Genomic DNA, 55296 nt, shown 5'->3' with positions numbered 1-55296 from the left:
TCGGGTTCGATCAGGCCGAGCATCGCGCGGATCAGCGTGCTCTTGCCGGCGCCGTTGCGGCCGATCAGCCCGAGCACTGCGCCGGGTTCGATCGCCAGCGACACGCCGCGCAGCACACTGCGGCGGTCGTACTGCTTGATCAGACCGTCGACGGCGAGCGGCGCCGTGGTGTCGAAAGCGGTGTGGGAGCGTTCGAGCATGGCGTTCATTGCGGATCCTCCGTGAGTCGGGTCTTGAGACGGGCGAGCAGGGCGTCGGCCGGCAGTTCGAGTTCGCGCGCCTGGCGCGCCAATGCATCGAGTGCGGGGTCGATCAGTCCCCATCGCGCGGCGAGGTCGGGCGGCGCGGCGAAATCGGCGACGACCATGCCCTTGCCGCGCAGGCGCAGCAGCACGCCCTCGGCCTCGAGCTGGCTGTAGGCCTTGGACACGGTCATAGGGTTGATCGCATGCAGCGCGGCGACGTCGCGAACCGAGGGCAGCGCCTCACCGGGCTGCAGCACGCCGCCCGCGACCAGCCGCCGGATCTGACCGGTGATCTGCCGGTACAGCGGCTCGGCGGCATTGGGCTGGATCGAGAGCAGGCTTGCGTCCATGTGTATCAATACAACAATACACTTACCGCGTTGTCAAGCGTGCTGGTGGTCAGGGGGGGAAGATGCATGCGACGCCCACCCGCCGACCGCTAAGCTCTGGCGCATGCGCACCCCCGTGCTCCGGACAATCCTGATCCTGTCGCTGCTGATGTCGCCGCCGCTGCTCCGGGCCGCTGACGCGACACTCGAAACGTTGTCCGCCGCGGCGCCGGCGCTCGATCGGGAGGTGCTGTCGCTCGCACTCGACGCACGCGCCTGCGCCAAACGCGCGCACAACGTGGGCCACCGGCTCGCGGTCATCGACTATTCGCGTCCATCCACCGAAATCCGCATGTGGGTCTTCGATGTCCAACGCGGGCGCCTGTTGCATGCCGAACACGTCGCGCATGGACGCGGCAGCGGCGACAACCTGCCCACGGTGTTCTCCGATGTCGAAGGCAGCTACCAGTCGAGCCTGGGCCTGTTCTCGACCGCCGAGACCTACACCGGGCAGAACGGCTACTCGCTGCGGATGGACGGACTGGAGCCCGGTATCAACGGCCGTGCGCGCGAGCGGCTGATCGTCATGCACGGCGCCGACTACGTGGACCCGGATCAGGCCCGCCGGCAGGGCCGGCTCGGGCGCAGCTGGGGGTGTCCGGCGGTGCGTGACGAAGTGGCGCAGGCGGTCATCGACGATCTCAAGGATGGGCAACTGCTGTTCGCCTATGCCAACGATCCGGCATGGCGGCGTGATTCGAAGCTGTTGCGCTGCCCGGCACGCTGAACGGGCCGCACGCGGCTTCACACGGCCGGCGCGCGCGCGCCACGAGCATGCGGCGTCACAAGCCCAAGGAACGACACCATGCCCGCCCACTGGATCCGCACCGCCCGCGCGCCTGTCTGCGCATTCGCCATGCTGCTGGTCGCAGCGCCCGCGTTTGCGCAGGACGCCCCCGCAGGTGACGACACCGCGCAGAGCGCCGAAGCGTCCTCGGCATTGACGGTCGAATCGGTCAATGCGGCGGACATGGACGCCGGCGATGCGGCGATGTTGCGCACGCAGGTGCTGCTCGATCGCGTGCACTTCTCGCCCGGCGAGATCGACGCACGCGGCGGTACCAACACCACACGTGCGATCGCCGCGTTCCAGCGCTTTCGCGGCATCGAGGCGAGCGGCGAACTCGATGCGCGCACCTGGGATGCATTGACCGGCGACGATGCACCCGCGCTGCTCGCGCACACGCTGACGGCCGAAGACGTGGCCGGTCCTTTCGTCAGCGTGCCCGACGACATGATGGAGAAATCGAAGCAGGATGCCCTCGGCTTCGAAAACGTGCTCGAGGCGCTGGGCGAACGCTTCCATGCATCGCCCGCGCTGCTGCGCCGGCTCAATCCCGGCAGCGACTTCAAGGCCGGGACGCGCATCGTGGTGCCGAACGTCGCCGAGGCCGCGGCCCTGGCCGAGCCTGCGCGCGTGGTCGTGAGCAAGTCGGATTCGGTTGTGCGCCTGGTGGATGCCGGCGGCAAGGTCTATGCGCAGTTCCCCGCATCGACCGGTACCGAGCACGATCCGTTGCCGATCGGCGAATGGAAGATCGAGGGCGTCGCCACCGATCCCACCTTCCACTACAACCCGGAGTTGTTCTGGGATGCAGATCCGTCGCACGCCAAGGCGGCGTTGCCGGCCGGCCCGAACAATCCGGTCGGCACGGTATGGATCGATCTGTCGAAGCCGCATTACGGCATACACGGCACGCCCGAGCCGCAGAACATCGGCAAGACCCAGTCGCACGGCTGCATCCGCATGACCAACTGGAGCGCACGCCGCGTGGCCGATGTGGTCAAGCCGGGCACGGTCGCACTACTGGAGGAGTAAGCGATGAAACGGCCGGGAATCTGGATCGCGCTGATTGCGGTGCTGCTGCTGGCCAATGTTGCGTGGTTCTTCTGGCAGGGCGGCCCGCTGTTCGAGCGCAGCGCGAGCGAGACGAATGACGCCGCCGATATCGCGCCTGCGCAGACAGCGCCTGGCAGTGCGGCCTCAGGTGTCACGTCTCCGCCCGCCCCTGCAGGGGTGACCGCGGCGCCGCCGGCAGTGCAGCAGACCGCTGCACCTGTCGTGGCCACCACAGCGTCTGAAGGTCTGTTGCTGCCGGTGCAGGGCATCGCCATCACCGATATCCAAGACACGTTTGGCGATGCACGCGGCGGCGAGCGGCAGCACGAGGCCCTCGACATCATGGCGCCGACCGGCACACCGGTGCTCGCCGTGGCCGACGGGACGATTGAGAAACTGTTCACCAGCGATCGCGGCGGGCTGACGATCTACCAGTTCGAACCCAGCGGGCAGTTCTCGTACTACTACGCCCATTTGCAGGCATATGCGCCGGGTTTACGCGAAGGTGCGACGGTAAAGCGCGGCGATGTGCTGGGCACCGTCGGCAGCACCGGCAATGCGGATCCCGCAGCGCCGCATCTGCACTTCGCGATCTTCCGGCTGACGCCGGAGAAGCAGTGGTGGACCGGTACGCCGGTCAATCCGTATCCGCTGCTGCGTGCAGCGGATGGCGCGGCCACATCTGTGCAGCCGTAAGCGCCGACGATCACGCAAAAAAAAGAGGCGGCCATCTGGCCGCCTCTCTCATATCTGCGCAACCGGCAGCACCGGACCGCGGAAAGTGCCTGCGCCGTTACGGCATCAGCACCGTGTCGATCACGTGGATCACGCCGTTGCTCTGGCGCACGTCGGCCGTGGTCACGCGCGCCACGTCACCCTTGGCGTCGGTCAGCGTGACGGTCTCGCCGTCGAGCTGCGCGGTCAGCTCGGCGCCTTCGACGGTGGTGAGCTTGGCGGTGCCGCCACCGGCCTGGATCTGCTGCACAAGTGTTGCAGCATCGACGTTGCCGGGAACGACGTGGTAGGTCAGCACCTTGGTCAGGTCGGCCTTCATTTCCGGCTTCAGCAGACCGTCGACGGCGCCGGCCGGCAGCTTCTCGAACGCGGCGTTGGTCGGCGCGAACACGGTGAACGGGCCCGGGCCCTTCAGTGTGTCGGCGAGACCGGCGGCCTGGACCGCGGCCACCAGCGTGGTGTGGTCCTGCGACGTGGCGGCATTGGTGACGATGTCGCGGTCGGCGAACATCGGCGCGCCACCGACCATCGGATTATTCGCCTGCGCGGCGGCATCGGCCTCGGTGGAGGTCGCCGCAGCGGGATCGGCCGACATCGGCGGCGCGGTAAGGGTGGCATCGGCAGCCGGCGGCGCGACGGCGGCGCTGGTGTCGGTGGCGGCGTCCTGCTGGCAGGCAGTCAGGGCAGCGATGGAGGTGAGCAGCATCGTGGCGAGCAGAGTGCGCTTCATGGTGTCTTCTCAGAAGTCGTCCGGGGACGGTGAGTGGCCTGACGCACATGCGGCAGGTTCGCTCATCACTACGCACATGGAAGGCCGGCTGGATGCATCACGCCGTTCTTACATATGCACCGCCCGAAGCGGCGTCTGAGGGGGCGGTCAGTCCAGCAGCGGCTGCAGCGCCGGCCACACATGGTCGAGTAGTTGCGCCTGCACCGCGGCCGTCGGATGCAGGTTGTCGTCCTGGAAGTTCGCCCGGTCGGTGGCGATCGGCTCGAGCAGGAACGGCAGCAGCGCGGTGTCGAAGGTCTTCGCCAGCAGGCGATAGTTGTCCTCGAAGCCGCGGGTGTAGTCGGTGCCGAGATTGGGCGGCATGCGCATGCCGACCAGCAGCACCTGTGCGCCGACGTGCTGGGACGCGCCGATCATCCGCGCCAGATTGCGGCGCGCATCGGCCAGCGGCAGACCGCGCAGGCCGTCGTTGGCACCGAGCGCGATGATCACGATGTCGGGCTGTTCGCGGACCACGGCCTGGACGATTCGCGATGCACCGCCCGCACTGGTCTCGCCGGAGATGCTCGCATTGACCACGCGCCAGCCGGGGGCATCGCGCTGCAGGCGCTGCTGCAGCAGCGACACCCAGCCTTCGCCGGCCGACATGCCGTAGCCCGCGGACAACGAATCGCCCATGACCAGGATCGTCCGTGTCGAGTTGACCGGCTCGGGCGCCACAGACGTGTTTTGCGCCTGCGCGTTCAGTGCACACAGCACAAGGAGACAACCGATGGCACATTGCATGGAGGCGCGGAAGGCCCCATACCGGACGCGCTTAATCATTGTTTAAACCCCGTCTTCGAAGATGGCTGCCACTCGTGCAGGCGCACAAAGGAACATCATGGCCGATTCAAACCCAGCGCAGGCTGAAACCCGCCACGCCCTCGTCGTCAAGAGGCTCGGCAAGCGCGTCTCGCTGCCGTCGGGCGAGCTGACGATCCTGCAGGACGTGGGCTTCCGCATCGGCCGGGGCGATACCGTGGCGATCGTCGGGGCGTCGGGTTCCGGCAAGAGCACGCTGCTGTCGCTGCTCGCCGGCCTCGATACGCCGAGCAGCGGTACGGTGGTGCTCGATGGCGCGCCGATCTCGACGCTCGACGAGGACGGCCGCGCGAAGGTGCGCGGCGAGAAGGTCGGCTTCGTGTTCCAGAGCTTCCAGTTGCTGCCGTCGCTGACCGCGCTGGAGAACGTGATGCTGCCGCTGGAACTGCGCGGCGACCGCGAGGTCGAAGGCCCGGCCCGCGACGTGCTCGCGCGCGTGGGGCTGGGCGAGCGCCTGGGCCATTACCCGCGCCAGCTCTCGGGCGGTGAGCAGCAGCGCGTCGCACTCGCGCGTGCGTTCGTGACCCGGCCGGCGCTGCTGTTCGCCGACGAGCCCACCGGCAACCTCGACACCGCGACCGGCCAGTCGATCATCGAACTGCTGTTCGCGCTCAACGCCGATGCCGGCACCACGCTGGTGCTGGTCACCCATGACGATCATCTGGCGCAGCGCTGCAAGCGTCGCCTGCGTATCGACAGCGGGCGTCTGGTCGCCGACGAGGCGATGACCGCATGAGGACCGCCGCTCTCGCGTGGCGCCAGTTGCGCCGCGATTTCAAGGCCGGCGACATCCGCATCCTGTTCGCCGCGCTGGTGCTCGCGGTCGTCGCGGTCACCGCGGTCGGCTTCGTCACCGATCGCGCCGAACGCGCGCTGGCGATCGAGGCCAACCGCCTGCTGGGCGGCGATGCGGTGGTGCGGGGCGATGCGCCGATCGAGGGCGCGATCCGCGAGGCATCGACCGCAGCCGGCCTCGAATCGGTCGACACGATCGAGCTCGACAGCATGATCCGCGTCGGCGCGGGCGACACCGCGAATCTGCAGCTCGGCGACGTGCGTGCGCTCGGCGACGGCTTCCCGCTGCGCGGCAGCTTCCGCATCGCCGGCGCCGATGGCGTCGAGCGCAATGCCGAAGCCGTGCCCGAGCCCGGCACCGCATGGATGAGCCGCGCCGGCGCCGACACGCTCGGCGCATCGGTCGGCGACACCGTGTTTCTCGGCGACCGCAGCTTCCGCCTGACCGCGCTGGTGCTGCAGGAACCGGATGCGTCGATCGATTACTTCAATGTCGCGCCGAAGGTGTTCCTGCACCTGTCCGATCTTGAAGCCACCGGCCTGATCCAGCCGGGAAGCCGCATCCGCTATCGCTTGGTGATCGCCGGCGACGCGAACGCGGTCGACGGCTTCGCATCGGCCGCGCGCGCGAATCTCGGCCGCGGCCAGCGTGTGGAAACCATCGGCGATGCGCGTCCGGAAATACGCTCCTCGCTGGACCGTGCCGGTCGCTTCCTCGGTCTCGCCGCGCTGGTGTCGGTGATCCTCGCCGCGGTCGCCGTGGCGATGGCCGCGCGTCAGCATTCGGCGCGGCATCTGACCTCGGTCGCGGTGATGCGCTGCATGGGCGCGCAGCAGCGCACCCTGGTCGGCATCCACGTCGGCGAACTGCTGCTGCTCGGCGTGATCGCCTGCACGCTGGGCGTGGTCATCGCGTTCGGCCTGCAATGGGGCATCGGCCGCTGGCTGGAATCGCTGCTGGGCCTGTCGATACCCGCGGCCGGGCTGATGCCGGCGCTGCAGGGCTACGGCGTCGGCCTCGTCGTGCTGATGGCCTTCGGTGCGCCGCCGGTGCTGGCGCTGCGCCGTGTGCCGGCCTTGCGCGTGCTGCGTCGCGATCTCGGTGGTTTCGAACCGAGCGCATGGCTGGTGGGCGGCGCCGGGTTCGTCGGCCTGGCCGCGTTGCTGTGGTGGAAGGCCGGTTCGGCGACGCTGGGTGGCGCGATGCTCGCCGGCATCGCCGCGACGTTCGCCGTGCTCGCGCTGCTGGCTTGGGGCCTGATCCTGCTGGTGCGCGCGCTGCGGTCGCGGCTGCGCGGCAGCCTGCGCTACGGCCTGGCCAATGTGAGCCGGCGCGCGGGCACCAGCGTGGCCCAGGTCACCGCGCTCGGGCTCGGCCTGATGGCGCTGCTGCTGCTGACCTTCGTGCGCACCGATCTGCTCGACCGCTGGCAGCTCGCGATCGGCCAGGACGCGCCGAACCGCTTCATCATCAACGTGCAGCCCGAACAGCTCGATCCGGTGCGCGCCTTCATCGCCGATCAGGGCGTCGATGCACCGGTGCTGTTCCCGATGATCCGCGCGCGTCTCATCGAGCGGAACGGGGAGCCGGTGCGCGGCGAGGACTTCGCCGGGCGCAGTGGCGACGAGGCCCAGGACCGTCAGGCCCAGCGTCGCGCCGAACGCGAGTTCAATCTGTCGATGCAGAGCGACCTGCGCGACGACAACCGGGTCACCGCCGGCACCTTCTGGGGCGACACCGCGCCGGCCACGCCGGAGATCTCGGTCGAAGAAGGCTTCGCCAAGGACCTGGGCTGGCAGCTCGGTGACCGCATCGTCTTCGACATCGCCGGCCAGCGGTTCGAAGCGCCGATCACGAGTTTCCGCAGCATCGAGTGGGAGAGTTTCCGGCCGAACTTCTTCGTCGTCGCCTCACCCGGCGCGCTGGATGCGTACCCGGCCAGCCACATCACAGCGGTCCGCGTTCCGGGCGACAAGCCGCGCTTCACCGCCGATCTGGTGCAGCAGTTCCCGAACCTGTCGGTGGTCGATATCGACGCGGTGCTGACCCAGGTGCGCAGCACCGCCGACCAGGTGTCGACGGTGGTGCAGGTGGTGTTCTGGTTCTCGCTCGCGGCCGGCGTGCTGGTGCTGCTGGCGGCGGTCAGCGCCAGTCAGGACGAGCGCCTGCTCGAAGGCGGCGTGATGCGCGTGCTCGGCGGCAAGCGGGCGCAGTTGCGACTCGCGCAGGCCTCGGAATTCGCGGCCATCGGCCTGCTGGCGGGGCTGGTCGCGTCGATTGCAGCGTCAGTACTGGCCGGCGTGATTGCGGTGCAGGTGTTCGACCTGCCGTGGACGCCGAACTGGGCGCTGGCCGCGGCCGGCGGTGGCATCGGCGTGCTGATGACGCTGCTCGCCGGCTTGTGGGCGACGCGCAAGGTGCTGGATGCACCGCCGTCGGTGACGCTGCGCGCGCTGCAGGAGTGAGTGCGCGACATCGCGCGTGCGTGGACACATCGTCCCTCGCCAGCCGGTGCGCGTGACTCATGGTGTGCCCAGTGTTGGTTCGCATACCGCGACGCGCCGACTGCGCTGGTCGATCAGCACGACGCTGTCCTGCAGCGCGTGCGCGCCGACCAGCGCTTCGGGGAAGCGTGTCGAGACCCGCACCTCGAAATCGGATAGCGAGAGTGCCCCGATCCGCAGCGGTCCGCGCAGCCGTGCGCGCCCGCCGTCGATGTCGCCATTGCTGAGCGTCAGGCGGTCCTGGGTCATTGACGCAGCGTCGGGCATCGCGTCGTAGTGCGCCTGCGGCAGCACCAGGGTCACGTTGGCCCCGGTGTCGAGCTGCGCTTCGATCTGTAGATCGCCGATCGACACCGGAATGCGGAACGGCCGCTCATAGGCGAGTGTGCCGGGCTGACCGGCCGTCAGGCGCTGGATCCGGCTGAAAGACAATCGCCGCTTCGGGTAGTCGATCGAAAGCAGGCCGTCGGCGAAGAATTCGCGCGCGAGGATGCCGTCGAACGCCGCATCCGCGGACTGGCGCGCGTTGTAGTCGCGCGTGATCGCGACCACATCCTCGTGGCGCAATGTGCCGAGCGTGAGACTGCGCAGACGGAGCGTGTCGGCCTGTGCGGTGCTGACGCCGTCGGAATTGGCGGCGCTTCCTTCGCGCGGCAGGCCGAGCGCATCGGCCAGTCGCGTATCCGCCCGTGCGATGCCGCTGGCGCCGGTGTCGATCGCGAAACGAAACGGGCCAGCGCCGTCGACCTGCGCCGCGACATAGACGCGTCCGTCGACAAGGTCGAAGGGCACATCGACCAGTGCGTCCGACGCAGACAGCGCCAATGCGCAGGCATCGTGCAGGGGCGCCGCGGCATGTGCGGTGCATGCGCCGAACAGCGTACATACAGCGAATGCGAGATCACGGGCGTGGCAGAAGCGCCCGGTGCGTGCAGCGGAAGCAGACAGGGTCATGAAGGTGTGCTCGATGGCCGGCCACCGCGTGGCTTGGTCTTCGCGATCGGGCGATCAGAAGATAAGAGCTCTGTCCCGGCCCGCAGGCCGGGCGCGGTGTGCGATCAGCGGACGCGGCGCGCCAGCGCGAAGGCGACGAGATTGCCGATGCCGGTGGCGCCGAGTAGCAATGCGACCACGCCCGGGCTGACTTCGGTCCAGCCGAGCGCTTCGATGCCGGCGAAGCCGAGCGCCAAAGCGACCAGGATCGTGCCCCAACGCAGCGACGCCTGGCGGCGCCGGCTCTCCTCGCCGTCGAGAATCGAACGCAGCATGTCCTCCGAGCCATTGGCGGCGACCATCTGCCGCCGCGTGCGCGCATCGACGACCGCCTTGATGGAGAGATAGACACAGACGAACAGGGCGATCGGAATCAGGATGGCGAAGTCCATGGGGCGGGTTCCGTTGATTGGAGTGCGGGGTTCGAAGACTGGGATGCGGCGAACGCGCAGGCGGTTGCAGTTGGCGTCGCCCGTCCGTGCCCCGGTTGTCTTGCAACCGCCGGCCCGTCCGGCGTATCCCTGTCTGCAATGCCGCCTGACGAACCGACATCCGAGGACATGAGACGCGCCGACCGCGCGTTGGTCGCCGAGGTGCTGTCCGGCGCGCCGGGTGCGTTCGAGCGTCTGGTGCGATTGCATCAGGGCCTGTGCTGGCACATGATCGAGCGCATGGTCCGCCACCCGGAAGACACCCGCGAGCTGTGCCAGGAAGCGTTTCTGCGCGTACACCAGGCCTTGCACCAGTACCGGGGCGAGAGCGCACTCAAGTCATGGATCGCGCAGGTCGCGTACTCGGTGGCGAAGCGGCACCTCGAACGCCGGCGCATTCCGCTGGCCGATGTGCCCGATGATGCCGACGGCCTGTCGCTGGCGGAGCGCGTCGCCGACGGCTTCGATCTCGAACAGGCAGCGTCCGACCACGAAATGTCCGCGCGCCTGCATGCCGCGATCGATCGGCTGCCGCCGCTGCAACGCACATTGCTGACGCTCTATCACCTCGACGAACTGCCGATTGGCGAGATCGCCACCATCACCGGGCTCGCCGATGGCACCATCAAGAGCCACCTGTTCCGCAGCCGCAAGCTGTTGAGAGAGTTGCTGGAACCACGACTGGGAGTTTTCGCCGCATGAACCGGGTACCGGGTCTCGAATCGAATGACGCGCGCTGGCAGGCGCAGGAGCGCGCGCTGACTGGCGTGTCATCGGATGCAGGCGATGCACTTCTGCGGCACGCCCTGCGTACGCTGCCGTCGTCTTTGCCACCCACCGATTTCGCAGCGGGTGTCGCGCACGCCGCCATGCAGGTCAGGGCCAGAAATGCGAAAGCCGATCGCAGCGATCAAATACTCATGAAACTGCTCGGCGCTGCAATGGCGGGTAGTGCCGTGATCTGTGCGTTCGTATACGGCAATGCAATCGCGACAACCGCCGTGTCACTCCTCGGAGAGAACGCGCTGCAATGGGCCGGCCTAGGAGGGCTGTGTGTCGCCGTTTCAGTTCTGCCTTGGGCTGGCGTTCTCGCACATACAAGGCGCGTGGGTCACGGCGGCTGAGGTCAATCAGCAGATTCGCGAGCGGCTCAATGCGGCGCGTATGGGCTTGCTTCCCCGCAGGGCACTTGGAGATGGGCCGGTTTCAGGGACATGCTTTCTTCGAGGCCAGGGGCGACGCGATGGCCCACTTCATCCCACACGCATTCCAGCCGCTCCGAGGCGCATCGGATTCAGCCGACGATGGTTTCCTCGGCCTCGAAGCGCCGCGCGTACTCGCGCTCCTCGCTGACCCGCTGCACCTCTTCGTGCGCGATGTCCGGGCCGCCATAGACCGCGTAGACGACCTCGTCGTCGCGCTTGCCGATCGCATGCAAGCGATAGCGCGACTGGCCGCCGCCCGTGTCGGGCGGATAGCGGTGTGGCGGCTCGGCGCCGTCGAGATCGAGCTCGCTGTTGTCGATCGTGCCGCCAACGAACAGGGCGTGGATGGGCATGGAGGTCTCCTCTGTGGGGTGTGTGGTCATCGTGCAGACGGCGATGTTGCGGTTTCATCAATCTCGCGTTCGCTGCGCGTGCGAAGCCGGGCGCCGGCCGGCGCAGCGGCGGGGCCGGTAGAATCCACGGCCGTCCCGCCCTGCCCGAGCCGATGTCCGATCCCGCCCTCGACGCCCTGTTCCTGCCGCTCGAACAGCGCCAGATCCCGTGGCCCGACGATGGCGCGCTGTTCCTGCGCGCGCGTCCGGGCGTGCCGACGACCGGCGGTCGCTGGCCGGGTCTGGTTTGCGAGCAGAGCTTCAAGCCGCTGCATGCGGCCCTGCAGCGCGCCGGCCTCGACGCGCTGCCCGGCGACGCCGGGGATGTCGCACTGCCGCGCAAGCCCCTGGTGCTGGTGCTGCCGCCGCGCCAGCGCGACGAATCGCGCGCGGTGCTGGCGCGCGCGCTGCAGGCGGTGACGCCGGGCGGCTGGGTGCTGGCCAGCGTGTCGAACGACGAGGGCGCGAAATCCGCGCAGGACGATCTCGCGAAGCTCGCCGGCAACATCGGCGCGCTGTCGAAGCACAAATGCCGCGTGTTCTGGGCGCAGGCCGGCGACACCGTCGACACCGCGCTGGTCGAGACCTGGGCCAGGCTGGACCGTCCGCGCGAGGTACTCGGCGGCCGGTTCCACAGTCGCCCGGGCGTGTTCGCCTGGGACCGCATCGATCCCGCGTCTGCGCTGCTGGCCTCGCATCTGCCGACGACGCTGGCCGGGCGCGGCGCCGATCTGGGCGCCGGCTACGGCTATCTGTCCGCCGAGCTGCTGCAGCGCTGCAAGGGCATCACCGCGCTGGACGTCTTCGAAGCCGAGGGTCGCGCGCTGACGCTGGCGCGCCGGAATCTCTCCGCACTCGGCGCGGGCGCGACGCTGACCTACCACTGGCACGACGTGACCACCGGCGTGCCGCAGGGCTATGACGTCATCGTCAGCAATCCGCCATTCCACGCGCACGGCCGTGAGGGCCGCCCCGATATCGGGCGTGCGTTCATCGGCGCTGCCGCGGTCGCCTTGAAGCCGGGCGGCGCGTTGTGGCTGGTCGCCAATCGGCATCTGCCGTACGAAGAGGTGCTCGATGCGCGTTTCAGCGAGGTCAACGAGATTGCCTCCAGCGGCGCATTCAAGGTGATCCACGCAGTGCGCGCCCGCGCCACGCCCGCGAGGCATCGCGCATGAAGCTGGTCAAACTGCTCGCCAATCTCGGCTACGGCAGCCGCAAGCAGGTCGCTTGGATGTTCCGCGAAGGCCGGGTGACCGATGCGGCAGGCGAGGTCTTGTACGCCGACGACCAGGTCGGCCATGACGACGTGCGCGTGGATGGCGAACCGCTGGATCCGGCGCTCGGCCTGACCCTGCTGCTGCACAAGCCGTCCGGCTACACCTGTTCGACCAAGGACACCGGGCGTCTGGTCTACGACCTGCTGCCGCCGCGCTTCCGGCTGCGCTCGCCGGTGCTGTCGACAGTTGGCCGGCTGGATCGCGATACCAGCGGCCTGCTGCTGTTCACCGACGATGGCCAGCTGCTGCACCGGATCATCTCGCCGAAAGCCGCGTTGCCGAAGGTCTACGAGGCCACGCTCGCCGAGCCGTTGCGCGGCAACGAAGCCGTGCTGTTCGCCAGCGGCGCGATGCTGCTGGAGGCGGACAACACGCCGCTCAAACCCGCGGTGCTCGAGGTGCTGGCACCGACGCAGGCGCGGCTGACGATCACCGAAGGCCGCTATCACCAGGTGCGGCGCATGTTCGCCGCGGTCGGCAATCACGTCGTCGCGTTGCATCGCAGCCGCGTCGGCGGGCTCGAACTCGGGGCGCTGGCGGAAGGCGAATGGCGCCCGCTCGATGCCGGCGATATCGAGACACTGATGGCGGCACATGGCTGAGATCGCACCGCTGCCGTCGCGGCCCGCGGCGGTGATTTTCGATATGGACGGGCTGATGCTCGACAGCGAGCGTGCGATTCTCGAATCGTTGCGCGCCGCGGCGGTGGATCATCGCGCGGACATCGATCCGGATTGGTGGCTGTGCCTGATCGGCCACACGGACGCGGTCTGCCGCGCTCGTCTGGGCACGCACATCGGCGACAGCGCAGCTGCGGCGCTGCTCGATGACGGTCATGCGCGCTATGTCGCGATCGCCGAACGCGGCCTGCCGCATCGGCCGGGCATCGTCGACTTGCTGGATCTGCTCGTCGCGCACGACATGCCGCGCGCGGTCGCGACCTCGACGCGGTCGCCGCTGGCGCAGCGCAAGCTCGCAGCAGCGGGACTTCTGACGTATTTCGATGTGGTCTGCACCAGCAGCGACGTCGCGCAGCCGAAGCCCGCGCCGGATGTTTATCTGCTCGCCGCCGAACGTCTCGGTGTGTCTCCGTCGCAGTGTCTGGTGCTGGAGGATTCGCCGACGGGCGTGCGCGCCGCGCTCGCGGCGGGCATGACCGCGGTGCAGGTGCCGGATCTGCTGGCACCGGACGACGACGTGCGCGCGCTCGGGCATCGCATCGTCGCGTCGCTAGAGGACGCACAGGCGCTGCTTGCACCGTGGCTGATGGCGAAGCAGACAGACTGATCGACGTCGCGGCGCTCTACCCACCCTGCAAAGCGCACGTGCCCTCACCGTAGGATGCGCAGAGCGCAGCGAAATCCGGCGGCCACACGCCTCAGGTCTGCGGTCGCAACCGCGCCAGCTCGCTCGCGCGCTCGGTGGTCATCTGACGCCTGCAATCCACCGACATCACCGTGGCCAAAGTACCGCCCTCCGGGTCCGCCAGGAACCTGCAGTTCGCGTCCCTGTACTGCACCCACAGCCGCTGCGCGGTGCGCAAACGGGCCTGTTGGCCTTGGGTCAAAGCGGCCAGCGTTTGACGGTACTCGCTGTTGAGGCGTGCATCCTGCAGCACAATCTCGGCATCGATGCAGTTGAGCATGTCGACGGTCACGCCTTCGGCGGCGTCCATACAGCGCATGAAGCCGGCGGACCCGTCCTCGGCCGCGGCGGGCGCAGCGTGGGCCGTCGCGAAAGCCAGCACCAGCAATGGGAACATGCTGCGGAAGGGCGTCGACATGCGATGCGCTCGTGGAGGGGGACAGTCGCAGTGTGGGTACGACGCCTGCGGACGACGTGAACGTCCGCGGCATCGGGTCAGGCGTGCTCGCCGGTGTGGTCGAGCATGTCGCGCAGCATGTCCTGCACATGGGCGTCGTCGGCTTCGTACAGCACCTGGCGTGCCTGACGCTGACCTCGTACCAGGCGCGCACCGCGCAGCAGTCGCAAGTGGTGGCTGACCAGCGGCTGCGAGGCGCCGGTGCGGCGCGCGATCTCGCCGACCGCGACCGGACCGTCGAGGCACGTCAGCAGCACGCGCAGACGCGTGGGATCGCCAAGCAGCTTGAAGGTCTCGGCGAGGATCGCCAGCCGCGCATCGTCGACAGCGGTCATCGCGCAGGTCCGGACGCGTGCGGCGTGTCGTGCGGGTTGTCGTGATCGTGATCGTGGTGATGCGCGTGATCATGCGCATGCGCGTCTTCGCTGTCCTGCCGCTCCAGCGCGCACTGCGCCTGCGGCATGTGCACGACTTCGACAGTGACATGACCGATCGCGAACCGCTCGGCGAGCGCGCGCTTGACCGCAGGCACCACCTGCGCCGGCTGCGCGTCATCGGCCAGGGTGAGTTCCAGTGTCGCCAGCACCTTGCCCGAGGTGATCGACCACACATGCACGTGGTCGACATCGGCCACACCCGGCACGGTGCCGCGCACGTGGTCCCGCAGCACGGCGATGTCGATGTCCGGCGGCACGGCTTCCATCAGGATGTCCAACGCGCTGCGCAGCAGGGCCCAGGCGCTGCGCAGAATCAGCAGGCACACCAATACCGAGAGAATCGGATCGATCGGCATCCAGCCGGTGAAGTGGATCACCAGCGCCGCGATGATCGCCGCGACCGAGCCGAGCAGATCGCCGAGGACGTGCACCGTCGCGCCCTTGATGTTGACGTGCGACTGGTCGCCGCGATGCAGGATCCAGAACACCAGGCAGTTCACCAGCAGGCCGACCACCGCGACCGCAAGCATCGGCCCGGCCAGCACCTCGCCCGGACTGCGTAGCCGCTGGATCGCTTCCCAGACGATCCAGATCACCAGCGCGAACAGCGTGATTGCATTGACCAGGCCGGCGAGCACCTCGAAGCGCATGTAGCCGAACGTCCGCCGTGCGTCAGAGGCGCGGCGCCCGATGCGGAAGCCCACCCACGCCAGCAGCAACGCGGCGGCATCGGTGAGCATGTGGCCGGCATCGGCGATCAGCGCCAGCGAACCCGACAGCACGCCACCGACGACCTCGACCAGCATGAAGCCCGCGGTCAGGGCAAAGCCGGTCAGCACCACGCGTTCGTTGGCGGTGGAGACAGACGGCGCGTGGCTGTGGCCGTGCTCGTGGGCGTGGTGGTGGTCGTGCGACATGCGGGGCAGGGGGAACCGGGCGGGACGCCATTGTATAAACATATTTTTATGTGTTGATAGTCTGCCGGCCAGTGGCCCAGCCGGTGCAGCGTTCGGGTCAGGAATTCCCTGCAGAGGCGCGGGCAGGAACCGTTCCCGCGGCTGCGTTACTCTCGACGCGATCGCGTATGGAAGCGCCGAGGTCGAAATGGATACGAAAGATCCTTCAGGTCGTCACGCCCGCACTTCGCCATGGCGCGACCTACCCACGCAATGGCTGATCGCGCTATGCCTAGCAGCGTCGATCGTCGCCCTGTCCGGCTGCGTGCTGGCCGTCCCACCTGCCGACACTTCGGGCGAACGCACCGCGGCCGCGCGTGTGTTCGAAGATCCAAAACTGCAGGCGCTGGCAGTCGCGGCCGGCAGCGGCGATGCGGCTGCCGTCCGTCGCCTGATGCGCGACGAAGGCGTCGATCCCGACGGCGTGTTCTGGGGTCGCGACGGCGGCACCCCGATGCTCGCGTGGCCGATCTATCGCGGCAATCCCGATGGGCTTCGCGCGATGTTGGAAAACGGCGCGGATCCGAATGCCAAGACTCGGTATCCGTCGGACGATGGGATCGCCCGCTATCACGCAAATGCGATGGTCTGGGCCGTCCGGCAGACGGATCCGGTCTATCTGCAGGTCCTGCTAGACCATGGCGGCGACCCGGATACGCGCAATCCCAATCGGGAGACGCTGTTGTATGAGGCGTTCTTGCAAGACCGGTGGGAGCACGTTCAACTGCTGGTGAAGCGAGGGGCAGACGTGAATGCCCGGTCGTCACCGGGCAAAACGATCATCGACAGCTATGCGCTTTTTGGCGCATTCCAGATGGTGTATTGGCTTCTGGAACATGGTGCTGACCCTACGATCCAGTTCTCTTACGGAGATCCGGTGCAGCGAGCCGACTCGCATGTGATCGAGGCGATCTTTTGGCACCACGGCAATCCAGGGGATCCGGAATGGCAGGTCAAATGCCAGCGCTGGTTGATGGCGAAGGGATTCGAGCGTCCGCCAATGCCGGAGTACCACCGGCGGAAGCGCGAGGCGCTCGGGTTTCCGCACAGCGAGGACCAGATTCCGCTGCCCGACATGGATGACGACGGAGGTGGAGCATGACGACACGCCACGAAGCACGACAGTCTCTGCTGCATGCGCTGCGCAGCAGCGGCTCCTATGCCGCCGCAGAGGAAGCGGGCCGGCTCGAGTCGCTCTACCACGCACAAGAGATGGCCGGGCTCTGTCACGACAGCTACGACGCCGCCAAGAATGTCGGGACGCCCGATGCAGGCTGGGCGCGTGTCAGTGCGACTCCAGGATTGCTGCGGGAATTGCTACCCGACCTTGATCTTGATGATGCGGAGATCCGGGAACTGCTGCATCCCACAGACTCTGGATTGCGCGCCGAAATCTACATTCCGGATCCTGCAGTATTGGGGCCGGGCTTCAAGCCGACGCTGGTGTTCAAGGGGTCCAGAGGAGAGGTCATCGAGAATGGCGTGCTGCGCGACACTTCACTCGAGGATTTCCTCGGCAACAATCTGCCGCAGTCGATAGGGAAGGAAACTCGCTACTACACCGGCGCAATGGAGTTGGCGCTCACACTCGAGCGCGCAGGACTCGACTTCGATATCGCGGGCCACAGCCTTGGCGCTGGTATGGCGTCGGCGTCATCTGCAGTGACAGGCATGCGAACGGTGACCTTCAACGCGGCTGGGCTGCATCCGGACACCGCGCCCAACTTCCTGAAAGACAAGCCGGGAGCGCAGCTGTTCGACACCAGCGAAACCGTCACCGCCTGGCAGGTGCAAGGCGAAATCCTCAACGACGGCGTGCAGCAGGACATCCGTGGCATGAGCGATCTGCAGCGCGAGCGGATGGCGACGCTGATCACCCATGGCGCGGCCGCCGTGCAAAGCACGCCGGCGGGCCGTGACTACCTCGAGCACCGGCTGCTCCCAAACATCCCCGAATCGTCGCATCCCGCCGTGCGCGCCCTGCTCGAAGCGCTCGAGCGCGGCGAAGCCGCGTCCATGATCCAGGACATGCCCGAGGCCGCCGGCAAACGCATGCCACCGCTGGCGGCGATGACGCAACAGGAACAGGCGCTCGTCGCGCGCGATGAGCGTGTCTCCATGGCCGAGCTGCATCAGCTGGGCGGCCCGATCCTGACCGTGCTGGCGATGGGTGCGCGCGGTGCGAGTGCCGGCGCGCAGGCGGGCGAAGTGGTCGCCAATGGAGGCCGCGCGCTGGGCGACGGACTCGCGAACGCGGGTGATGCGGCGCGTAGCGGAACGGCGCTCGCCGGTACGCACATTGATCGGACCTGGCAAGGCGCCGGCGTCGTGCTGGCACAGGGTACGCAGGCAATGGGGGAATTCACCGCGCAGGCGCGGATGGTGGGCGCGCATGGCGTGGCGGCCATCGACCATGCGCAAGGCTGGGCACAAGCGGGTGTTGCAAGTGCGCGTGGCGGTCTCCTGCGCAATGTGGCAGAGACGGCGGGCGTGTTTTCCGACACATGGCGCGAGGGTCTGTATGCGCGCGCGGACCGCATCGAGACAGAAGGTGATACTGCGCTGGAACGCAACCGGCGCGAAGCCGCGGCCGCAATCGAACAAGGACGCGCTGCAGCGCAGGGCCGGCGCGAGGTGGCCGGCGCCATCGCAGACGGCGTCCAGGCGGGCACTGGCGCAGTCGGCACCCAGGCACGCAGTCAGCTGGTCTACGTCGGCGAACGTCTCGATTCAGGGTTCGAGGTCACCGGCGCGCGGGTCACCCAGGTGACGTCGCACGCGCCCACCGTCGGGGCGGGCTTCGGCGCCCTGAACGGGGTGGTCGTCGGCGGCGCGCTGGCATTCGATCCGCGCACGCCGCGCGGCATCCAGCACTGGTCCGGCGCGATCGAACTGGCACGTGAGGCAGGCCCGGCGCTGTCCGAGGCGGTGGGGCGCCATGGCATGGCGTCGGCCGTGCTGCCGAGTCTGGCGCGCCACGTCGCGGAACAGGAAGCGGCCGCGCGGGAGATGCTGCGCGAACACGAACGGCGGGTTGAAGCGCCAACGCTGGAGAATCGGTCCGCACTACTGTCAGGCGGCACTGGCGCCGCGCTGGAGCGCCTGCTCTCGGCGGTCCGCTCGGGGGATACGGACGCCGCGAAACAGGCGTCGTCCGCATTGATGGAAACCCCCGGGGCGCAGGCATGGCTGGCCGACGGCCAGGCGCGACTGATGGCGCGCGATCAGGCGGCGACGCAGGCGCCTGAAGGGGAGCGATTCCAGGTGCCGCAACCGGAGGCGATGCAGCGCTTTGACGAGCGGGCCGCGCTGGTGCATTGAGCCGGCTCACCGGCGATCGGGGCGGATCCGACCCACCGAATGCGTCGCGCAGTCCTCAGCTCGCCTCGGTAAACAACCGCGCCCAGCCGGCGTGCCCCAGCGTTTCGAGCGTGGCGAGATTGCGGTCGATGATGCTGTCGGGTTCTGGATAGGCATCCACCGCGCGCGCCACGCTGTCCTCGCGCAGCAGGTGCAGCGTCGGATACGGCGCGCGGTTGGTGTAATTGCCGATGTCGTCGGGCGCGGTGCCGGCGAACTGGTAGTCGGGATGAAAGCTTGCGACCTGCAGCACACCATCGAGCTCCAGCGCCTCGACCAGACCATCGGCTTCATCAAGAAAATCGTTGTAGTCGAGGAAATCACCCAGCACCTGCGGATGCACGATCAGCGTCGTGTCGATCTCGCTGGCCGACGTGTCGCGCAGGCGCAACAGCTCCTCGCCGAGCGCTTCGAGCAGGGCCTCGGGCGTGGTCGCATCGCTCAGGACGAAACGCACCTGATCCTTGACCACGACCGCCTTGGCGAATGGGCATAGGTTGAGCCCGATCACCGCGCGCTCCAGCCACAGACGGGTGTCGGCGATCGGGTCGGCGCTGGGCAACATGCGGATCAGTCGCGGAAATTGTCGAACTGCAACGGCAGCTCGAAATCGGTGCCGCGCAGCAGGGCCATCGCGGCCTGCAGGTCATCGCGCTTCTTGCCGTTCACGCGCAGCTTGTCGCCGTTGATCTGGCTGTCGACCTTGAGCTTGGCTTCCTTGAGCGTGTTCTGGATCTTCTTGGCCAGGTCGCGCTCGATGCCCTGCTTGACGGTGACGGTCTGCCGCGCGCCGGCGAGGTTGGTCTCGATGTCGCCGAACTCCAGGCACTTCACATCGATCTTCCGCGCGGCCAGCCGCTGACGCAGGATTTCGGTCATCTGCTGCACCTGGAAGTCGCTCGGCGCCGACTGCTTGATGGTCGCGTCATCGAGTTCGTAGGAGGCCTCGACGCCCTTGAAGTCGAAGCGCGTGGTCAACTCGCGGTTGGCCTGGTCGACGGCGTTAGTCAGCTCGTGGGTATCGACTTCGGAGACGATATCGAAAGAAGGCATGGGGCACCTGCAGGTGGGACGAAGGCGCGCAGATTACCGCACGGCCGGTATGGGCTGTTCCGCCAGTGCCGCGCTGGCAGGGCACGGCGGGGCGCAGAATGGACGTTCCCCCGATGACCCACTACGAGGCCGCCGCCATGCTCGACACCCCCGCCTATGCTGCCGCCGATGCCAGTTCGCCGCTGGCGCCGACCACGATCCAGCGCCGCGCGCCGCGCGCCCACGAGGTCCTGATCGATATCGCATTCTGTGGCGTCTGCCATACCGACCTGCACCAGGTCCGCGACGAGTGGGGCGGCTCGATCTTCCCGATGGTCCCGGGCCACGAGATCGTCGGCCACGTCGCCGAAGTCGGCAGCGAGGTCACGAAGTTCGAGATCGGTGACGCCGTCGGCGTCGGCTGTTTCGTCGACTCCTGCCGGTCCTGCGCGCAATGTCAGGCGGGCGAGGAGCAGTTCTGCGAGCAGGGTATGACCAGCACCTACAACGCGATGGAACGCGACGGCAGCGCGCCAACCTACGGCGGGTACTCGACACGCATCACCGTCGACCAGAATTACGTATTGCGCGTGCCCGACTCGCTGCCGCTCGACGCGGCGGCGCCGCTGCTGTGCGCGGGCATCACCACGTATTCGCCGCTGCGCCATTTCGGCGTCAATGCCGGCGATGCGGTCGCCGTCGTCGGCCTCGGCGGTCTCGGCCACATGGCGGTGAAGTTCGCCGTTGCGATGGGTGCGCGCGTGACGGTGCTCAGCACGTCCGAATCCAAGCGCGACGACGCGCTGAAGCTCGGCGCGCACGACTTCGCTGCCACGCGTGACGAGGCTACGTTCAAGACGCTGGCCAAGACCTTCGACTTCATCGTCGACAGCGTGTCCGCGCCGCACGACTACAACGCCTACCTGTCGCTGCTGAAGGTCGACGGCACGATGATCCTGCTCGGCGTGCCCGACCAGCCCGCTCCTGTCGCTGCCGGCTCGCTGATCATGCAGCGGCGTCGTCTGACCGGTTCGCTGATCGGCGGCATCCGCGAAACCCAGGAAATGCTCGATTTCTGCGCCGAGCACGGCATCGTCTCCGACATCGAGCGCATCGGCATCGCCGACATCAACACCGCCTACGAGCGCATGCTCAAGGGCGATGTGCGCTACCGCTTCGTCATCGATACCGCCACGCTCGAAGCATGATCGCCGCGCGCCGCGCCCGCTCAGGCGGGGGCGGCGTTCGAAGGGGCAGGTGCGATGTCCAGAAGCCGGATCGGTTGGATGCCGTGCAGCTGTTCCTGCAGCTGGGCGCTCGCGATCACGCCGGCCAGCTGCTGCCGGACTAGGCGCGCCATCAGTTCCGGCAACGGCGCGGTAGCGCGCATGTAGGACAGCGGGCCATCGTCGACCCCTGCAAGGTGGCCGCAGCCCACACGCAGATGGCGGGCCACCGATCCCGTGCCGTCCAGCGGGATCGCGTCGAGTGTGGCCATCATCGCGTCGATTCCTGCGCGATAGCGAGTCGCCGACTGCATCAGCCAGTCGCGGAGGTCTGGATCGCCGCCTTGCAGGCCGCGAGACAGTGGGAGGCAGGCGGCGGCCATCAGATGCAGGGCGTGCAGGCGCTCGGCCTGCGTGTGCAGCACCTGCAGCAGGCGCAGGCGCGCAGTGGCGTCTGCGCGTTCTGGCTCGGGCATTGTGGCGACCGCGTGCGCGAGCCGTCGCGCGAACAGGCCGCTGATGTGTTCGACAAGCCGTGCGTCCGGCGTGGTCCCGGTCTCGACGCCGGCGAAGTCGGTGCGCAGCGCGACCGCGTCGGCGGGCCGGCCATCGGGCATGGGGATGTCGATCCCGAGGTCCAGCATTGCGACGCGCGGCGCCGCCTCGAGCTGGCGCGCGCGCTGTCGCTGGCGACGTCCCCACAGCGGCGCCGCGTCCGGCATCAGCCTGCGCAGTTCGTCCACGCACGCCTGCCACGCCATATCGGCGAACGGCATCCGCGCTGCATCCTCGGGGGCGAGGCAGGCAGGTTCGCCGAGCATGCCGGCGGTGTAACGCTTCCAGGCGAGTTCGTCCGCGTCCGGCAACGCGTCGATATCCACCACCGCTGCGGTGTCGACGAGATTCCGCGCATCGAAGACCAGGCCCATGCTCCGGTAATAGCGTTCGGTCACGCGTCGTGACAGCCCGGGAAAGTCGGCGAACAAGGCACGGGCCGGTCGTTGGTCGAGGAACAGTCCCCTGGCGCCGAGCCGCTCGACGTTCGCGACGCGCTCGCCATCCGCCGGGTGCGTGGCCCAGTAGTGCGTGGTGTCATCGGCATGCAGTGCATGGGCCAGATCGTCCCAGTCCCGTGCGCTGAACCGCTGAAGATGCGACATCACCGCCTCGGGCAGGTCTGCGGCCAGACGGCCCTGTTGCCATACGTGCGCCCCCTGGGCATTGGTGCGCTGGAAGGCCAGCATCAGCGCCCGCATCCGCAGGGCGGTGGACGCGAAGCACGCACTGCCGGCCACCACGGCTTCATAGCGATCGGCGTCGAATTCCATTTCCTGCGACAGCCGCCGACTCATCCGGAAGCTGATTGCGAACAGGCCGCGCATCATTTGGCGCGTGGCCCACAGGGCGCCGCTGGCGAGCCAGGCGGCCACGGCGAACATGCCGTTGTCAGCGTCGCTGCGCCAGTCGTACAGGCGATCGTCCCACTCGTCCCATTCGTAGCCGCGCGACCACAGCCAGCGGTTGACCCGGTTGATCAGGTGGGAACTGCGCATGCCGCCGCCCTGGGCAAAGTGGCCGAACTCGTGCGCCATGACGCCGACGAACTGCCGAGCATCCAGACCGGCCACCAGCGGCAGACCGATCGTCAGGCGGCGGTGCCCGCGCAGGAATCCCCAGAGGCCGGGTTCGAACTGCACCCAGGCGTTGACCTCGGGGCTAAGGCGGATAGAAGAAGGCGGGCGGGTGCCGATGGCGCGGCACAGGGCATGGATGCCCGCGACCAGGGCTGGATCGTCGGCAGCGGTGAGTTCGATCTCCTCCGATGCGGCGTGCCGGGGGGCGAACAGGGGCTTGAGCAGGAAGAGGATCAGGATGCCGCCCACGAAGCCCGGCACCGTCCAGGCCACAAGCCGCCCCCATGAAAAGCCGGGCTGCAGCTGGTGCACCCAGTCGGTGTAGTAGCGGAATTCCAGCCATCCGAAGGCGGCGATCAGGCCCATGTACAGCACCGGCATCGCCAGGCACAGGGCGGTGACCAGCCACAGGCTTGAGATGTAGAGCGGTTTGACCGGCGGTCGGGAAATCGAATCGGCAGGCAGCGCCCGCAGCATGTCGGCGGGGCAGGACTCGGCGGTCATCATTGCTCTCCTTAGCGATGTCCGTGCATCAGAGCAGGCGGGTCGCTGGACCGCAATCCCTCTCGATGCGGCGAGGGCCGTGCGAGGATGCGCCTCCGCCTTTTCCTGCGCTGCCTGTATGCCCGCTCCCGCGACTTCGACCGACGCCCGCGTCGCCGCCCTGTGGATGCTGCTGGCGGTGCTCGCGTTCGCAGGCATGGATGCGGGCATGAAATGGATCGCCGAGGATTACCCGGCATTCCAGGTGGCGGTGTTTCGCAGTCTCGCCACCTTGCCGCTGGTGCTGGGCTGGATCGTGTTGCGTGGCCGCACGCGTACGCTGCTGCGCGTCCACTGGCCCTTGCATCTACTGCGCGGCGTGCTGGGCGTGGGCATGATCGCGGGCTTCGTCTACGGCCTGGCGCGGATGCCGCTGTCGACCGCCTACGCGATCGTCTTCGTGTCGCCGCTGATGGTCACCGCGTTGGCAGTGCCGCTGCTCGGCGAGAAGGTCGGACCACGACGCTGGACCGCGATCGCGCTCGGTGTCGTCGGCGTGCTGGTCGTGCTGCGACCCACTGGCGAGGGCGTGGCGACGCTGGCCGGGCTGGCGGTCGTTGGTGGCGCGCTGTGCTACGCGATCGCCTCGATCACCGTGCGCAAGCTCGCCCAGCGCGACAGCCCCGAGGCACTGGTGTTCTGGTTCCTGGTGTTGATGGCGGTGTTCGCCGGCGGACTGGCATGGCCGGAGTGGCAGCCGTTGCAGCGTGAGCACTGGTGGGTGCTGGCGCTGATCGGCGTGACCGGCGCCCTGGGCCAGGTGGGTCTGACGCACGCGTTCCGGCTCGGTGAAGCCAGTCAGGTCGCACCGCTGGAATACACGGCGCTGCTGTGGGTCGTGCTGCTGGATCTGTTCGTCTGGCAGGTGTTGCCCGACGGCATGACGTGGCTGGGCGCCGGCATCATCGTCGCCAGCGGTCTTTATATGTTCCGCCGCGAAAAAGTGCTGTCCGAGGCTGGTGAGGTGGACGCGGAGATCAAACGCATCGACGGCACGCCGCGGCCTTAAAACACCGTTTTCATCGCGATCGCGCGTTGGATCGCCGATGATGCCGCCCTCGATAGGCCGGACTCCGCCACACCACCATGCCTCTTATGCTGCTCGCCATCTTCGCGCTGCTGCTTCTGCTGTGGCCGCTGGCGCTGTGGAACCGCTATCGCGTCGGCACCTCGCGCCGCCGTCCGCCGCGCTGGCTGACGCGACTCAATGCCTGGCTGATTCCGGCCTCGGCACTGGTGTTCCTTGGTGGCATGGGCATTGCTCAGGTGTTCGTCACCCACGCGTTTGCGTACGCCGCGCTCGGCGTACTCGCTGGGCTGGCGCTGGGGGGGCTGGGCTGGGTGCTCACGCGCATCGAACATCGTCCAGGCCAGGTCTGGTACACGCCGAACCGCTGGCTGGTGCTCGCACTGACCTTGGTCGTCGTCGCGCGGGTGTTCGCCGGCATCTGGCAGGCCTGGGAACGCATGCGCGGCGACACCGCGGCGCTTGCCGCGTGGGGGCCGTTAGGTGAGCCGGCGGGTCTGTTCGCAGTCGCCGGGCTCGTGGTCGGCTACCACGCGATGTATGCGGTGTTGTTGCAGTGGCGGCTGGGCCGCTGGCTCCGCTGAAGCATCGGCGCGGGAAATCCTCGAGCCAGTAAGCAGGTTTCCCGACATCTTCCGAGGCTGCCCGATGGCTACCGTCGCTCTCCGATATCCAACAGGGAAGTGCAATGCGAGCAATCGGTCTTATTACATGCGTGGCGTTGCTGCTGTCCGGCTGCGGCACCCTGGGCGGTGGAACACGCGAGCGGGAACTGCAGAGACCTCCGTTTCCAGTGGATGAGTATGCGCAGTTGTCCAGGCGTGCCGGGCATGGCGGCGTGCATGGTCAGGTCATCATGCGCACCGAATTCGGCCCGCGATTCGGCGCCGGCGAGACAGTCACGTTGAACCCGGTGACCAGCTACAGCACGTTCTGGTACGAAAACCAGGTGGTGGGAAAGCGGCGGCTGGTCGAATCCGATCCACGGCTCAGCGCCCACATCATCTCGACGACCGCCGATGGCAGCGGCACGTTCCAGTTCGACCGGGTGCCCGCCGGCGACTACTACCTCACCTCGACCGTCCGCTGGTCGGAACCGGGATATTACGTGGGCACCATCGACACGCGGCAGCGCCTGCTGGTCCAGCGGGTGACGGTTTCGAACGGCGGGAATCTTCGACACATCCTGACCAACTAGGCGCGCGGCTCCCCTGCGTGCGGAGTGGAATCCCGGCGTCATGACACCCGATAAAAAAAAGACCCGCCGAAGCGGGTCTTTCCTGGTGCACGACTCTGGGGAGAGAGATCAGAAACGTGCGCCGATGCCGACACCCACGGTCCACGGATCGAGCTTGAGCTCCTGACCGGTGGAGACGCCGGCCTGGTTCACGTCGGCGCGGCTGCGCAGGTAACGCGCATCGGCACGGGCAAACCAGGTGGGGGTGATGTTCATGTCGACGCCGACAGTGCCGATCGCGCCCTTCGGCGTGGACAGGCTGACGTGCTCGCCACCCGGATTGAGATCTTCACCGCTGATGTTGGAGTGGTGATAACCCAGACCCACGAACGGGCGGAAGGTGTTGTCGGCCTGGCCGAAGTGGTACTGACCGCTCAGCGCGATCGGCTGCTGCTCGACGGTGCCGACCTTGCCAGCATCGTTGCGGACGCGGTGATCGAACTTGTCGAGCGCGCCCCACAGTTCGGCGCTGATGTTGTCGGTGAAGTTGTAAGACACAGAGGCCGTCGGGGCCGGGCCGCCGTCGACTTCGATGCCATCGTTGCTGCTGCTCTTGGTCGGCTGCAGCAGGGTGGCGCCGCCGACGACCGAGAAGCGCTTGCCGGAGGCGGTGTCGCCAGCGTCCTGGGCGAACGCGACCGAAGAAACGGCAAGGCTGGCCAGGGTGGCGAGCGCGAGAACGCGCTTGTTGGACTTCAGCATGGGGTGTGCTCCTTCTTGAAGGCTGGACCGTGAGGGCCAGCGTTGCTTCGTGTCGCAGCGTGCGGGGGCGGCGCTGCGACCTTCCTCTGCGGGAAGGCGGCGCCATGCTCGCAACCAGAACCTGAATAGAGGATTTGCGCTTCCTGAAGCGCGCACAACGCTTCACAGTGCCTTCTGGAACCTGCTGGGGCGGTTCATCGGCGGGCCGCTGTCGATGCGGTCAAGGCGGACAAGCACGGGTTGAAAATCGATGTACGCAAGACGAACGTCACGTTTGTGACGCAGCGTTCCGTGCACGGCGTCTGGTGCATTCGCGCGTCGCGTGTGGTCAGAACAAGTTGACCGTCCCATGCGCGTCCGTACGCGACGCAACAGTTGGCGCAAATCCGGCTGGGCCGCACAATAGCCGGTCACGACCTGCCCGGAGGGCCGCATGGCCGACCTGAAAGAAGCACGCGTTCCCGACATTGGCGGGTTTGACGATGTCCCGGTGATCGAGGTGCTGGTCGCCGTCGGCGATACGGTGTCGGTCGACCAGGGACTGGTCACGCTCGAATCGGACAAGGCGACGATGGAAGTGCCGGCGCCTTTCGCGGGCGTGGTCAAGGAGTTGAAGGTCAAGGTCGGCGACACCCTGTCGGAAGGCGGCGTGGTCGCGATCATCGAAGCCGAGGGCGGCGACGCCCAGGCCGAAGCCCCGGCGAAGGCCGAAACGCCTGCGAAGACAGAAGCGCCGAAGGCTCCCGAAAAAGCTGCACCGGCCGCGAAGGCCGAGGCGCCGAAGGCGACGTCCGGCGGCGGTGCGCAGGAATCGAAGGTCCCCGACATCGGTGGCTACGACGACGTGCCGGTGATCGAAGTGTTGGTCGCGGTCGGCGACACGGTCGAGAAGGATCAGGGGCTGATCACGCTGGAATCGGACAAGGCCACGATGGAAGTGCCGGCCGCGGTCGCCGGCGTGATCAAGGAACTCAAGGTCAAGGTCGGCGACACGCTGTCTGAAGGCGCCGTGGTCGCGATCATCGAAGCCGCCGGCGATGCACCTGCCGCGGCCTCGCAGCCGGCTGCAGCGCCGGCCAAGGGCACCGACGACAATGCGGTCGAGCCGGTCGCGACGCAGGGCAAGCCCGACAAGATCGCCGAAGCCTCGATCGAGCATCGCGCGCCGGGCGGCGGCAATCCGCCGGTGCGCTTCGACGCCGATGCGATCTTCCCCGACAAGGTGCCCTACGCGAGTCCAGCGGTGCGTCTGTTCGCACGCGAGCTCGGCGTCGATCTGACCCAGCTCAAGGGCAGCGCCAAGGGCGGCCGGATCATCCGCGAGGACGTGCAGTCCTTCGTCAAGAGTGCCTTGCAGGGCGGCGGTGCGAAGGCCGCCTCCGGCGCCTCGGCAGCGGCGGGCGGCGGTCTCAACCTGCTGCCGTGGCCGAAGGTCGATTTCGCCAAGTTCGGCGAGATCGAGGTTCAGGAACTGGGCCGCATCCAGAAGATCTCGGCGGCGAACCTCGCCCGCAACTGGGCGATGATCCCGCACGTCACCCAGCACGACGATGCCGACATCACCGACCTCGAAGCGCTGCGCGTGCAGCTCAACAAGGAAAACGAGAAGGCCGGCGTCAAGCTGACCATGCTCGCGTTCCTGATCAAGGCCTCGGTCGCGGTGCTCAAGCAGTACCCGCGCTTCAACAGCTCGCTCGACGCGACCGGCGAGAACCTCACGCTCAAGAAGTACTTCCACATCGGCTTCGCCGCCGACACCCCGAACGGTCTGGTCGTCCCGGTGATCCGCGACGCCGACAAGAAGGGCGTCATGGAAATCTCCCAGGAGATGTCCGCGCTGGCGAAGAAGGCGCGTGACGGCAAGCTCGGCCCGGCCGACATGCAGGGCGGCTGCTTCTCGATCAGTTCGCTCGGCGGCATCGGCGGCACCAGCTTCACCCCGATCGTCAATGCACCGGAAGTCGCGATCCTCGGCGTGTCGAAGTCGGCGATGAAGCCGGTCTGGGACGGCAAGGCCTTCCAGCCGCGTCTGACCCTGCCGCTGTCGCTGTCCTACGACCACCGCGTCATCGACGGCGCCGCGGCCGCGCGCTTCACCGCGACGCTGGCGCAGTTGCTCGGCGACATGCGTCGCGTGCTGCTGTAAGCGTGCCGGTGACCAGCGACACCACGCGGGAAAAAGCACGACTGACCGTCCGGCATGCGACGGTCGTCGACATCCCGGCGATCGTCGCGCTGTCGGACACGGTTTACGGCGAAGAAGGCGGCTACACGGCCGAGATGCTCACCGGTCAGATCGCCCAGTTTCCGCAGGGCGTGTTCGTCGCCTGCTACGAGGACGTCGCGGTCGGTTACTGCGCGACGTTCCGCATCGACGAGGCGAGCGCGATGGCGCCGCATCGCTGGACCGAGATTTCCGGCGGCGGCTACGGCGCGCGCCATCTGACCACCGGCGACTGGCTCTACGGCATGGAAGTCTGCGTGGACCCCGCGTATCGCGGGTTGCGCATCGGCCGCCGTCTGTACGAGCTGCGCAAGCGGTTATGCCAGGAACTGGGCCTCAAGGGCATCGTGTTCGGCGGACGCCTGCCGGGCTTTTCGCGCCGCGCGAAGGCCTACGGCAACGATGCGCATGCCTATGTCGCCGACGTGCGCGCGGGCCGGATCCGCGATCGCGCGCTGAGCTTCCAGCTCAGCAACGGTTTCGAGTTCATCGGCCTGCTGCGCAACTACCAGCCCGCCGACCGTGAATCGCGCGGTTATGCGGCGCATCTGGTCTGGCGCAATCCGAAGATCGACCCGAACGTGCGCACCACCGGCACCGCCCGCCAACTGCCCGATTCGGTGCGCGTGGCGACCGTGCAGTACCAGCAGCGCCGGGTCGCCTCGTTCGAGGAGTTCGCGACCCAGGTCGAATACTTCGTCGACATCGCCGCCGATTACCGCGCCGATTTCGTGGTGTTCCCCGAGCTCTTCACGTTGCAGTTGCTGTCGGTCGAGAACAAGCCGTTGTCGCCGCAGGATTCGCTGCTGGCGTTGACCGGTTACACCGAGCGCTTCGCGGCGTTGCTCAGCGAACTCGCGGTGCGGCACAACATCAACATCATCGGCGGCTCGCATCCCACGCGGACCAGCGACGGCCCCGACGCGAACGTGCGCAACATCTGCTACGTCGCCCTGCGCGACGGTTCGCTGCACACCCGCGACAAGCTGCATCCCACGCCCAACGAGCGCACCTGGTGGGGCATCGGTGGCGGCGACAGTGCGCGGGCGATCATGACCGACTGCGGGCCGATCGGCGTCATGATCTGCTACGACAGCGAGTTCCCCGAACTGGGCCGGCACCTGGTCGACCAGGGCGCGATGATCCTGTTCGTGCCGTTCTGCACCGACACCCGCGAAGGCTATCTGCGCGTGCGTTACTGCTCGCAGGCGCGCGCGGTGGAGAACCAGTGTTACGTGGTGCTGTCGGGCAACGTCGGCAACCTGCCCGGCGTCAACAACTTCGACATCCAGTACGCGCAGAGCTGCATCCTGACGCCCTGCGATTTCCCGTTCGCGCGTGACGGCATCGCCGCCGACACCACGCCGAACGTCGAGCAGGTCGCGTTTGCCGATCTGCGTCTCAACGATCTCGTCGTCGCCCGCAACGACGGCACCGTGCAGAACCTCAACGACCGCCGCCACGATCTGTATTCGCTGACCTGGGCGCGTCGCCCGGCGTCGCGCATCGCGGCATCGGACCCCACGCAACAGACTCCGGAGAACCCGTGATGGCCCAGACCCTCGAAGTGAAAGTCCCCGACATCGGCGGCTACGACGACGTGCCGGTGATCGAGGTGCTGGTTGCGGTCGGCGAGACCGTCGCCAAGGACCAGAGCCTGGTCACGCTGGAGTCGGACAAGGCGACGATGGAAGTGCCGGCGTCGAGCGCGGGCGTCATCAAGGAATTGAAGGTCAAGGTCGGCGACACGCTGTCGGAAGGCAGCGTGGTTGCGGTAATCGAGGCTGAAGGCGAGGGCGATGCGCCTGCCGCCGACACGAAGGCCGCTGCGCCCGAGAAGACAGAAGCGGCGCCCCCGAAGAAGAGCGAAGCGCCCGGCAGCAATCCGCCGGTCGCGCGTTCGCACGCCGCGCCGGCCGAGCCGGATGCGGTCAAGGCCGCACCGTCGTCGGGCCGCACCGCCGATGTCGAATGCCGCGTCGTCGTGCTCGGCTCCGGTCCCGGTGGCTACACCGCCGCGTTCCGCGCCGCCGATCTCGGCCTCGATACCGTGCTGATCGAGCGTTACGAAACGCTCGGCGGCGTCTGCCTCAACGTCGGCTGCATTCCGTCGAAGGCGCTGCTGCACGCGGCCGAGGTTATCGACCAGGCCAAGCACGCCAGCGACTACGGCGTGGATTTCGGTACGCCGACCATCGCCCTCGACAAGCTCCGTGGCTACAAGGAAAAAGTGGTCGGCCAGCTGACCAAGGGCCTGACCGGCATGGCCAAGCAGCGCAAGGTGCGCGTGGTCACCGGCGAAGGCCTGTTCGTGTCGCCGAACGAGATCGAAGTCACCGGCGCTGACGGCAAGACCCAGCTCGTGCGTTTCGAACAATGCATCATCGCCGCCGGTTCGCAGGCGCTGAAGCTGCCTGGCTTCCCGTGGGACGACCCGCGCGTGATGGATTCGACCGACGCGCTGGAACTCGCCGAGACGCCGAAGAAGCTGCTCGTCGTCGGCGGCGGCATCATCGGTCTCGAGATGGCGACGGTCTATCACGCGCTCGGCTCCGAGGTGACGGTCGTCGAACTCGCCGACCAACTGATGCCCGGCGCCGACAAGGATCTGGTCAAGCCGCTCGCAGACCGCCTGAAGAAGCAGGGCGTGTCTGCGCATCTCAAGACCAAGGTCGTCGAAGCCAAGGCCGCGAAGACCGGCATCGACGTCGTCTTCGAAGGCGAGAGCATTCCCGAGACGAAGACCTTCGACCGCGTGCTGGTGGCCGTGGGCCGGACGCCCAACGGCGGCAAGATCGCCGCCGACAAGGCCGGCGTGCGCGTGTCGGAGCGCGGCTTCATCGCCGTCGACGCGCAGATGCGCACCAACGTGCCGCACATCTTCGCGATCGGCGATCTGGTCGGCCAGCCGATGCTGGCGCACAAGGCCACGCACGAGGGCAAGCTCGCGGCCGAAGTCGCCGCCGGCGAGAAGAAGGAATGGGTGGCTCGGGTGATTCCGTCGGTCGCCTATACCGATCCGGAAATCGCGTGGGTCGGCATCACCGAGACCGAGGCCAAGGCCAAGGGCCTGAAGGTCGGCGTAGGCAAGTTCCCGTGGGCGGCCAGCGGTCGCGCGATCGGCATCGGCCGCACCGAGGGTTTCACCAAGCTGATCTTCGACGAGGCCACGCATCGCATCGTCGGCGCCGGCATCGTCGGCGTGCATGCGGGTGATCTGATCGCCGAAGCGGGTCTGGCGATCGAGATGGGCGCCGAAGTCGCCGACATCGGCCACACCATCCATCCGCATCCCACGCTCAGCGAGTCGGTGGCGATGGCGGCGGAAGTGTTCGACGGCACGATCACCGACCTCTACATCCCGAAGAAGAAGTAGGCGCGGCAGATCGACTCGCCGTAGGAGCGCGCTCGCGCGCGAAGCCTCGACGAAAGTGCGTCATCGTGTGCACGCCTCCCGCGCCAGACCGAAAAAAGCCCCGGCATGCCGGGGCTTTTTCATGGCGGTCCACATGCCCGTAAAGGCGTGTGGACCGGCCGCGATCAGAAGCGGAAGGTCACACCGGCCATCGGGCCATGGACCTTCAGGTCGCCGGTGACCTTGCCCGCGTACGGGAACGGGCCGGCATCGATGCCATCGGGCGCACGCGCAGTGCCGCGGTACTCGTCGGACAGCTTCAGGCGGAACCAGTCGTAGCCGGCGTGGATGCCGATGCGGTCGCTGACCATGTATTCGACGATCAGCCCGCCACGCTCGAAGTGGCCGCGCTCGTCGAGGAAGTCGCCCCAGCGGGTGTCGAGGTACTGGGCTTCCAGCCCGACGCTCCAGCGGTCCGCCGGGATCCAGGTCAGGCGGGTGTGCAGGCCGGGCGAGAAGCCGTCGCGCTTCCAGCTGACGTTTTCGAACTGCGGGTCGACCAGATCGGTGCCGGTCGAGCTGCCATTGGCAAGCACTTCCAGTTCGGCGTAGGTCACGCCGATGCCCAGGCCCCACTCGAAATTCTCGTTCTTGACGACCGCGTACTCGTAATTGAGGCTGGCCAGGCTGAAGGACAGGCGGCCGTCGATGCGGGCGCCGGGCACCTCGATCACTTCGCCCCCCGGGATGATGGTGCCGGTATCGAGCACGTTGCCGCCGTATTCCCAGGTTTCGTCGCGTCGATAGTCGTAATAGTTGCCGACGAGCGCCTGGCGGTCGCTCATGCGGAAGCCGATCGCGCCGCGCGGACGCCATTCGCGGCTGGAATCGAAACTTTCGTTGAAGCCGAAGGTCGCATCGTCGGTGCCGTCGGTGACGACGCCGGTGCCCGAAAAGCCCAGCTCGGCTTCTGGATTGAACGCGCTCAGACGCAGGACGAAACGGTCATCACGGCTCTGCGCCTGCACCGCGGTGGCGAACGTGGCGAGGATGGCGGTCGAGAGCAGGGCGAGGGCAAGGCGGTACGCGGGTCGTGACATCGGGGGAGTCTTCCTGTGAGAGGCGAAGGATGTTCGTTAACCCGCAGTCTTTCCGACGTGAAGTCGTCACCTGACCAGCTCTCATTTCCGGTCGTGCGTGGCCCGACAGACGGGGCGCAGCCGGCGACGCAAAAAAAGAGCCCCGGCGGCGGGCCGGGGCTCGGGGGGTGGCGATCTGCAGACGGGACCGACGAGGAAAGGCGGCAGATCGGACACATCGGTACGACAAGGCGCTGCCCAACGAAGTTCCAGGGAAATGCGAAAAAACCCGCACAAAATTGTGAATGCGCGGACCGGGACGAGTTCACGGACGGCCCGCTCGCGGTCTTCGCGAAACAGGACCTCCGCCGGTTGTGGGGCAAATGGCCCCACTGCTATACTTTTGCGGCTCGACGGGGCCGATTCATGCGCCCCGTGTCCTCCAGACAGTGGAATCCTTTGAAGTGTTGACGTCCGTCGCAGTGGGTCGGCGGCTGGCACAGCGCGCAATCGCCTGGCAGGCGGTCGCAGTCGCGGTGACAGCACTCGCCTTCCTCGCAAAGGGAGCCGACTGGGCGCTGGCGGCGGGTCTCGGTGGTGCGGCGATCGCACTCGGAGGCTGGCTGTCGAGCGTGATCGCGCTGGGGGGTGGGGTCAATCCGTCGACAGGCGCGCTCGCGCGGCTGCTGGCAGGGGTGGCGTTGAAGTGGGTCGTGGTGGTGGCGGTTCTGCTGCTGGGCGTGGGGAAGGCGGGTTTGTCGCCGGTTCCGATGCTCGCCGGGGTCATCGTCGCGCTCTTCGCGCAGTTGCTCGCAATGTCCCGGCCTCTGGCCAGGCACTGAACCAATCACAGGCAGGGTTTTCGATCTTATGGCAGCTGATGCGGAACTGACCCCAACCAGCTACATCCAGCACCACCTGCAGAACCTGACTGCGTCGACCGGCGAAGGCGGTTTCTGGACGCTGCACGTGGACACGCTGATCACCGCGCTGCTGATGGGCGGCCTGATGGTGTTCGCGTTCTGGATGGCGACCCGCAGGGCCACTGCCGGTGTACCGGGCAAGTGGCAGGCGTTCGTCGAGATCTGCCTCGAATTCGTCGACAAGCAGGCCCGCGACACCTACCACGGCTCCAGTAAGCTCGTGACGCCGATCGCGATCACGCTGTTCTTCTGGATCCTGCTGATGAATCTGCTGAAGATGATTCCGGCGGACTTCATTGCCAAGCCGCTCGAACTGATGGGCGTGGCGTACTGGAAGCCGGTGCCGACCGCGGACGTCAACGCGACGCTCGGCCTGTCGATCAGCGTGTTCTTCCTGACGGTCTTCTTCGCCCTGCGTGCCAAGGGCCTGGGCGGCATGACCAAGGAATTCCTGTTCGCGCCGTTCGGCAAGTGGATGGTGCCGTTCAACCTGATCCTCAACATCGTCGAGTGGCTGAGCAAGCCGATTTCGCTGGCGATGCGACTGTTCGGCAACATGTTCGGCGGCGAGATCGTGTTCCTGCTGATCTGGGTCCTCGGCGGCGCGAGCCTGCTGGGCGTGCTCGGCGGCGGCGTACTCGGCCTCGGCTGGATGCTGTTCCACCTGCTGGTCATTCCGCTGCAGGCCTTCATTTTCATGATGCTGTCGATCGTCTACCTCAGCTTGGCCGAGGACGACCACTGATCGACAGCGTCACGCGACACCGGTTTCGTTCCACCCCATCCGTCTCACCCTTACCAAGCAATCCGCTCCGGAGAAAACAATGGAAATCGCACTGACCTCGTTCGCCCAGATCCAGGCTTCGACCGTTCTGGCCATCGGCATCATGATCGGCCTGGCTGCACTGGGTGCGGGTCTGGGCCTGGCCATCATGGCCGGCAAGTTCCTCGAGTCGGCCGCGCGCCAGCCGGAGCTGATCCCGGTGCTGCAGGTCCGCATGTTCATCACCGCCGGCCTGATCGACGCCGCGTTCATCATCTCGGTCGCCGTCGGCCTGCTGTTCGCGTTCGCTTCGCCGTTCATCGGCCCGGTCGCCGCGCAGCTCGCGGGCTGATCCAGCTGACGCTTCCAGTGCGGTGCGTGCCTCGCGCATGGACCGCACTGGTGGATGACAGGGGGCGCGCGTGCGCGCCCATCCCTTCACGACAGGCAGTCACAAGCCCATGAATATCGGTCTGACCCTAATTGCCCAGGCACTGGCGTTCGCCGGTCTGATCTGGATCATCGCGACCAAGATCTGGCCGCCGCTGCTGGCCGCTATCGAAGAGCGCCAGAAGAAGATCGCCGAAGGTCTGGCCGCGGCCGACAACAGCCAGCGTGCGCTGGCACAGGCGCAGGAAACCGCCAACGAGGAACTCAAGGCCGCGCGTGCGAAGGCCAACGAGATCATCGAGCAGGCGCACCAGCGCGGTCTCCAGATCGTCGAGGCCGCCAAGGCCGAAGCGGTCACCGAGGGCCTGCGCCAGAAGGCGATCTTCGATGCCGAACTGCAGGCCTCGGCCACCCGTGCACGCGAAGAGCTGCGTCGTCAGGTCTCGAGCCTGGCGGTGACCGGCGCCGAGCGTCTGCTCAAGCGTGAGATCGACGCCAACGCCCACAAGGCGCTGCTCGACGAACTCGCCGCGGAGATCTGAGTCCGATGAGCCAGGCCATGACGATCGCCCGTCCGTATGCCCGCGCCGCGTTCGCGATCGCGCGTGACGACGGCCAGTTCGCGCCGTGGTCGGACGCGCTCGCGTTCTCGGCCCGCGTCGCTGCCGATCCGCAGGCAGCCGCGCTGCTCGGCCACCCCGCGCTGTCGCACGACGATGCCGTCGCGCTGCTCGCACCGGAGGGCGTCGACGCGAAGTTCGCCGATTTCCTCGCGTTGCTGGCGACCAACGGCCGCCTCGCACAGTTGCCGGAGATCGCCGGCCAGTACGAGGAATTGCGTGCCGAGGCCGAGCACATCGTGCTGGCCACGGTGACGTCGGCAGCGCAACTGCCGGACGCAGAAGTGGAGCAGATCCGCGCCGCGCTCAAGCGTCGTTTCGGTCGCGAGGTCCAGGTTGAAACGGCCGTGGACGCATCGCTGATCGGCGGCGCGGTGATCTCGGCCGGTGACGTGGTGATCGACGGCTCGCTCAAGGGCAAGCTGGCGCGCCTGCAGTCCGCTCTGACGCACTGACACGATTTTCAATTGCAACGTCGGCGGCAACGCCGGCTCAAGGGAACCCCCGATGGCTACCACGCAACTCAATCCTTCCGAAATCAGCGAGCTGATCAAGTCCCGCATCGAGAAGGTCAAGCTGAGCGCCGAATCGCGCAACGAAGGCACCGTGACCTCGGTCGCGGACGGCATCGTGCGTCTGCACGGCCTGGCCGACGTGATGCAGGGCGAAATGATCGAACTGCCGCTCGCGGCGGACGGTTCCGCCACGTACGCACTCGCCCTCAACCTCGAGCGCGACTCCGTCGGCGCCGTGGTGCTGGGTGACTACGAGCACCTGCGCGAAGGCGATGTCGCCAAGACCACCGGCCGCATCCTCGAAGTGCCGGTCGGTCCGGAAATGCTGGGCCGCGTGGTCAACGCGCTCGGCGAGCCGATCGACGGCAAGGGCCCGATCGACGCCAAGCTCAGCGCGCCGGTCGAGCGCGTCGCCCCCGGCGTGATCTGGCGCAAGTCGGTCGACCAGCCGGTGCAGACCGGCTACAAGTCGGTCGACTCGATGATCCCGATCGGCCGAGGCCAGCGCGAGCTGCTCATCGGCGACCGCCAGACCGGCAAGACCGCGATGGCGATCGACGCCGTGATCAACCAGAAGACCACCGGCATCAAGTGCGTCTACGTGGCGATCGGCCAGAAGGCATCGACCGTCGCGAACATCGTGCGCAAGCTCGAAGAGAACGGCGCGATGGCCCACACCGTCGTCGTCGCTGCGACCGCGTCCGAATCGGCGGCGATGCAGTACATCAGCGCCTACTCGGGCTGCACGATGGGCGAGTACTTCATGGACCGCGGCGAAGACGCGCTGATCGTCTATGACGATCTGTCCAAGCAGGCCGTCGCCTATCGCCAGATCTCGCTGCTGCTCAAGCGTCCGCCGGGCCGCGAAGCCTATCCGGGCGACGTGTTCTATCTGCACTCCCGTCTGCTCGAGCGCGCTGCGCGCGTGTCCGAGGAGTACGTCGAGAAGTTCACCGAAGGCAAGGTGACTGGCAAGACCGGCTCGCTGACCGCGCTGCCGATCATCGAAACGCAGGCCGGCGACGTGTCCGCGTTCGTGCCGACCAACGTGATCTCGATCACCGACGGCCAGATCTTCCTGGAAACCGACCTCTTCAACGCCGGCATCCGCCCGGCCGTGAATGCCGGTATCTCGGTGTCGCGCGTCGGTGGCGCTGCGCAGACCAAGATCATCAAGAAGCTTTCGGGCGGCATCCGCATCTCGCTCGCCCAGTACCGTGAGCTGGCCGCGTTCGCGCAGTTCGCCTCGGATCTCGACGAAGCCACCCGCAAGCAGCTCGAGCGCGGTCAGCGCGTCACCGAGCTGATGAAGCAGAAGCAGTACAAGCCGATGTCGATCGCGCACCAGGCGCTGACGATCTACGCCGTCAACGAGGGTTACCTCGACGACGTGCCGGTCGCCAAGCTGCTCGCGTTCGAAGAAGGCCTGCACGCGCACTTCGACAACACCGCGGGCGAGCTGGTCGGCAAGATCAACCAGACCGGCGGCTGGAACGACGAGATCGAAGGCGCCTTCAAGCAGGGCATCTCCGACTTCAAGACCACCGGCAGCTGGTAAGCCATCGCGGCGGACGTTTGTCCGCCCGATGCGGTGAGCACAAGTAAGCCAAGGCGGGTTCCACCCGCCCCAAGCAGGGATATGAGATGGCCGGCGGCAGAGAAATCAAGACGAAGATCAAGAGCGTGCAGAACACCCGCAAGGTGACGCGCGCGCTCGAGATGGTCTCCGCGTCGAAGATCCGCAAGGCGCAGGATCGGATGAAGGCATCGCGCCCGTATGCGAACGCGATGAAGCAGCTGATCGGGCATCTCGCTCAGGCCAGCTCCGAGTTCCAGCATCCGTACCTGGTCGAGCGTGAGGTCAAGCGCGTCGGTTACATCGTCGCGTCTTCGGATCGCGGCCTGGCCGGCGGTCTGAACAACAACATGTTCCGCAAGCTGCTGGGCGAGATCCGCGCCTGGCAGGACAAGGGCGTGCAGGTCGACGTGGTGACCATCGGCCAGAAGGCGACGGTGTTCTTCCGCCGCCTGAAGGTGGACATGGTCGGCAGCGTCACCCACATCGGTGACACGCCGGAAGTCGAGCAGCTGGTCGGCATCATCAAAGTGATGCTCGACGGCTACAACGACGGCCGCGTCGACCGGGTGTTCCTGGCCTACAACCACTTCGTCAACACGATGGTCCAGAAGGCCAGCTTCGACCAGCTACTGCCGCTGCCGGCCGCCGAGACCCAGGTGGTCAAGCACGACTGGGACTACATCTACGAGCCGGACGCCGAATCGGTGCTCGGCCACGTGCTGACGCGTTACATCGAATCGCTCGTGTACCAGGCGGTGATGGAGAACGTGGCGTCCGAACATGCCGCGCGCATGGTCGCGATGAAGTCCGCGAGCGACAACGCCACCAAGCTGATCGACACGCTCAAGCTGGTCTACAACAAGGCCCGCCAGGCGGCGATCACCCAGGAAATCTCCGAGATCGTCGGCGGCGCTGCGGCGGTTTAAGAGTCGGAATCCGGGAGTGGGACATCGGGATTGGCAAGTGCAGCGAACCGCGCCTTTCGAATCCCGGGTCCTCAATCCCGACACCAGATCAAACAGACATCAGTGGAGTCACTCAAATGAGTCAGGGCAAGATCGTTCAGATCATCGGCGCGGTCGTCGACATCGAGTTCGCGCGCAACGAAGTACCGAGGGTCTACGACGCACTGAAGGTCGAAGGCACGGAGATCACGCTGGAAGTGCAGCAGCAGCTCGGTGACGGCATCGTGCGCGCGATCGCGCTCGGTTCCACCGACGGCCTGAAGCGCAACCTGATCGCGACCAACACCGGCCGCGGTATCTCGGTGCCGGTCGGCGCCGGCACGCTCGGCCGCATCATGGATGTGCTGGGTCGTCCGATCGACGAGGCTGGCCCGGTCGAAGCGACCGACCATTGGGAAATCCACCGCGCGGCGCCGAGCTACGAAGACCAGTCTTCGGCCACCGAGCTGCTGGAAACCGGCATCAAGGTCATCGACCTGATGTGTCCCTTCGCCAAGGGCGGCAAGGTCGGCCTGTTCGGCGGCGCCGGCGTCGGCAAGACCGTCAACATGATGGAACTGATCAACAACATCGCCAAGGCGCACGAAGGCCTGTCGGTGTTCGCCGGCGTGGGTGAGCGCACCCGCGAGGGCAACGACTTCTACCACGAGATGAAGGACTCCAACGTCCTCGACAAGGTGGCCATGGTCTACGGCCAGATGAACGAGCCGCCGGGCAACCGCCTGCGCGTCGCGCTGACCGGTCTGACGATGGCCGAGTACTTCCGCGACGAGAAGGATGCATCGGGTCGCGGCAAGGACGTGCTGCTGTTCGTCGACAACATCTATCGCTACACGCTGGCCGGTACTGAAGTGTCGGCGCTGCTCGGCCGCATGCCGTCGGCGGTGGGCTACCAGCCCACGCTCGCCGAGGAAATGGGCGTGCTGCAGGAGCGCATCACCTCGACGAAGTCCGGCTCGATCACCTCGATCCAGGCCGTCTACGTGCCCGCGGACGACCTGACCGACCCGTCGCCGGCGACGACCTTCGCCCATCTCGACTCGACGGTGACGCTGAGCCGCAACATCGCCTCGCTCGGCATCTATCCGGCGGTCGATCCGCTGGACTCGACCAGCCGCCAGATGGACCCGAACGTCATCGGCAACGAGCACTACGACACCGCCCAGCGCGTGCAGTCGACGCTGCAGAAGTACAAGGAGCTCAAGGACATCATCGCGATCCTGGGCATGGACGAGCTGTCGGAAGAAGACAAGCAGGCCGTGTCGCGCGCGCGCAAGATCGAGCGCTTCTTCTCACAGCCCTTCCACGTGGCCGAAGTCTTCACCGGCTCGCCGGGCAAGTACGTGCCGCTGAAGGAAACGATCCGCGGCTTCAAGGGCATCGTCGACGGCGAATACGACCACCTGCCCGAGCAGGCGTTCTACATGGTCGGCAGCATCGACGAAGCGGTCGAGAAGGCGAAGAAGATCGCGGCGTAAATGCCGTGAGGTCGTGAAGAGGCGAGGGCGTCAGTCCTGCCCCCGCTTCCCTCACCACTAGAGCGTGCGCCGCACGCGCCCGTTCTCACGCTTTACCCCTTACACGTCGAGCAGAGCGAGACCGCCATGACCACCACCATCCGTTGCGACATCGTCAGCGCAGAAGCCGAGATCTTCCATGGCGAGGCGACCATGGTCGTGGCCACCGGCGAGCTCGGTGAGCTCGGCATCGCGCCGCGTCATGCTCCGCTGATCACCCGTCTGAAGCCGGGCAAGGTCGTCGTGACCCAGGCCAATGGCGAAGTGCTCGATTTCGCGATCGGCGGCGGCATCCTCGAGGTGCAGCCGCAGGTCGTGACGATCCTGGCCGACACCGCGATCCGCGCCGACGATATCGACGAAGCGGCCGTGAAAGCCGTCAAGGAAGAAGCCGAGCGCATCCTGGCCGGTCGCGGCGAGGCGATGGACATCGCCGAGGCGCAGCAGAAGCTAGTCGAGGCCGTGGTCCAGCTGCAGGCGCTCGAGCGTCTGCGCAAGACCCTCAAGCACTGACGGGCGTCGGGCGCCAAGCCCGGTTGCCGTGAACCGCACGACCCCGCTCCGGCGGGGTCGTTGCGTTTGGAAGTCAGAAGAACGTCGAGTCCTTTCGAAAGAATTCGACGCGGGTCGCACGCGGCGATCACGCGCTCGCACCACCGCGTGCGTCCGGTGATCAGTTCTCGATCACGTCATCGCTCGGGCGATCATGGGCGCACACAGGATCGCAGCTACGCGTGCGAATCAGCGCCTGTAGATCCAGCAGCGCGACAGCACAAACCCCACCGCGCCCAGCGCGAGCTCGATCGCCGGCTTCGCCACCCACACCCAACGCAGACCCAGCACGTCATCGATCTGGGTCAGGGCCCAGGTGCTGAACAGGGTCGTGGACACCCACATCAGCATGAAGCGCTGGAACTGCGTGGCCCCGACAGTGTTGCGGTCGTTTGCAAAGGTCAGCTTGCCGTTGAGCCAAAAGCCGATCAGCGCGCCGCTGATGCGGCCGACGACATTCGAGGGCGCCACAGGCAGTCCCAGATGTGTCAAGCCGACCACCACGCCCCAGTCGATCAGCCACTGCAGCAGACCGATGGCCAGGTAGTCGCGGCCCTGTCGGGTCAAGCTCATCAGGGTTCCAGTTCCGGATGGAGAGCGTCGCGAGATCCCTCGCGCGACGGCATCGTACGCGGGCGCCCGTTAGATTTTCCTGCGCGCATGGCAGGCAGTGCGCGATCCACGCCGCGCAGATTGCGGTCCACGCGCATTTGCGCGGAGGACGATTCCCAGTTGAATGCTGGCAGGGTCATGGATCGACCGGCCTGTCGCCTGGCGGCGTCCGTCGCCACAGCGCGATGCCCTGCAGCGAATCCACCTGCTCGATGGACGGATCCAGCGCCAATGCCCGCATCAGCGCGGGCGACGCACCGTCTTCGGTGACGAGGATCCAGCGTGCGTCGAGTTGCTCGAACACCGCCCGCCACGCTTCACCGCCGCTGTCGCGGTCTGCCGCCTCGCGCGCTGCAGCGAGTGCAGGCGCATGCACGGACATCGACCGGCCGCGTCCAGCGAGTTCGGCGACGTGACCACGCTGGGGATCGGTGGCCAGCACCACGCCCGTGTCGTCGGCGGGCAACCGCGCGATCAACGTGCGTTCGGCGACGTAGTAGGGCAGCACTGCGTCCGGTGCGCCCGGCGCCCGAACGACCCGCTTGAGCGCGGCCGAATGGTGAGTCCAGCCGCTGTTGGCCTGGTAGGCCAGGCTGAGCACGCACAGCATGACGATCGGCCACAGCCAGATGCGCCCCCCGATGTCCGCCCGGCTACCGCTCAGCGCGGGCAGTAACAGCAGGAGGAGGCCCGGAAACGCATAGCGCGCGTACTGCATCGGCACTAGCGGCAACAGCGCGATGCAGATCGCGATGCATGCGAACGCCCGCGTGGCACGCCGGCGCAGCGCGAGGCACCAGGCACCTGCAAGACCGATCCACAGGAACCCGATGCCGCCATCCCAGGCTTCGACGAACCGGCTGCTCTCGAAGGTCATATGCCATGGCAGCGACGGGCCGAAGCCGGTGAGCCAGCGGGTGTCGGACATGTTCTCGAGGGGGTAGTGCGGCGACTGGAACACCGCGTTGAACAGCGGAAAGACCGGGTTGCCGGTATGCCACCACGCGTGCGCATAGCTCGAACCCGCGATCACGACGAACAGTGCGGCCAACCGCGGCAGGATTCGCAACACACGGCCAGGGGCATAACGCGCTGCATACGCCAGCAACGGCAACGCGGCGAGCGCGTGCATCGGCTTGAGGGCGGCCAGCGCCGCCATCAGGAGCGTCATCGCTGCCAGATGACGTCCGGTACGGTCGTGCAGGACCAACGCCACCAGCGAAAAAAGCACCGCCATCGCGGGCAGCTCGGTCTGCATGCCAGCCATCAGCCAGACCAGCGGCGGAAAACATGCGAAGAGCGCAACCACTGCGATGCGTTCCACCGGCACCGCGCCGAGTGCACGTGCGCATCCGCTCAATGCGACCGCTGCGCTCACCAGCCAGAACGTGTTCATCGCGCCGCGCGCTTCGCGACCGGCCAGCAACCAGGCCAGACCTTGGCCGATATCACCCATCCATGGCGAGTAGACCCATGCGCTATGGGCGGGATCCGCGAGATAACGTGCATGATGTACGAGCTGCGCAGGCAGATTCAGGTGGTAGGTCAGATCGTCCATCTGCATGGTGGGCAGCCATGCACCGGTCGAGGCCAGCCCCAGCAGCATCACCGCGGCAGCGGCCCCTCGCGGCGATGCGTCGACGAACGTGCGCCAGTCGCTGCGAGCGTCCTGGTACTGGCTCTTCAATCCACGGCGGTTCGATGCGATCAGGATCGCCAATACAGGCAGCCATACCACGGCGAAATGGAACGGCAGGGACACCAGCCAACCCGTGACGCCGGTGATCACCGCATAGCCCGACACGGCTGAGATCGCGATCCGGGCCGGTGCGTCGGCGGGAATCCAGCGCAGACCCAGCGCCAGGCCGGCAGTCGCGATCAGCGCGGTGGCCAGAACCGGCAAAGGACCGGCATACAGCACGAGCGCCGCGCACCACACGGTCGCGAGCGCGGATGCCCAGCGCCATCGTGCGAAGCGCGCAAGAGGCCATGCGACCAGCGTAGCGACAGCGGCGAGCACGAGCGACAGCGCGAAGCGCTCCCACGGCAGTACCCGCCAGACACCGTGCACCGTCAGGCCGACCAGGACGAGCGCCGGCCCGAGCAGCCACAGCACGGTTTTCCAAGGCGATCCGGTAACCGGATGCATGTTCGCTTCGATGCGGGACATCGTCGATCCTGACGTGAGGGGTGCATTATCATCGAACGCCCTCACGCTTTTCGAATGCCATGACCGCACCTCTGCACGTCGTCATCCTCGCCGCAGGCGAAGGCAAGCGCATGAAATCGTCGCTGCCCAAGGTGCTGCAGAAGATCGCAGGGCGGCCGATGCTGTGGCATGTCATCGAGGCGGCGCGTGCGCTGGAGCCCGCCGGCATCCATGTCGTCTACGGACATCGCGGCGAGCAGGTGCAGGCCGCATTCGCGGATCAGCCTGACCTGCACTGGTCCGAGCAGCGCGAGCAGCTCGGCACCGGCCACGCGGTGCGCCAGGCGATGCCCGATGTGCCCGACGGCGCGCAGGTGCTGGTGCTCTACGGCGACGTGCCGCTGCTGCGCGCGGAGACGCTACGGCATCTGGTGTCGATCGAGGGCAGGCTGGCGGTGCTGGCCGCGCAGCTCGAGGATCCCACGGGCTACGGCCGCATCGTGCGTGATCCCGAGGGCCACGTCGGTGCGATCGTTGAACACAAGGATGCGAGCGACGAGCAACGCCGCATCGACCTCGTCAACACCGGCATCCTTGCCGCCGAGGCGACTGCGCTCAAGGCCTGGCTTGCGCGGCTGTCGTCGGACAACGCGCAGGGCGAGTACTACCTGACCGACGTGTTCGCGATGGCCGCCGACGAGTACAGCGCTGCGCAGATCGTGCTGGTCGACGATCCGCTGGAGGCCGAAGGCGCGAACGATCCCTGGCAGCTGTCGCAACTCGAGCGCGCATGGCAACTGCGCGCGGTCCGCGCGCTGTGCGTCGCCGGTGCGCGCTTCGCCGATCCCGCGCGCGTGGATATCCGCGGTGAGGTCATCGTGGGCAGCGATGTCGAGATCGACGTCGACGTGGTCTTCGAAGGACGCGTGGCGCTCGGCGACGGCGTGCGCGTCGGTCCGTTCTGTCGTCTGAAGAACGTGGGCCTGGGTGGGGGCACTGAAGTGCGCGCGCATTGCGACCTCGAAGGCGTGCGCGCGGAAGGCGCGGTGACCATTGGTCCGTTCGCGCGTCTGCGTCCCGGCACCGTGCTCGCCGACGGCGTGCACATCGGCAACTTCGTCGAAACCAAGAACACGACACTCGGCGTGGGTAGCAAGGCCAATCACCTGACGTATCTGGGCGATGCGGAAATCGGCGCCGGCAGCAATATCGGCGCCGGCACCATCACCTGCAACTACGATGGCGTGAACAAGTCGAAGACGGTGATCGGTGATCGCGCCTTCATCGGTTCCAACGCCGCACTGGTCGCGCCGGTGCGTATCGGCCACGACGCCACGACCGCAGCTGGTTCGGTGATCGTCAACGACGTGCCGGACGGCAAGCTCGCCGTCGCGCGCGGGCGGCAGACGGTCGTCGAGGGCTGGGAGCGGCCGAAGAAGCAGTAGGCGGATCTGTCGATGCTTCGTGCACGACCGTAGGAGCGGCTCATGGCCGCGCGCATTCCGGGTCACGACAATCGCCAGCTTGTGCCGTCGCTACATCGGGCGCCGGATGTCCATCGCGGTGCAGCAACGATTAGTCCGGTAGCACCAGCGACCCGCAGAGTCCACCACCCTCGCGATTGAGCAGGGCGATGCGACCGCCGTGTGCTTCCGCGATCTCGCGCGCGAGTGCCAGACCAAGACCCGTGCCATTGCGCTTGGTCGAGTAGAACGGCAACAGCGCGTTGGCGAGCACCGCCTCGTTCATGCCGGGACCTCGGTCGAGCACATCGATCCGCCAGCCGTCCGCTGCACGTCGCAGCCCGACCGCGACCGCATCGGGATCGCCACCAGCCTCGTGGGCGTTGCGCAGCAGATTTAGCAGCGCCTGTTCGATCTGGGCGGCATCGAAAGACGCAGTGAATGCATCGTCGAACGGGCCGACATCCACGAACGGAACCTGCGAACGCAGCTGGTCGAGGAACGCGCGCCAGCGGATCGGTTCGCGACGCGGCGTCGGCAACTTGGCGAAATGCGCGTAGCCGCGGATGAAGCCTTCCAGATGGCGCGCGCGTTCCTCGATCGTGCGCAACGCGTCGGGCAATCGCGCGGTCTGGCCGCGACGCAGCAGCTCGGCGCCCGAATGCGCCAGTGACGCGATGGGCGCCAGCGAATTGTTGAGCTCGTGGCTGATGACCCGGATGACCTTCTTCCAGGTCTGCACTTCCTGGCGCCGCAATTCGGTGGTCATCTGCCGCAGCAGCAGCAGTTCGTGCCGCCGCCCGTTGAGCCGGAAATGCCGGCGCGACAGATGATGGATTTCCTCGGTATCGCCATCGCCGATGGTGAACAGTCCGTCGCCGCCGCGCGCGAATGCGTCCGCCAGCGCAGGCGGCGCATCGGCAAGCAGCCTGGAAAATGCCTGGCCTTCCAGCTTGCGACCGCCGCCAAGCGCACGACGCGCGGCGAGGTTCGCGTGCACCACGCGATCCGCCGGATTGAGCAGCAGCATGGCGACCGGCGTGTTCTGCACCATCGTGTCGAGCAGCAGTTCGCGCTGCACCAGTGACAGACGTTGCGCGCGCAGCGTCTCGCCCAATTCGTTGTGCGCGGCGACCAGGTCGCCCAGTGCGCCACTGCCCTGCCACGACACGCCGAAGCCGTAGTCGCTGTCGCGGTAGCTCGCCACGGTGCCGGCGAGCGCACGGAACAGCGCATGCGACGGCGCGAACGCGCGTTGCAGCGACCACACGAGCGAGGGCATTGCACACAGCGTCGCGCCGGCGACTGCCATCCACGGCGGCGCCCAGCGCAGCAGCAACACCGCGAGTCCCGCGCCCAGCGCGACATGCAGCAGTGCGATCACGATGACCACGCCCGTCAACGGCAGCCGCTGTTGCCAGCGCATGTCAGTCGCGACGGATGCCGAGGCGGTCGAGGCGGCGGTACAGCGCCTGCCGCGACAGCCCGAGCTCGCTGGCGGCCTGTGCCAGCACGCCGCCACTGCGTGCGAGTGCGGCCTCGATCTCTGCACGGCCGGGTTCGTAGGCGTCGACGTCGACCGTCGCAACAACTGCGGCTGGCAGTGCGAGATCGCGCGCGTCGATCTGCGCGTCGCGCGCCAGCAGTTCCGCGCGCTGGATCACATTGCGCAGTTCGCGCACGTTGCCCGGCCAGCCGTGCTGCAGCAATGCGCGCTCGGCACCGGCCGACAGCGGCTTGCGGCCATCGAGGAAGTGTCTGGCCAAGGGCAGGATGTCGCGCGGGCGCTGCGCCAGCGGCGGCAGACGCAGTTCGATGCCGTTGAGCCGGTAATACAGGTCCTCGCGGAACCGGCCGTCGGCGATCATCGCCGACAGATCGGCATTGGTCGCGCTGAGCACGCGCACCGACACGCTGCGCTCGCGGTTGCCACCAAGCCGTTCGAAACGCCCGGTCTCGAGCACGCGCAGCAGCTTGACCTGGCCGGCAGGCGGCAGGGTGCCGACCTCGTCGAGGAACAGTGTGCCGCCGTCAGCCGCTTCGAACTTGCCTTCGCGGGCCCGGGTTGCGCCTGTATAGGCGCCGGCTTCGGCACCGAACAGTTCGGCCTCGATCAGATCATGGGGCAATGCGCCGCAGTTGACCGCGACGAAGGGGCCTTCGCGCACGGCCGAATTCGCATGCAGGATCTCCGCGTACTTCTCCTTGCCGGCGCCATTCGGTCCGGTGATCAGCACCGGCAGGTTAGAACGCGCGACCTGCAGTGCCAGCGACAGCGTCGTCTCGCTGGCCGGATCGTCCCAGACCAGACCACGCAGATCGCGGCCCTGCGTGAGTGCGTCGCGGCGGCGGCGATCATCGCGCGTGCGCGTTTCAAGCGCCCGGCGCGTCGACGACAGCTCCAGCAGCGTGTTGACCGTGGCGAGCAACTTGCCGTCGTCCCAGGGCTTGCCCAGATAGTCGGCGGCGCCGGAGCGGATCAGTTCCACCGCCGATTCCAGACGCGTCCACGCGGTCAGCAGGACGACCGGCAGATCCGGATCGAAACGCCGGATCGCATGAAACAGCGCGATGCCCTCGTCGCCGGACGTGGTGTCGGTGTGGAAGTTCATGTCCTGCACGACCAGATCGATACCGCCCGACTGCAGGCGGGCGATGCCGGCATCGGGCGTGGCCGCGTGCTCGCAGGCGATGTCGTGCAACGAGAACAGCACCTCCAGCGCGGTGGCGACGGCGGGGTTGTCGTCGATGACGAGGATCGTGGGCATCAGGCGCTGGACATCCGGTTGGAACGTGCGTGAGCGAAAGGCATGGTCGTCGGCGGCCGCGATAGACGCAACCGGCGACGCGTGGATGCGCGCGATCAGATGCTGCGCGTCGCCACGGCCGGCGGCACCGAGGCCGCGCGCCTGGCCGGCCAGTACACCGCGATCTGCCCGAGCACCCACAACGCGACGGCGCCGATCGGCAGATACATCAGCGGCAGGCGGCCCAGCTCGTAGCGCGACATCAGCAGCTGGTTGAGACCGTAGGCCAGCAGCATGCCGAGCACGATGCCGATCGTGGCAAGCAGGAAGTTCTCGACCTGGAAATAGCGCAGGATCTGGGTGCGCGTCGCGCCGAGTGCGCGGCGGATGCCGATCTGCTTGGTCCGTTGCTGCACCCAGAAGCTCGCCAGGCCCACGATGCCCAGCGCGGTGACGACCAGCAGCGCGATGCACACCACGACCAGCAGCATCGCCATCGCGCGATCCTCGCGGTAGTACTTCTCGCGCAGGTCGGTCATCAGGTCTGTGTTGACCGCGACGCGGTTGGGATCGATCTGCTTGAGCGTGGCGACTGCAGCATCGAGCACCTGGCGGCGCTGGGCGGGATCGGTGCGGATCACGTAGTTGATGCCGTTGTAATCGTCACGGATCGGCAGCAGCATCGTCGCGTTTCCCGGGCCGGTGTCGTCCGTCGGCATTGCCAGGGTTTCGACCACGCCGACGATCGGAATCGGTGCATTGCCCCAGCTGTAGATATGTTTGCCGATCGCATCCTCGCCCGGAAACAGACGCTCGGCCATCGCGCGGTTGACGATCACGGCAGGTACGCGCGCCGAATCGCCAGCCTTCTCAACGTCGACCATGTTGAGAAGCTCGTCCGGATTGAATCGGCGTCCGGACACCAGCTGCAGGCCGAACGTATCGAGAAGATCCTCGCTGCCCAGGTAACCCGAGGCCACGATGGTGTTGTTGGGCTGGTCGGGGCTGAGTCGTACACCGCTGGTCGAGCTGCTGTTGCCATAGGGAATCTGGGTGACCGTCGCCACGTGGCGAACGCCGGGGAGCGTTCGCAGGGCGGCCAGATCGCGCTCGACAGCGGCGCGGCGGTCCACGCTGGCGGTTTCGTCGATGCTCGGCATCTGGATGCGCAGGATCTCGTCCTCGACCGTGCCGCTGGCGCGCGACATGTGGTCGATCCGACGATCAATGAGGTAGATCGCGTTGCAGATGATCGCGCAGGCGAGCGCGATCTCGATCACGATCAATGCGGCTGCGGTCTTGTGCCGGCGCAGTGTCGAGAAGATGGGGCGAATGTCCATGGAAGTCCTCGAGGAAGTCTGGGTCACTGCGACTTGAGCTGGATCGCCGGCGTCACCTGCATGGCGCGCCATGCAGGCAGCAGACCGGCCAGCAGGCTTGCGACGATCGACAGGGCGAAGGTGGTCAGCAGCATCGGCATGTCGAGCTGGGCGAGCGCGGCATAACTGCTCGGGTTCTGGCGTACGCCCCACAGGCCGAGCAGGGCGAGGCCCAGACCCACCACGCCGCCGGCCACGCCGATCGCCCCGGCTTCGACCAGGAACTGGGAGAAGATCGCGCGGCGCGACGCGCCGAGCGCGCGCCGCACTCCAATCTCGGTCGCACGGCGCAGGCTTTTGGCGAGCAGCAGACCGACCGTATTGACCAGGCACACCAGCAAGAAGCCGATCGCAAGCCACAGCTGTAGACGCACATCACTGGGGACGACTTGGTGGTGATCGAGCAGCGCCGGCACATCGCGCAGACGCACATTGGTCGGACGCTCGAAGCGTCCGGCCGTGCGCTGCTGGTCGGAATAGCTCGCCAGATAATCGCGGTAGGCCGCGGCGTCAGCGGGCGCGGCCAGTTCCACCCAGTACTGGACCCAGGTGCAGGGTGCATTGAGGGCATTCGGATCGCCGGCCGAGTCGCCCCAGCAGTTCATGCTGCCCATGCGCGAGAGCTTCTGTTCGATCGCAGTCGAGAACGGGACGAACACTGACTCGATTGAATTGAACCTGTCCAGCGACAGGTCCCAGAACCGCGGCGTCGGCATCCAGGGCCCGAGCACGCCGACGACACGGAAGTCGGCACCGTTGACGCGAAGGGTTTTGCCGGTGCTGTCGCCGCCTCCGAACACTTTCTGGTTGGTCTCGGCCGAGATCACCGCCACGCGTGCGCGGGAAGCGTCGTCTTCCGCAGTCCAGGCGCGGCCATGGACCAGAGGCGCATCGAACATCGGAAAGAAGTCGGCTGATGTGTAGCGCGCATCGGTGAAGAAAGGCGCACGCGCATCGTCTGGCGCCACCGCGACGAACCCGCCGCTCATCATCGCCTGACGCGTGCCGCGTGCCTCGCGCAGAAGGGTTTCTGCATCGAAGCGGGTGATGTTCCGGTCGGGTTCTTCGGCGGATGCGTAGCCGTGCATGCTGGCCGCATCCAGCTGCACATAAAAAAGACGATCGCTCTTGTCGGGAATCGGATCGCCCGACAACACGTGAAACACCGTGATCGTGGTCATGCTGGCGCCGATGCCCAGCGCGATCGCCAGCACCATCAACGCGGTGAGCACCTTGCTGTTGCGGAAGCTGCGCAGCGCGAGCTGCAGGTAGTAACCGAACATGCCGGGTCTCCTCAGGCGTCTGCGGGGACGCGCGACGCGGCCCCGGATAGAGGTGAGGCGTGCAGCGCCTGCAGGTCGGTCGCCATGCCGTCGACGATGTGCACGTTGCGATGCGCGCGCGCGGCGAGTTCCGGGTCGTGCGTCACCATCACGATGGTGGTGCCGCGTGCGTTGATGTCCTCGAGCAGCTCCAGCACGCTGCGCGCCATCTGCGAATCGAGGTTGCCGGTGGGTTCGTCGGCGAGCAGCAGACGCGGGCTGCCGGCGAGCGCACGCGCGATCGCCACACGCTGCTGCTGACCGCCCGACAGTTCGGCCGGGAAGTGCTTCATGCGCGAGCCCAGGCCCACCAGCGACAGCGATTCCTCGATGCGCAGGCGACGTTCGGACGCCGCCATACCGCGATAGCGCAGCGGCACGTCGACGTTGTCGAACAGGTTCAGATCAGGGATCAGGTTGAAGCCCTGGAAGATGAAGCCGATCTTCTCGTTGCGCAGCTTCGAGCGCGCATCGTCGCCCAGCCCGCGCACCTCGACACCGTCGATCCGGTATTCGCCGCCGGTGAAGTTTTCCAGCAGGCCGGCGATGTTGAGGAAGGTCGTCTTGCCCGAGCCGGACGGACCGGTGACGGCGACAAACTCGCCTTCGGCCACGTGCAGGTCGAGCGAGCGCAACGCATGGGTTTCGACGAGTTCGGTGCGGTAGACCTTGGCGACCTGGCGCATGTCGAGCATGAGAATGTGTCCTGTGACGTGAACTAAAAAGAGAAAGGGCGCGTCGCGCTCAGCGGACGCGGAACAGGCTCGGCAGGCCGTGGGTGACGGTGCGCCGGCGTGCGCGTGCGAACGCGGGCATGCGCGCGCCGGGCGAGGGTTCGGCTGGAATGCCGGCCTCGAATGCGGACGACAGCCGGCGCGGCACAGCGCTGGCGAGTTCGTCGGCGGTCCAGGCGACGGGGAACGGGCAATCGATACGGGTGTGCATGATCAGAGTCCTGAGATGCGGATGCGGTCCGCGTTGCCGAAAAGATCGGTGCCGGCGACGACGACGCGTTCGCCGGGTTGCAGGCCGTCGACGATTTCCACCGCCGACAGGCTGCTGGCGCCGGCCGTGATCGGCCTGCGCACCGCCGTATTGCCCTCCATCACATAGGCCGCGCTGCCGCCCTCCTGATCGAGGAACGGACCGCGCGCCACCATCAGCACGTCCTTGCGGGTGTCGAGCAGAATCCGCGCGGTCAGGCGCTGGCTCTGGCGCAGGCCCGGCGGCTGGCTGTTTGCGTCGAAGCGCAGCCGCGCGACGACCTCGCCATTGACCACCTCGGGGGAAACCGCCGAGACCTTCGCCGGATACGTCTTGCCGACGCTGCGCAGCTCAGCCGGCATGCCGATCTCGAGATCGCGCGCGAAGCTTTCCGGCACCTTGATCTCGACCTCGAACACCGACAGGTCGACGATCGACAGTACCGGCGCATTCGCCGCGACGTTGCTGCTCTGCACCGCCTGCACCTGGCCGACAATGCCGTCGAACGGCGCGCGCAGCGTGAGCGCCTCGACCTGGCGACGCACCTCCATGACCACGCTGCGCTGGCGCTCGGCGACGAGCTGCTTGTTGCGCGTGTCGAGTCCCGCGCCGCGGCCCTGCAGACCGAGATCCTCGGTCGCCGACGCGACGCCTATTTCGGTTTTCTGCAGCGTGTCCTGGGCGCGCGCGAGATCGACCTGCGCCACCGCGCCGCCCTCGTATGCGCGCTGGTAGCGCTGCAGATCGCGTTCCGCCGCGGTGCGATCGATCTGGGCCTGGTCGAGCACCTTGCGCGCTTCGGCCCGGCGCAGCTGCGCATCAAGCGCGGCGCGTCCGGCTTCGGCCTCGTAGCCGGCGAGGGTGGCTTCTTCCTGCGCCAGCTTGCTGCGCAGCTCGGGGCTGTCGATCTCGGCCAGCGCCTGGCCGCGCTCGACCCGATCACCGGCCACCACTTTCAGGCTCAACATGCCGCCGGAGATCGCGTAAAGCGTCGGGCTGTTGGCTGCGATGACCCTGCCTTCGGCTGCGATGTCGCGGACCAGATCGCCGCGGGTGACCTCGGCGAAGCGCAGGCGCTGCGCGTCGACCGATTGCGCGCCCGAGGCCCAGCCGGTGAGCAACCAGGCGACAGCGGCGATCAGCAATACACCTGCGATGCCACCGATCAGCCAAGGACGACGGCGAGACGTGCTGGAACGCGCATGGACGGTGTCCTGTCCGGCGGTGTCGCGGATGCCGGCAGGACGTGGGGAGGGGCTGGAGGCGGTGTTGGACATGCGGACGATCTCTTGCGGATAGGGCTTACAAAGCAGATCCCGTGCCAATCTTTAGTCATTGATTTTCAAGGAATAAAGATCTGTATCGCGGCGTCCGCGGAGCGTCCGGACGTCCGCGGGCGGACGACGGCGGGCGGCAGTGTTCACGCGGAGGAGAGACGCGGTGACGATGGGGTATGGACTCGTCACGCCTGACGGCCGTTCACGAGGGGCCGTTTCCGGAGGAGCGGGCCCTGCCGGTCATTGACGGTCGCGGCGCAAAATTCCGGTGCGCATTGCCCGGGCCGCAGGCGGGCTTTCGCTCGTTCGGGGTTTTCGTCCCGCATCGCGCGCCGCGACGGGGGAGGATCTATCGCTACCAGTGCGCCGCCCGCCCTTTTCGAGACCTCGCGGACTGTTGGTTCACGCGCTGAACGCCGGCAAGGCCGCATGCGGGCGTGGCCATCGGCGCCGCTAGAATGGGCGCTTCTATAGAGAGGAGCAGGCCGGATGTGCGGAATTGTCGGGGCGATCGCGAGGCGTGACGTGGTGCCCGTCCTCGTCGAGGGCCTCAAGCGGCTCGAATATCGCGGCTACGATTCGGCCGGCATCGCGGTGGTGACCGGCGGAGCGGTCCGTCGCGTGCGCCGCACCGGCCGTGTGGTCGAGATGGAAGCGGCCGCACGCGCCGATGGTCTGCAGGCGGGCCTCGGCATCGGTCATACGCGCTGGGCCACGCACGGCGGTGTGACCGAAACCAACGCGCACCCGCACATCAGCCACGACAGTCTGGCGCTGGTGCACAACGGCATCATCGAGAACCACGAGGCGCAGCGCGAACGGTTGACTGAACTCGGTTACGTTTTCGAGTCGCAGACCGATACCGAGGTCATTGCGCATCTGATCCACCATCACCAATCTCAAGGCCTCGATCTGCTGGCCGCGCTGCAGGCGTCGGCCCAGGAACTCGAAGGCGCATATGCGCTGGCGGTGATCGACAAAGGCGATCCCGACCGCATGGTCGTCGCGCGCATGGGCTGCCCGTTGCTGGTCGGCCTGGGCGAGGGCGAGAACTTCGTCGCCTCCGATGTCTCGGCGATCCTGCAGGCCACGCGCCGGGTGATCTTCCTCGAGGAAGGCGACACCGCTGTCCTCACCCGCGCCGCGGTGCAGGTCTATGACGGAAATGGCGACAACGTCACCCGCGACGAACACCTGTCGGATGTCTCGCTGGCCTCGCTAGAACTCGGCCCCTATCGCCACTTCATGCAGAAGGAGATCCACGAGCAGCCGCGCGCGCTGGCCGACACCATCGAGGCGATCATCGACGCCGCCGCGTTCGAGCCCACGCTGTTCGGAAAGGACGCAGGCGACGTATTGCGCGAAGTCGAGGGCGTGCAGATCCTCGCCTGCGGCACCAGCTTCTATGCCGGCTCGGTCGCGCGCTACTGGATCGAGGCCATCAGCGGCCTGCCGTGTTCGGTCGAGATCGCCAGCGAATACCGTTATCGAAAGGCGGTCGCGAATCCGAAGCACCTGATCGTCACGATCTCGCAGTCGGGCGAAACGCTCGACACGATGGAGGCGCTCAAGTACGCCAAGTCGCTCGGGCATACGCGCACGCTGTCGATCTGCAACGTGCCTGAAAGCGCGATCCCGCGCGCCAGCGGGCTGGTGTTCTACACCCGCGCCGGCGCCGAGATCGGCGTGGCATCGACCAAGGCGTTCACCACGCAGCTCGTCGGCCTGTTTGCGCTTGCGGTGACGCTGGCCAAGCTCAATGGTCGCCTCAGTGCAGAGCAGGAATCCGCGTACATCGAAGACCTGCGCCAGTTGCCGGGCAGCGTGCAGCACGCGCTTAACCTCGAGCCGCAGATCACCTCCTGGGCGGAGAAGTTCACCCCCAAGCATCACGCGTTGTTCTTGGGACGTGGCGTGCATTACCCGATTGCGCTGGAGGGGGCGCTCAAGCTCAAGGAGATTTCCTACATCCATGCCGAGGCCTATCCGGCCGGCGAGCTCAAGCATGGCCCCTTGGCGCTGGTGGACGCCGACATGCCGGTGGTCGTGATCGCCCCGAAGGACGCGCTGCTCGAGAAGGTGAAGTCCAACATGCAGGAAGTGCGCGCGCGTGGAGGGGAGCTGTTCGTATTCACTGACGCCGACAGCAACTTCAGCGCTTCCGAGGGCGTGCATGTGATCCGCACACCACGACACATCGGTGTCTTGAGCCCGATCGTGCACACTATTCCGGTGCAGTTGCTGGCGTATCACACGGCGCTGTCGCGAGGCACAGATGTCGACAAGCCTCGCAACCTGGCCAAGTCGGTGACCGTCGAATAGCGCGGCTGCGGCAATTTCGCTGAACAGGCAACTGCGTTTAACGGGTTGATACAGAAATTCGTGTCAGCCTCTTTGCAAACCCATTTCATCTATGCATAATTCGCCCCCCGCTTGACGGGCTGCACTTCGGGGCAGCGGTTGAATCGGGGCGAGAACGACAACAGCCTTCACGCGGTGTT

Annotated in this window: 54 protein-coding genes (1 of these 54 only partly in view); 30 read left to right on the top strand and 24 right to left on the bottom strand. The window is 67.0% G+C overall.

What is annotated here, in order from left to right; genetic code table 11:
- Nucleotides 1-209, bottom strand: the 5' portion of a protein-coding gene (locus tag J2X52_RS16720; RefSeq protein WP_310156023.1) for an ABC transporter ATP-binding protein. The gene continues 703 nt to the left of window position 1, outside the view; 209 of the gene's 912 nt are visible here — the first part of the coding sequence; the start codon lies at nucleotides 207-209; its stop codon lies off the left edge, out of view.
- The gene (locus tag J2X52_RS16715; protein ID WP_310156020.1) at nucleotides 206-595 is read right to left on the bottom strand and encodes a GntR family transcriptional regulator; all 390 of its coding nucleotides are present in this window, start codon (nucleotides 593-595) and stop codon (nucleotides 206-208) included. Before J2X52_RS16715 ends, J2X52_RS16720 begins: the two co-directional genes overlap by 4 nt.
- Before the next feature lie 115 nt (nucleotides 596-710).
- Here J2X52_RS16715 and J2X52_RS16710 point away from each other — a divergent pair, with 115 nt between their 5' ends.
- From J2X52_RS16710 to J2X52_RS16700, 3 genes are all read left to right on the top strand, one after another.
- Nucleotides 711-1361, top strand: a complete 651-nt coding sequence (locus J2X52_RS16710) for a murein L,D-transpeptidase catalytic domain family protein (RefSeq protein WP_310156017.1) — start codon at nucleotides 711-713, stop codon at nucleotides 1359-1361.
- Between the two features lie 243 nt (nucleotides 1362-1604).
- Nucleotides 1605-2453 carry a L,D-transpeptidase gene (locus tag J2X52_RS16705; protein WP_310156045.1) on the top strand — a complete coding sequence of 283 codons (849 nt, stop codon included), beginning with the start codon at nucleotides 1605-1607 and terminating at the stop codon, nucleotides 2451-2453.
- A 3-nt stretch (nucleotides 2454-2456) separates the two neighbouring features.
- A complete protein-coding gene (locus tag J2X52_RS16700; RefSeq protein ID WP_310156014.1) occupies nucleotides 2457-3170 on the top strand; it encodes a peptidoglycan DD-metalloendopeptidase family protein in 714 nt (237 codons plus the stop codon).
- Between the two features lie 97 nt (nucleotides 3171-3267).
- Here J2X52_RS16700 and J2X52_RS16695 read toward each other — a convergent pair whose 3' ends face one another.
- Nucleotides 3268-3804 (bottom strand): fasciclin domain-containing protein, encoded by a 537-nt coding sequence (locus tag J2X52_RS16695; protein ID WP_310156041.1) that lies wholly within the window; start codon nucleotides 3802-3804, stop codon nucleotides 3268-3270.
- 282 nt (nucleotides 3805-4086) lie between these two features.
- Nucleotides 4087-4617, bottom strand: a complete 531-nt coding sequence (locus J2X52_RS16690) for an arylesterase (protein WP_310156010.1) — start codon at nucleotides 4615-4617, stop codon at nucleotides 4087-4089.
- A 205-nt stretch (nucleotides 4618-4822) separates the two neighbouring features.
- Between J2X52_RS16690 and J2X52_RS16685 the strand changes: the two genes are divergently transcribed.
- Together J2X52_RS16685 and J2X52_RS16680 are read left to right on the top strand one after the other, a co-directional pair.
- Nucleotides 4823-5539: an ABC transporter ATP-binding protein gene (locus tag J2X52_RS16685; RefSeq protein WP_310156007.1), complete on the top strand. Its 717-nt coding sequence runs from the start codon at nucleotides 4823-4825 to the stop codon at nucleotides 5537-5539.
- The gene (locus J2X52_RS16680; protein ID WP_310156006.1) at nucleotides 5536-8064 is read left to right on the top strand and encodes an FtsX-like permease family protein; all 2529 of its coding nucleotides are present in this window, start codon (nucleotides 5536-5538) and stop codon (nucleotides 8062-8064) included. Before J2X52_RS16685 ends, J2X52_RS16680 begins: the two co-directional genes overlap by 4 nt.
- Nucleotides 8065-8121: 57 nt before the next feature.
- Here the strand turns inward: J2X52_RS16680 and J2X52_RS16675 are convergent, their stop codons facing one another.
- Nucleotides 8122-9057: a pepsin/retropepsin-like aspartic protease family protein gene (locus J2X52_RS16675; RefSeq protein ID WP_310156003.1), complete on the bottom strand. Its 936-nt coding sequence runs from the start codon at nucleotides 9055-9057 to the stop codon at nucleotides 8122-8124.
- 104 nt (nucleotides 9058-9161) lie between these two features.
- Nucleotides 9162-9488 (bottom strand): hypothetical protein, encoded by a 327-nt coding sequence (locus J2X52_RS16670; RefSeq protein ID WP_310156000.1) that lies wholly within the window; start codon nucleotides 9486-9488, stop codon nucleotides 9162-9164.
- Nucleotides 9489-9626: 138 nt separating this feature from the next.
- Between J2X52_RS16670 and J2X52_RS16665 the strand changes: the two genes are divergently transcribed.
- Both J2X52_RS16665 and J2X52_RS16660 read left to right on the top strand, forming a co-directional pair.
- Complete coding sequence (locus J2X52_RS16665; protein ID WP_310155997.1) at nucleotides 9627-10229, top strand: sigma-70 family RNA polymerase sigma factor; 603 nt, start codon at nucleotides 9627-9629, stop codon at nucleotides 10227-10229.
- Nucleotides 10226-10651, top strand: a complete 426-nt coding sequence (locus J2X52_RS16660) for a hypothetical protein (RefSeq protein WP_310155994.1) — start codon at nucleotides 10226-10228, stop codon at nucleotides 10649-10651. Before J2X52_RS16665 ends, J2X52_RS16660 begins: the two co-directional genes overlap by 4 nt.
- Before the next feature lie 170 nt (nucleotides 10652-10821).
- Here J2X52_RS16660 and J2X52_RS16655 read toward each other — a convergent pair whose 3' ends face one another.
- Nucleotides 10822-11079: a hypothetical protein gene (locus J2X52_RS16655; protein ID WP_310156038.1), complete on the bottom strand. Its 258-nt coding sequence runs from the start codon at nucleotides 11077-11079 to the stop codon at nucleotides 10822-10824.
- 158 nt (nucleotides 11080-11237) lie between these two features.
- Between J2X52_RS16655 and J2X52_RS16650 the strand changes: the two genes are divergently transcribed.
- From J2X52_RS16650 to J2X52_RS16640, 3 genes are read left to right on the top strand one after another with little or no spacing between them, the layout of a single operon-like run.
- Nucleotides 11238-12302, top strand: a complete 1065-nt coding sequence (locus J2X52_RS16650) for a class I SAM-dependent methyltransferase (RefSeq protein WP_310155990.1) — start codon at nucleotides 11238-11240, stop codon at nucleotides 12300-12302.
- The gene (locus tag J2X52_RS16645; RefSeq protein ID WP_310155987.1) at nucleotides 12299-13006 is read left to right on the top strand and encodes a 16S rRNA pseudouridine(516) synthase; all 708 of its coding nucleotides are present in this window, start codon (nucleotides 12299-12301) and stop codon (nucleotides 13004-13006) included. Before J2X52_RS16650 ends, J2X52_RS16645 begins: the two co-directional genes overlap by 4 nt.
- Nucleotides 12999-13691, top strand: a complete 693-nt coding sequence (locus J2X52_RS16640) for an HAD family phosphatase (protein ID WP_310155985.1) — start codon at nucleotides 12999-13001, stop codon at nucleotides 13689-13691. Before J2X52_RS16645 ends, J2X52_RS16640 begins: the two co-directional genes overlap by 8 nt.
- A 91-nt stretch (nucleotides 13692-13782) precedes the next feature.
- Here J2X52_RS16640 and J2X52_RS16635 read toward each other — a convergent pair whose 3' ends face one another.
- From J2X52_RS16635 to J2X52_RS16625, 3 genes are all read right to left on the bottom strand, one after another.
- The gene (locus J2X52_RS16635; RefSeq protein ID WP_310155983.1) at nucleotides 13783-14187 is read right to left on the bottom strand and encodes a lysozyme inhibitor LprI family protein; all 405 of its coding nucleotides are present in this window, start codon (nucleotides 14185-14187) and stop codon (nucleotides 13783-13785) included.
- 77 nt (nucleotides 14188-14264) lie between these two features.
- Complete coding sequence (locus J2X52_RS16630) at nucleotides 14265-14561, bottom strand: metalloregulator ArsR/SmtB family transcription factor (protein WP_310155980.1); 297 nt, start codon at nucleotides 14559-14561, stop codon at nucleotides 14265-14267.
- Nucleotides 14558-15580, bottom strand: coding sequence for a cation diffusion facilitator family transporter (locus J2X52_RS16625; protein WP_310155977.1), 1023 nt, complete (start codon nucleotides 15578-15580; stop codon nucleotides 14558-14560). Before J2X52_RS16625 ends, J2X52_RS16630 begins: the two co-directional genes overlap by 4 nt.
- Before the next feature lie 187 nt (nucleotides 15581-15767).
- On the opposite strand from J2X52_RS16625, the gene J2X52_RS16620 reads away from it, so the two are divergent.
- On the top strand, nucleotides 15768-16721 hold the full coding sequence (locus J2X52_RS16620) for an ankyrin repeat domain-containing protein (protein WP_310155973.1): 954 nt from the start codon (nucleotides 15768-15770) through the stop codon (nucleotides 16719-16721).
- Complete coding sequence (locus tag J2X52_RS16615) at nucleotides 16718-18940, top strand: hypothetical protein (RefSeq protein WP_310155970.1); 2223 nt, start codon at nucleotides 16718-16720, stop codon at nucleotides 18938-18940. Before J2X52_RS16620 ends, J2X52_RS16615 begins: the two co-directional genes overlap by 4 nt.
- Before the next feature lie 55 nt (nucleotides 18941-18995).
- Here the strand turns inward: J2X52_RS16615 and J2X52_RS16610 are convergent, their stop codons facing one another.
- On the bottom strand, nucleotides 18996-19544 hold the full coding sequence (locus J2X52_RS16610) for a DUF1415 domain-containing protein (RefSeq protein ID WP_310155966.1): 549 nt from the start codon (nucleotides 19542-19544) through the stop codon (nucleotides 18996-18998).
- A gap of 5 nt (nucleotides 19545-19549) precedes the next feature.
- Nucleotides 19550-20032, bottom strand: coding sequence for a YajQ family cyclic di-GMP-binding protein (locus J2X52_RS16605; protein ID WP_310155963.1), 483 nt, complete (start codon nucleotides 20030-20032; stop codon nucleotides 19550-19552).
- Nucleotides 20033-20169: 137 nt separating this feature from the next.
- On the opposite strand from J2X52_RS16605, the gene J2X52_RS16600 reads away from it, so the two are divergent.
- Nucleotides 20170-21219 (top strand): NAD(P)-dependent alcohol dehydrogenase, encoded by a 1050-nt coding sequence (locus tag J2X52_RS16600; RefSeq protein ID WP_310156035.1) that lies wholly within the window; start codon nucleotides 20170-20172, stop codon nucleotides 21217-21219.
- A gap of 20 nt (nucleotides 21220-21239) precedes the next feature.
- Here J2X52_RS16600 and J2X52_RS16595 read toward each other — a convergent pair whose 3' ends face one another.
- Nucleotides 21240-23375, bottom strand: a complete 2136-nt coding sequence (locus J2X52_RS16595) for a M48 family metallopeptidase (protein ID WP_310155959.1) — start codon at nucleotides 23373-23375, stop codon at nucleotides 21240-21242.
- Nucleotides 23376-23493: 118 nt separating this feature from the next.
- Here J2X52_RS16595 and J2X52_RS16590 point away from each other — a divergent pair, with 118 nt between their 5' ends.
- From J2X52_RS16590 to J2X52_RS16580, 3 genes are all read left to right on the top strand, one after another.
- Nucleotides 23494-24423, top strand: coding sequence for a DMT family transporter (locus J2X52_RS16590; protein ID WP_310155957.1), 930 nt, complete (start codon nucleotides 23494-23496; stop codon nucleotides 24421-24423).
- 77 nt (nucleotides 24424-24500) lie between these two features.
- Nucleotides 24501-25025, top strand: coding sequence for a DUF1453 domain-containing protein (locus J2X52_RS16585; RefSeq protein ID WP_310155954.1), 525 nt, complete (start codon nucleotides 24501-24503; stop codon nucleotides 25023-25025).
- Between the two features lie 131 nt (nucleotides 25026-25156).
- Complete coding sequence (locus tag J2X52_RS16580) at nucleotides 25157-25639, top strand: hypothetical protein (protein ID WP_310155951.1); 483 nt, start codon at nucleotides 25157-25159, stop codon at nucleotides 25637-25639.
- Nucleotides 25640-25747: 108 nt separating this feature from the next.
- On the opposite strand, the gene J2X52_RS16575 is transcribed toward J2X52_RS16580, so the two are convergent.
- A complete protein-coding gene (locus tag J2X52_RS16575) occupies nucleotides 25748-26380 on the bottom strand; it encodes an OmpW family outer membrane protein (protein WP_310155948.1) in 633 nt (210 codons plus the stop codon).
- A 433-nt stretch (nucleotides 26381-26813) separates the two neighbouring features.
- Here J2X52_RS16575 and aceF point away from each other — a divergent pair, with 433 nt between their 5' ends.
- The 3 genes from aceF to lpdA are packed head-to-tail and all read left to right on the top strand — an operon-like array spanning nucleotide 26814 to nucleotide 31980.
- Nucleotides 26814-28526 carry a dihydrolipoyllysine-residue acetyltransferase gene (aceF, locus tag J2X52_RS16570; RefSeq protein WP_310155946.1) on the top strand — a complete coding sequence of 571 codons (1713 nt, stop codon included), beginning with the start codon at nucleotides 26814-26816 and terminating at the stop codon, nucleotides 28524-28526.
- An 8-nt stretch (nucleotides 28527-28534) separates the two neighbouring features.
- Nucleotides 28535-30154 carry a GNAT family N-acetyltransferase gene (locus tag J2X52_RS16565; RefSeq protein ID WP_310155944.1) on the top strand — a complete coding sequence of 540 codons (1620 nt, stop codon included), beginning with the start codon at nucleotides 28535-28537 and terminating at the stop codon, nucleotides 30152-30154.
- Nucleotides 30154-31980 carry a dihydrolipoyl dehydrogenase gene (gene lpdA / locus J2X52_RS16560; protein ID WP_310155941.1) on the top strand — a complete coding sequence of 609 codons (1827 nt, stop codon included), beginning with the start codon at nucleotides 30154-30156 and terminating at the stop codon, nucleotides 31978-31980. Before J2X52_RS16565 ends, lpdA begins: the two co-directional genes overlap by 1 nt.
- A gap of 164 nt (nucleotides 31981-32144) precedes the next feature.
- Here lpdA and J2X52_RS16555 read toward each other — a convergent pair whose 3' ends face one another.
- On the bottom strand, nucleotides 32145-33059 hold the full coding sequence (locus J2X52_RS16555; RefSeq protein WP_310155938.1) for a hypothetical protein: 915 nt from the start codon (nucleotides 33057-33059) through the stop codon (nucleotides 32145-32147).
- 443 nt (nucleotides 33060-33502) lie between these two features.
- Between J2X52_RS16555 and J2X52_RS16550 the strand changes: the two genes are divergently transcribed.
- The 9 genes from J2X52_RS16550 to J2X52_RS16510 all read left to right on the top strand — a co-directional run bounded on the left by J2X52_RS16550 (nucleotide 33503) and on the right by J2X52_RS16510 (nucleotide 40823).
- Complete coding sequence (locus tag J2X52_RS16550; protein WP_310155935.1) at nucleotides 33503-33880, top strand: ATP synthase subunit I; 378 nt, start codon at nucleotides 33503-33505, stop codon at nucleotides 33878-33880.
- A 28-nt stretch (nucleotides 33881-33908) separates the two neighbouring features.
- On the top strand, nucleotides 33909-34706 hold the full coding sequence (atpB, locus tag J2X52_RS16545) for a F0F1 ATP synthase subunit A (protein ID WP_310155932.1): 798 nt from the start codon (nucleotides 33909-33911) through the stop codon (nucleotides 34704-34706).
- A 79-nt stretch (nucleotides 34707-34785) separates the two neighbouring features.
- On the top strand, nucleotides 34786-35076 hold the full coding sequence (gene atpE / locus J2X52_RS16540) for a F0F1 ATP synthase subunit C (RefSeq protein WP_159681455.1): 291 nt from the start codon (nucleotides 34786-34788) through the stop codon (nucleotides 35074-35076).
- A 109-nt stretch (nucleotides 35077-35185) separates the two neighbouring features.
- On the top strand, nucleotides 35186-35656 hold the full coding sequence (locus J2X52_RS16535; RefSeq protein WP_310155929.1) for a F0F1 ATP synthase subunit B: 471 nt from the start codon (nucleotides 35186-35188) through the stop codon (nucleotides 35654-35656).
- A 5-nt stretch (nucleotides 35657-35661) separates the two neighbouring features.
- Nucleotides 35662-36189: a F0F1 ATP synthase subunit delta gene (locus tag J2X52_RS16530; protein ID WP_310155927.1), complete on the top strand. Its 528-nt coding sequence runs from the start codon at nucleotides 35662-35664 to the stop codon at nucleotides 36187-36189.
- Nucleotides 36190-36241: 52 nt separating this feature from the next.
- On the top strand, nucleotides 36242-37807 hold the full coding sequence (gene atpA / locus J2X52_RS16525) for a F0F1 ATP synthase subunit alpha (RefSeq protein ID WP_310155924.1): 1566 nt from the start codon (nucleotides 36242-36244) through the stop codon (nucleotides 37805-37807).
- A gap of 86 nt (nucleotides 37808-37893) precedes the next feature.
- Nucleotides 37894-38754 carry a F0F1 ATP synthase subunit gamma gene (gene atpG / locus J2X52_RS16520; protein WP_310155921.1) on the top strand — a complete coding sequence of 287 codons (861 nt, stop codon included), beginning with the start codon at nucleotides 37894-37896 and terminating at the stop codon, nucleotides 38752-38754.
- Nucleotides 38755-38870: 116 nt separating this feature from the next.
- Nucleotides 38871-40271, top strand: a complete 1401-nt coding sequence (gene atpD / locus J2X52_RS16515; RefSeq protein ID WP_310155917.1) for a F0F1 ATP synthase subunit beta — start codon at nucleotides 38871-38873, stop codon at nucleotides 40269-40271.
- 126 nt (nucleotides 40272-40397) lie between these two features.
- On the top strand, nucleotides 40398-40823 hold the full coding sequence (locus J2X52_RS16510; protein WP_310155914.1) for a F0F1 ATP synthase subunit epsilon: 426 nt from the start codon (nucleotides 40398-40400) through the stop codon (nucleotides 40821-40823).
- Nucleotides 40824-41051: 228 nt separating this feature from the next.
- On the opposite strand, the gene J2X52_RS16505 is transcribed toward J2X52_RS16510, so the two are convergent.
- Both J2X52_RS16505 and J2X52_RS16500 read right to left on the bottom strand, forming a co-directional pair.
- A complete protein-coding gene (locus tag J2X52_RS16505; protein WP_310155910.1) occupies nucleotides 41052-41435 on the bottom strand; it encodes a GtrA family protein in 384 nt (127 codons plus the stop codon).
- A 175-nt stretch (nucleotides 41436-41610) separates the two neighbouring features.
- Nucleotides 41611-43644, bottom strand: a complete 2034-nt coding sequence (locus tag J2X52_RS16500; RefSeq protein WP_310155908.1) for a hypothetical protein — start codon at nucleotides 43642-43644, stop codon at nucleotides 41611-41613.
- Between the two features lie 59 nt (nucleotides 43645-43703).
- Here J2X52_RS16500 and glmU point away from each other — a divergent pair, with 59 nt between their 5' ends.
- The gene (gene glmU, locus J2X52_RS16495) at nucleotides 43704-45068 is read left to right on the top strand and encodes a bifunctional UDP-N-acetylglucosamine diphosphorylase/glucosamine-1-phosphate N-acetyltransferase GlmU (RefSeq protein ID WP_310155906.1); all 1365 of its coding nucleotides are present in this window, start codon (nucleotides 43704-43706) and stop codon (nucleotides 45066-45068) included.
- Nucleotides 45069-45198: 130 nt separating this feature from the next.
- Here glmU and J2X52_RS16490 read toward each other — a convergent pair whose 3' ends face one another.
- The 7 genes from J2X52_RS16490 to J2X52_RS16460 form a co-directional block, all read right to left on the bottom strand.
- On the bottom strand, nucleotides 45199-46512 hold the full coding sequence (locus tag J2X52_RS16490) for a HAMP domain-containing sensor histidine kinase (protein ID WP_310155904.1): 1314 nt from the start codon (nucleotides 46510-46512) through the stop codon (nucleotides 45199-45201).
- Between the two features lies 1 nt (nucleotide 46513).
- The gene (locus J2X52_RS16485; RefSeq protein WP_310155902.1) at nucleotides 46514-47854 is read right to left on the bottom strand and encodes a sigma-54 dependent transcriptional regulator; all 1341 of its coding nucleotides are present in this window, start codon (nucleotides 47852-47854) and stop codon (nucleotides 46514-46516) included.
- A gap of 95 nt (nucleotides 47855-47949) precedes the next feature.
- A complete protein-coding gene (locus J2X52_RS16480; RefSeq protein WP_310155900.1) occupies nucleotides 47950-49173 on the bottom strand; it encodes an FtsX-like permease family protein in 1224 nt (407 codons plus the stop codon).
- Between the two features lie 23 nt (nucleotides 49174-49196).
- Nucleotides 49197-50495 (bottom strand): ABC transporter permease, encoded by a 1299-nt coding sequence (locus J2X52_RS16475; protein WP_310155898.1) that lies wholly within the window; start codon nucleotides 50493-50495, stop codon nucleotides 49197-49199.
- An 11-nt stretch (nucleotides 50496-50506) separates the two neighbouring features.
- The gene (locus J2X52_RS16470) at nucleotides 50507-51229 is read right to left on the bottom strand and encodes an ABC transporter ATP-binding protein (protein ID WP_310155895.1); all 723 of its coding nucleotides are present in this window, start codon (nucleotides 51227-51229) and stop codon (nucleotides 50507-50509) included.
- Between the two features lie 49 nt (nucleotides 51230-51278).
- A complete protein-coding gene (locus J2X52_RS16465; RefSeq protein WP_310155892.1) occupies nucleotides 51279-51479 on the bottom strand; it encodes a hypothetical protein in 201 nt (66 codons plus the stop codon).
- A gap of 2 nt (nucleotides 51480-51481) precedes the next feature.
- Nucleotides 51482-52795, bottom strand: coding sequence for an efflux RND transporter periplasmic adaptor subunit (locus J2X52_RS16460; protein ID WP_310155889.1), 1314 nt, complete (start codon nucleotides 52793-52795; stop codon nucleotides 51482-51484).
- Nucleotides 52796-53284: 489 nt separating this feature from the next.
- Here J2X52_RS16460 and glmS point away from each other — a divergent pair, with 489 nt between their 5' ends.
- Nucleotides 53285-55117: a glutamine--fructose-6-phosphate transaminase (isomerizing) gene (gene glmS, locus J2X52_RS16455; protein WP_310155887.1), complete on the top strand. Its 1833-nt coding sequence runs from the start codon at nucleotides 53285-53287 to the stop codon at nucleotides 55115-55117.
- The last annotated feature ends 179 nt before the right edge of the window (nucleotides 55118-55296 follow it).

Origin of the sequence: Luteimonas sp. 3794, assembly GCF_031456825.1 — a bacterium.
Lineage (GTDB): Bacteria > Pseudomonadota > Gammaproteobacteria > Xanthomonadales > Xanthomonadaceae > Luteimonas.
Note: the sequence above shows the minus strand (reverse complement) of the source record. Positions and strands in the feature narration are given on the sequence as shown.

What these genes read in the sequence shown, in the direction of transcription:
- J2X52_RS16475 (WP_310155898.1), bottom strand. Translation starts at nt 50,495, where the DNA reads ATGTTCGGTTACTACCTGCAGCTCGCGCTGCGCAGCTTCCGCAACAGC.
- atpD (WP_310155917.1), top strand. Translation starts at nt 38,871, where the DNA reads ATGAGTCAGGGCAAGATCGTTCAGATCATCGGCGCGGTCGTCGACATC.
- J2X52_RS16510 (WP_310155914.1), top strand. Translation starts at nt 40,398, where the DNA reads ATGACCACCACCATCCGTTGCGACATCGTCAGCGCAGAAGCCGAGATC.
- aceF (WP_310155946.1), top strand. Translation starts at nt 26,814, where the DNA reads ATGGCCGACCTGAAAGAAGCACGCGTTCCCGACATTGGCGGGTTTGAC.
- J2X52_RS16490 (WP_310155904.1), bottom strand. Translation starts at nt 46,512, where the DNA reads ATGCGCTGGCAACAGCGGCTGCCGTTGACGGGCGTGGTCATCGTGATC.
- J2X52_RS16590 (WP_310155957.1), top strand. Translation starts at nt 23,494, where the DNA reads ATGCCCGCTCCCGCGACTTCGACCGACGCCCGCGTCGCCGCCCTGTGG.
- J2X52_RS16555 (WP_310155938.1), bottom strand. Translation starts at nt 33,059, where the DNA reads ATGTCACGACCCGCGTACCGCCTTGCCCTCGCCCTGCTCTCGACCGCC.
- J2X52_RS16640 (WP_310155985.1), top strand. Translation starts at nt 12,999, where the DNA reads ATGGCTGAGATCGCACCGCTGCCGTCGCGGCCCGCGGCGGTGATTTTC.
- J2X52_RS16535 (WP_310155929.1), top strand. Translation starts at nt 35,186, where the DNA reads ATGAATATCGGTCTGACCCTAATTGCCCAGGCACTGGCGTTCGCCGGT.
- atpG (WP_310155921.1), top strand. Translation starts at nt 37,894, where the DNA reads ATGGCCGGCGGCAGAGAAATCAAGACGAAGATCAAGAGCGTGCAGAAC.
- J2X52_RS16600 (WP_310156035.1), top strand. Translation starts at nt 20,170, where the DNA reads ATGCTCGACACCCCCGCCTATGCTGCCGCCGATGCCAGTTCGCCGCTG.
- atpB (WP_310155932.1), top strand. Translation starts at nt 33,909, where the DNA reads ATGGCAGCTGATGCGGAACTGACCCCAACCAGCTACATCCAGCACCAC.
- J2X52_RS16470 (WP_310155895.1), bottom strand. Translation starts at nt 51,229, where the DNA reads ATGCTCGACATGCGCCAGGTCGCCAAGGTCTACCGCACCGAACTCGTC.
- J2X52_RS16635 (WP_310155983.1), bottom strand. Translation starts at nt 14,187, where the DNA reads ATGTCGACGCCCTTCCGCAGCATGTTCCCATTGCTGGTGCTGGCTTTC.
- J2X52_RS16500 (WP_310155908.1), bottom strand. Translation starts at nt 43,644, where the DNA reads ATGTCCCGCATCGAAGCGAACATGCATCCGGTTACCGGATCGCCTTGG.
- J2X52_RS16675 (WP_310156003.1), bottom strand. Translation starts at nt 9,057, where the DNA reads ATGACCCTGTCTGCTTCCGCTGCACGCACCGGGCGCTTCTGCCACGCC.
- J2X52_RS16645 (WP_310155987.1), top strand. Translation starts at nt 12,299, where the DNA reads ATGAAGCTGGTCAAACTGCTCGCCAATCTCGGCTACGGCAGCCGCAAG.
- J2X52_RS16605 (WP_310155963.1), bottom strand. Translation starts at nt 20,032, where the DNA reads ATGCCTTCTTTCGATATCGTCTCCGAAGTCGATACCCACGAGCTGACT.
- J2X52_RS16705 (WP_310156045.1), top strand. Translation starts at nt 1,605, where the DNA reads ATGGACGCCGGCGATGCGGCGATGTTGCGCACGCAGGTGCTGCTCGAT.
- glmU (WP_310155906.1), top strand. Translation starts at nt 43,704, where the DNA reads ATGACCGCACCTCTGCACGTCGTCATCCTCGCCGCAGGCGAAGGCAAG.
- J2X52_RS16690 (WP_310156010.1), bottom strand. Translation starts at nt 4,617, where the DNA reads ATGGGCGATTCGTTGTCCGCGGGCTACGGCATGTCGGCCGGCGAAGGC.
- J2X52_RS16680 (WP_310156006.1), top strand. Translation starts at nt 5,536, where the DNA reads ATGAGGACCGCCGCTCTCGCGTGGCGCCAGTTGCGCCGCGATTTCAAG.
- J2X52_RS16660 (WP_310155994.1), top strand. Translation starts at nt 10,226, where the DNA reads ATGAACCGGGTACCGGGTCTCGAATCGAATGACGCGCGCTGGCAGGCG.
- J2X52_RS16530 (WP_310155927.1), top strand. Translation starts at nt 35,662, where the DNA reads ATGAGCCAGGCCATGACGATCGCCCGTCCGTATGCCCGCGCCGCGTTC.
- J2X52_RS16715 (WP_310156020.1), bottom strand. Translation starts at nt 595, where the DNA reads ATGGACGCAAGCCTGCTCTCGATCCAGCCCAATGCCGCCGAGCCGCTG.
- lpdA (WP_310155941.1), top strand. Translation starts at nt 30,154, where the DNA reads ATGGCCCAGACCCTCGAAGTGAAAGTCCCCGACATCGGCGGCTACGAC.
- J2X52_RS16700 (WP_310156014.1), top strand. Translation starts at nt 2,457, where the DNA reads ATGAAACGGCCGGGAATCTGGATCGCGCTGATTGCGGTGCTGCTGCTG.
- glmS (WP_310155887.1), top strand. Translation starts at nt 53,285, where the DNA reads ATGTGCGGAATTGTCGGGGCGATCGCGAGGCGTGACGTGGTGCCCGTC.
- J2X52_RS16585 (WP_310155954.1), top strand. Translation starts at nt 24,501, where the DNA reads ATGCCTCTTATGCTGCTCGCCATCTTCGCGCTGCTGCTTCTGCTGTGG.
- J2X52_RS16650 (WP_310155990.1), top strand. Translation starts at nt 11,238, where the DNA reads ATGTCCGATCCCGCCCTCGACGCCCTGTTCCTGCCGCTCGAACAGCGC.
- J2X52_RS16460 (WP_310155889.1), bottom strand. Translation starts at nt 52,795, where the DNA reads ATGTCCAACACCGCCTCCAGCCCCTCCCCACGTCCTGCCGGCATCCGC.
- J2X52_RS16685 (WP_310156007.1), top strand. Translation starts at nt 4,823, where the DNA reads ATGGCCGATTCAAACCCAGCGCAGGCTGAAACCCGCCACGCCCTCGTC.
- J2X52_RS16630 (WP_310155980.1), bottom strand. Translation starts at nt 14,561, where the DNA reads ATGACCGCTGTCGACGATGCGCGGCTGGCGATCCTCGCCGAGACCTTC.
- J2X52_RS16625 (WP_310155977.1), bottom strand. Translation starts at nt 15,580, where the DNA reads ATGTCGCACGACCACCACCACGCCCACGAGCACGGCCACAGCCACGCG.
- J2X52_RS16505 (WP_310155910.1), bottom strand. Translation starts at nt 41,435, where the DNA reads ATGAGCTTGACCCGACAGGGCCGCGACTACCTGGCCATCGGTCTGCTG.
- J2X52_RS16485 (WP_310155902.1), bottom strand. Translation starts at nt 47,854, where the DNA reads ATGCCCACGATCCTCGTCATCGACGACAACCCCGCCGTCGCCACCGCG.
- J2X52_RS16665 (WP_310155997.1), top strand. Translation starts at nt 9,627, where the DNA reads ATGCCGCCTGACGAACCGACATCCGAGGACATGAGACGCGCCGACCGC.
- J2X52_RS16620 (WP_310155973.1), top strand. Translation starts at nt 15,768, where the DNA reads ATGGATACGAAAGATCCTTCAGGTCGTCACGCCCGCACTTCGCCATGG.
- J2X52_RS16670 (WP_310156000.1), bottom strand. Translation starts at nt 9,488, where the DNA reads ATGGACTTCGCCATCCTGATTCCGATCGCCCTGTTCGTCTGTGTCTAT.
- atpE (WP_159681455.1), top strand. Translation starts at nt 34,786, where the DNA reads ATGGAAATCGCACTGACCTCGTTCGCCCAGATCCAGGCTTCGACCGTT.
- J2X52_RS16595 (WP_310155959.1), bottom strand. Translation starts at nt 23,375, where the DNA reads ATGACCGCCGAGTCCTGCCCCGCCGACATGCTGCGGGCGCTGCCTGCC.
- J2X52_RS16465 (WP_310155892.1), bottom strand. Translation starts at nt 51,479, where the DNA reads ATGCACACCCGTATCGATTGCCCGTTCCCCGTCGCCTGGACCGCCGAC.
- J2X52_RS16575 (WP_310155948.1), bottom strand. Translation starts at nt 26,380, where the DNA reads ATGCTGAAGTCCAACAAGCGCGTTCTCGCGCTCGCCACCCTGGCCAGC.
- J2X52_RS16615 (WP_310155970.1), top strand. Translation starts at nt 16,718, where the DNA reads ATGACGACACGCCACGAAGCACGACAGTCTCTGCTGCATGCGCTGCGC.
- atpA (WP_310155924.1), top strand. Translation starts at nt 36,242, where the DNA reads ATGGCTACCACGCAACTCAATCCTTCCGAAATCAGCGAGCTGATCAAG.
- J2X52_RS16695 (WP_310156041.1), bottom strand. Translation starts at nt 3,804, where the DNA reads ATGTCGGCCGATCCCGCTGCGGCGACCTCCACCGAGGCCGATGCCGCC.
- J2X52_RS16480 (WP_310155900.1), bottom strand. Translation starts at nt 49,173, where the DNA reads ATGGACATTCGCCCCATCTTCTCGACACTGCGCCGGCACAAGACCGCA.
- J2X52_RS16610 (WP_310155966.1), bottom strand. Translation starts at nt 19,544, where the DNA reads ATGTTGCCCAGCGCCGACCCGATCGCCGACACCCGTCTGTGGCTGGAG.